We start from the raw sequence: 57,671 nt of genomic DNA on the forward strand, positions 1-57,671 counted from the left end.
CTGGGAACACGGCGCTGACGTCACCATGGTCCAGCGGTCCTCCACGCACATCGCCCGTAGCGAATCCCTCATAGACCTCGCCCTCTGCGGCCTGTACTCTTATACCACACTCCCCCACCTCCCCCCCCCCCCCCCCCCCCCCCCCGCCCCTACTTGGACGGTACGGGCTATAGCTACATGCTACGTCGATCAGCCCTGTAGCTCTAACTCCTGACGTAACCGTCCCGGCAGGCTGGATGTTCCCTGGGGACCCGGCGCTACGGAGGACAAGGACCCTCCGCTCAGGCCAGTCCTTCGTCGTTCAACCGGGCCAGCATCAGTGCCTCCGCAACGATGGCGTTCCGGAAGTCGGCAAGGTGCAGGGATTCGTTCGCGCTGTGCGCCCGGGAATCGGGATCCTCGACGCCGGTGACCAGGATCTGCACGTCCGGGTACAGCTCGGTCAGGTCGGCGATGAAGGGAATCGAGCCGCCGATGCCGGTCTCCACGGCCGGCACGCCCCATGCCTCGCCGAGCGCCCACATCGCGACGCTGGCAGCCTTGGAGGAGGTGTCCGTGAGGAAGGCGTTGCCGCTCTCCCCCGGTGTGAAGACCACGTGGGCGCCGAACGGCGCGTTGGCCTCCACATGCCTGCGGACGGCGTCCATCGCCTCGGCCGGGTCCTGTCCGGGCGCGAGCCGCAGGCTGAACTTGGCCCGGGCGCGGGGCAGGAGGGTGTTGGAGGCGACGTCCACGGCGGGGGCGTCGAAGCCGATGATCGAGAGCGCCGGTTTGGTCCACATCCGGGAGGCGATGGTGCCGGTGCCGGCGAGCCGGACGCCGTCGAGCACCGAGGCATCGGCCCGGTACTCCGCTTCGGAGAGGTCGACGGCGACGTCGTCCCGGCTGGCGAGGCCGGCAATCGCGACGTTGCCGTCGTCGTCGTGCAGGGTGGCGATGAGCCGGGACAGCAGGGTCGGCGCGTCCAGCACCGGGCCGCCGAACATGCCGGAGTGGACGGCGTGGTCAAGGACCTTGACCTCAATGGTGCCGTCAACCAGGCCGCGGAGGCTTGTGGTGAGCGCGGGGATGCCGACCTTCCAGTTGCTCGAGTCGGCCACGACGATCACGTCTGCGCGCAGCAGCTCCTGGTGGGTTTCCAGGAAGGTCCGGAACGTCGGGGACCCGGCCTCTTCCTCGCCCTCGAAGAAGAAGGTCACGCCAAGGCCAAGATCGTCGCCCAGCACGCGGGTCACGGCGGAGTAGGCGGCGATGTGCGCCAGGATGCCGGCCTTGTCGTCGGCCGCGCCGCGTCCGTAGAGACGCCCGTCGCGCTCAACGGCGGTGAAGGGCTCCGTTTCCCACAGCGCCAGGTCGCCGGTGGGCTGGACATCGTGGTGCGCGTACAGGAGGATCGTCGGTTTGCCCGCGGCGGCGGGCCGGCGCGCGACCACGGCGGGGCCGCCGGGCGTCCCGTCTTCCTTGTCGCAGCGCAGGATCCGGACCTCGTCGAAGCCGCTGGCACGTACCAGTGCGGCGACGGCGTCGGCGCTGGCGTCCAGCGGGGCGGGGTCGAAACTGGGCCAGGCGATGCCCGGGATGGCGACGAGCTCGGTCAACTGGGCGATCGTGGTGTCGAACGAGTCGGTGACGGCCTGGCGGAGGGCCTCGGTGTCGACGTTTCCGACACGGCCGTGAGCGGTTTGCGGGTTCCCCGCGGGTGATGGAGTCATGGCCAGAACACTACCCGTGCCGCTGATCACTTCAAACAGTGCCACGACGGGCCACGCCCCGTGTGGGCCGGGTCCCGCGCACGCCGCCCCGGGGTATTCTGTAGGGGTGTTTGGACGTAAAAAAGAAGCGCCATCGGCGCAGGACCTAGTTGACCAGCCGGCGGCCGGGGCAGCCGCCCGGGATACCGCCCTCGGCAAGGGCGCGCCCACGCCCAAGCGCAGCGCGCAGGTGGCTGCCCGCAAGCGGCCGCTCGTGCCGGAGGACCGCAAGGCCTCCAAGGCCGCGGAGCGTGCCGCGGTCCAGGAGCAGCGGCTCAAGATGCGGCAGGCCATGGACACCGGCGACGAGAAGTTCCTGCCGCTGCGGGACAAGGGCCCGCAGAAGCGTTTCGCCCGTGACTATGTGGACGCCCGCTTCAGTCTTGGCGAGTACCTGATGTTCGGGGCGCTCATCTTCGTGGTCGTCTCCCTCCTGGTCCCGGCCTCCAGCGAGCAGATGATTTACGTCCTGGGCGGATTCTGGGTGATGTTCCTGGCCGTCTTCGTCGACGTCTTCATCCTGTCCCGGAAGCTCAGGAAGCGCCTGGCGGAGAAGTTTGGCGACGTGGAGCGCGGTACCGTCTGGTACGGCTCCATGCGCTCGCTGCAGTTCCGTCGCCTGCGCCTTCCCAAGCCCCTCGTCAAGCGCGGCGACTACCCCGCCTGATTCCCCTCAGCAAGGAGCCCCCGGCAGTTGGACTGCCGGGGGCTCCGTCGTTCCCCGGGACATGCCCGTGCGGGGACGCGTGGCCTAGCGCCGGGACGGGTGCCTGGCGAGCTGCCGGTTGATGCGGGCGGCCCAGAACGGTCCTTCATAGAGGAATGCCGTGTATCCCTGCACGAGGGTGGCGCCGGCGTCGAGCCGCTGCTGGACGTCCTGCGCGGTTTCGACGCCGCCCACCGAGACAAGGGCCAGCTTTCCGCCGGTTGCCGCCTTCAGCCGGGCCAGCACCTCCAGCGACCGCTGCTTCAGCGGCGCCCCGGACAGGCCGCCGGCGCCGCAGGCGGCAACCTGTTCCGGACTCGTTGAGAGGCCGGTGCGGGCGATGGTGGTGTTGGTGGCGATGATTCCGTCGAGGTTCAGGTCCAGCGCCAGGCGCGCGACGTCGTCGATGTCTTCATCGCTGAGGTCCGGGGCGATCTTGACCAGCAGCGGAACGTGGCGCCCGGACGCCTGGTCCGCGGCCTCCCCCACTGCCGTCAGGAGGGGGCGGAGCGTCTGAACATCCTGCAGCAGCCGCAGTCCCGGGGTGTTCGGGGAGCTGACGTTGACCACGAGGTAGTCGGCCGCGGGAGCCAGGCTGCGGGCGCTGACGAGGTAGTCGGCCACCGCATCCTCCAGTTCCACCACCTTGCTCTTGCCGATGTTGACCCCGATCACCGGGCGGACGCCCGGGTGGCGGCGCTGCAGGGCGGCCCGGGCGGACTTCAGGCGGGGCGCCACGGCTGCGGCTCCATCGTTGTTGAAGCCCATCCTGTTGATCACGGCCCGGTCCATGACCAGGCGGAAGAGCCGCGGGGCCGGGTTTCCGGGCTGGGACTGCCCGGTGATGGTGCCAACCTCCACATGGCCGAAGCCAAGCTCGGCCAGGGCCTCGATGCCGTGGCCCTCCTTGTCGAAGCCTGCCGCCAGGCCGAACGGCGAGGGGAAGGTCAGGCCGAACGCCCGGGTCTGGAGGGACGCCGCCGGGGCCGTGAACTTCTGCAGCACCCGCCCGGCACCGCAGGAATGGACGAGCCGGATGGCCCGGAAGCCGATTGTGTGGGCGCGTTCGGCGTCCATCCATGAAAAGGCCAGCCGGAAGAAGGTCGGATATACGCGCATGGCTCTAGTTTTCCCGTTCCGGCGGTCCAGACCAAACCCGCGTGCCGCCGGGCGCTAGCATGAAGCCATGAGCAGCGACTATGGAACCCCAGGCACGGCGCACAGCCGGGCTGCCGGATCAGTGATCGACGCTGACGTGGTTGTGGTGGGGGCGGGCCTGGCCGGGCTCGTCGCTGCGGCACAGGCCTATGCAGCAGGCCGCCGGGTAGCCGTGCTCGACCAGGAACCCGAAGCCTCCGTGGGCGGCCAGGCGCACTGGTCCTTCGGCGGCCTCTTCCTGGTCAACTCCCCCGAACAGCGCCGGCTGGGCGTGAAGGACAGCGCCGGACTGGCCCTGGCCGACTGGATGGCCTCAGCCGCCTTCGACCGGCCCGAGGACGCCCTCGCCCGGGACTGGGCGACCGCCTACGTGGACTTCGCGGCGGGGGAAAAACGTGCCTGGCTCGCGTCGCTGGGAGTACGGCTGTTCCCCCTCGTGCAGTGGGCCGAACGCGGCGGCTACGGACCTGACGGCCACGGCAACACCGTCCCCCGCTTCCACGTCGCCTGGGGCACCGGTCCTGCGCTGGTGGCACCGTTCCTGGCGAAGCTGCGCGAGGGCGAGGCGGCTGGCCGGGTCTCGTTCCATTTCCGCCACCGCGCTGCCAGCGTGGTGACGGCTGCGGGACGCGTCACGGGGGTGCAGGGCGAAATCCTGGAGCCCAGCGGCGCCGCCCGCGGCGAAGCCTCCTCGCGCGTCGCCGTCGGCAGCTTTGAAGCGTCCGGCGCCGCCGTGGTGGTGACCACCGGCGGAATCGGCGGCAACCACGACACCGTCCGCCGGCAGTGGCCGGGCGGTCCGGCGCCGCGGACGATGCTCAGCGGCGTGCCGGCGTCCGTCGACGGCGGGTTCCTGGCCGCCGCTGCCCGCGCCGGTGGCCGCCTCGTCAACGGGGACCGGATGTGGCATTACCCCGAGGGCATCCACAACCATTCGCCGGTGTGGCCACAGCACGGGATCCGGATCCTGCCGGGCCCGTCGGCCCTGTGGCTGGACGCCACCGGAAGCATGCTCCCCGCTCCCCTGTTCCCGGGGTTCGATTCGCTCGGGGCGCTGCGCCATATCCTCGGCACAGGCCACGAACACTCCTGGTTCGTGCTCAACAGGGCCACCGCCCTCAAGGAGTTCGCCCTCTCCGGCTCGGAACAAAATCCCGACCTCACCGGCAAGGACGTCCGGCTGCTGGCCTCCCGGCTGCGGCCCGGCAGCGACGGCCCCTTGCAGCGCTTCCTGGACCGCGGGGTCGACTTCCTGCAGGCCGGCACGCCCGCCGGACTCGCCGCCGCCATGAACGCCCTCACCGGCCAGCCGTTGATTGACCCCGCCGGGCTGGACCGGCTGATCCGGTCCCGGGACCGGCAGTTCGACAGCGGCCTGGGCAAAGACCCGCAGCTCGCCGCGATCCGCGCCGCCCGACGATTCGCCACCGACAGGATCATGCGGGTGGCGCCGCCGCACCGGTTGCTGGACCCCAGGCACGGGCCGCTGCTGGCCGTGCGGCTCTCGGTGCTCACGCGGAAAAGCCTGGGCGGACTCCACACCGACCTGCAGTCCCGGGTCCTGGACGGCGCCGGGCAGCCGGTCCCCGGACTCTTCGCCGCCGGGGAAGCTGCTGGGTTTGGCGGCGGCGGCATCCACGGCTACCGCGCCCTCGAAGGAACGTTCCTCGGCGGCTGCCTGTTTTCCGGGCGCTCGGCCGGCCGCGCCGCGGCGTCGGCGGTCTAGGTGCCTGCCGTGGAGTGGGTATCCGATATCCTCGGCGACGATTTCGAGGCCTGCGCCTTCCCGGCGTCCGGCCCGGACGGCGTGGAACGGACCGCCACGCTGGTACGGCACATGCCCGGAGCGGGTGCGCCCGGCGGGCACCCGGCCCGGGCCGTGCTGTTCCTGCATGGCTGGAGCGACTACTTCTTCAACGAGGAACTCGCCGAATTCTGGGCCAGCCAGGGCTTCGCGTTCTTCGCCCTGGACATGCACAACCACGGGCGGAGCCTGCAGGCCGGGGCGCACGGCGGCTATGTTGCGGACCTGGACGATTACGACGCCGAGATCACCGCAGCGATCGGCATCATCGCCTCCCTGCACCCTGCGGCGGAAACAGCTCCATCCGTGGCGCTGATGGGGCACTCCACCGGAGGGCTGATTGCGGCGCTGTGGGCCAGCCGGCATCCGGGGGTGGTCTCGCAGCTGATCCTGGACAGCCCGTGGCTGGAAATGCACGGCAGCCCTGCCCTGCGCCGTGCCGCCCGGACCATGGTGGAGCCGCTCGCGCGGTTCTGGCCCGAGGCCGTCATCCGCCTGCCGGAGCGGTCCTTTTACTGGCGCAGCATCAGCAGCGCGGCAGAGGGCGAATGGACGCTGGATGACAACTACCGCCCGCCCCGGGCGTTCCCCGTCCGCGCGGGCTGGCTGAGCGCCGTTCTCACCGGCCAGTCGCGGGTGGCGCGGGGACTGAACATCGACGTCCCCATCCTCGTCCTGATCTCCGGGGCCAGCGCCAACGGGATGCTCTGGAAGGAATCGATGCGGCGCACGGACGCGGTCCTGGATGTCAACACCATCGCCCTGCGCGCCCTCAGCCTGGGCCGCAACGTCACGCTGGAACGGATCGACGGGGCCCTGCATGATGTGTTCCTGTCGGCCCCGCGCGTCCGGGCCGACGCCTATGCCCGGCTGGCCCGCTGGCTCCGCGCGTATGTGCTCGACGACGGCGGCAGCGCATGAGCGTTCCCGTGGTGCGGCCGCTGTGGCGTGACGATGTGCTGGGCCGCCGCTTTCAGAGCCTGGACCTGCCCCTGTCTTCAGACGACGAGGGACCCGTTGTCGCGACCCTGGTGCGGCATGCCGGCCCGGGCGGAGGTGCGGCCGCAACAGCGGTCCGCGGCCCGGATGTCCCGGGCATCCGGGCGCCGGAGAAGGTGGTCCTCTACCTCCACGGCTGGGCTGACTATTTCCTGCAGGCCGAACTCGCCGATCACCTTGTTGCCAGCGGATTCCACTTCTACGCCCTGGACCTGCGGAAATTCGGACGCAGCCTCCGGGAGTGGCAGACCCCCGGCTACACGGACGACCTGGCCGTCTATGACGAGGACATTGCGGCGGCGCTGGCAGTGATCGGCACCGACATCGCCGGACGCACCGGCCGCCCGGGAGATCCGACGGTGCACGTGCTCGCGCATTCCCTCGGCGGCCTCGTGGCGGCGCTCTGGGCGGACCGGAATCCGGGCCAGCTGGGCACCCTGATCCTTAATGCGCCCTGGCTGGAACTGCAGGGCAGCAGCCTGATCCGGAACATCGCGATGCATTTGGTGGAACCGCTGGCGCGCACGGACCCGCGCCGGCCGCTGCTGCTGCCCAGCATGCCCGGCTACTGGGACAGCGTGAGCGGCACGGCGCACGGCGAATGGGTCGTGGATCCCGCGTGGCGGCCGAGGCAGGCGTTCCCCGTCAGGCCGGGCTGGACGAAGGCAGTCATGGCCGGCCACGCGGCCGTGGCGCGGCGGCTCGACATCACGTCGCCGGTGCTGGTGATGCTGTCGGGCCGCACCCGGATCCAGCCCGAATGGTCAGAGGAACTCATGGACGTCGACGCTGTGATCGATGTGGAGGAAACGGCGCGCCGGGCGCTCGGGCTGGGCCGCCGGGCGGCGGTCTTCCGCTACCCGGGGGCGATCCACGACATCTTCCTCTCACGCCGCGCTGTGCGGCGGGAAGCCTACGACGATTTGGTGCTCTGGCTAAGCCTGTACCCGGGCTGACCGCCCCTGCACCCGGGCCGGCTGGGGCTGGCGGGCCCGGGGTCAGGCGGGCCCGGCAGGTGCCGCCGCGTCCACCGCGCCGCCGTAGCGGCGATCCCGCTGGGCATAGATTTCGACGGCGTCCCACAAGGTGCGCCGGTCCACGTCGGGCCACAGGGTGTCCATAAAGACGAACTCCGCGTAGGCCGACTGCCAGAGCATGAAGTTGGAGAGCCGCTGCTCGCCGGAGCTGCGCAGGAACAGGTCGACGTCGGGCAGGTCCGGCTCGTCCAGATATTTCTGGATCGTCTTCTCGGTGATGGCGCCCGGCTTGAGCCGCCCGGCCGCCACCTCTTCCGCGATGGCGGACACCGCATCCGCGATTTCGGCGCGCCCGCCGTAGTTAACACACATGTTCAGGGTGCAAGTACTGTTGCCACGGGTGAAGTCCTCGGCCTCTTCCAGTTCGCGGATCACCGAGCCCCACAGCCTGGGACGCCGGCCGGACCAGCGGATCCGGACACCCCATTCGTCCAGCTGGTTGCGCTGGCGGCGTAGCACGTCCTTGTTAAAACCCATCAGGAAGCGCACCTCCTCGGGTGAGCGGCGCCAGTTCTCGGTGGAAAAGGCATAGACACTGACGTGCTCGATGCCGAGCTCGATGGCTCCGGCCACTACATCCAGCAGGGCCGGTTCCCCCGCTTTGTGGCCTTCGATCCGCGGCAGGCCGCGCTGGTTGGCCCAACGGCCGTTGCCGTCCATGACAATGGCGACGTGCCGCGGGATGAACTCCGCGGGGATGGCCGGGGGGACGGCCCCGGAGGGGTGCGGGTACGGGCTCACCACCGGGGTGCTCCGCTGCCGGACCGGACTCTTCTTTTTGCCCAACGCCACATTCCTACCCAACGCCACATTCCTACCCAACGCCACAGTTACGTTCGCTCCACATGTTTGAGGGATTTCAGGACACGTTCCAGATGCCACTGCAGGTAGCTGGCCACCAGGCCCGCTGCCTCGCGGCGGTGCACGGGGACGGACGCGTCCGCTCTCGTCCAGTCCCCGGTCAGCAGGGCGCCGAGCAGCTGGACCGTTTCCGCGGCGGGCGCGGGGGACCCCGGCGGACGGCAGTCGGCGCACACCATGCCGCCAAGCGGGGCCGAAAACGCCTTGTGCGGGCCACGGGCCCCGCAGCGCGCGCAGTCGGTGAAGCTCGGTGCCCAGCCGCCGGTGGAGAGGGCCCGCAGCAGGTAGGAATCGAGGATGAGTTCCGGGGTGTGGTCCCCGCGGCTCAGCGATGCCAGGGCGCCGACGAGGAGGTTGTACTGGGCGGTGCCCGCTTCGCCGTCGACGTCGGTGAGCTTCTCGGCCGTCTCGGTCATGGCGGCTGCGACGGTGTAGCGGCCGTAGTCCGCGGCGATGTTGCCGCCGTAGGCCCCCTTGGCGACGGCCTGCGTGACGATGTCGAGGCTCCGGCCGGAAATCAGCTGCAGGTCCGCGACCATAAAGGGTTCCAGCCGTGCGCCGAAGCGGCTGCTGGTGCGCCGGACGCCCTTGGCTACCGCGCGGACCTGGCCGTGGTGTTTGGTCAGGATGGTGATGATGCGGTCCGCCTCGCCCAGCTTGTGGGTACGCAGGACGACACCGTCATCACGGTAGGCGCGGGAGGCAAAGGAGGATGGTTGGGCCACGGTTAATCTTCGCACTGTCTTGGACGGAAACGCTGCCATTGGGGAAAGCAGCACTGCGCCGCCGGCGGATCGGCCGGCGGCGCAGTGACCCGCCGGTCAGGCGCGCGCGTCCCGGATGGCCCGGTTCACGGCCGAGATGACGGCCTTGAGCGAGGATGTGGACGTGTTGGCGTCGATCCCGACGCCCCACAGCACGCGCTCCCCCACGGCGCATTCGACGTAGGCTGCGGCGAGGGCGCTGCCGCCCTCGGACAGGGCGTGTTCGCTGTAGTCAAGGACCCGGACGTCGACGCCGTCTTCGCGCAGGATGCTCAGGAGGGCAGCGATTGGACCGTTGCCGGTGCCGGTGCGGTGGACCACCGCGCCGTCGACCTTGAGTGCGGCGTGCAGCGTCATGGAACCGTCCTCGTCCGTCTCGGTGCTGAACGGGCCGAGGGCGTAGCGTCCCCACTGCGCGTCAGCCGAACCGGAGGGCAGGTACTCGTCCTGGAAGACCTGCCAGAGCTGGGCGCCGCTGACTTCGCCGCCCATGGTGTCCGTCTGCTTCTGGATGACGCCGGAGAACTCGATCTGGGCGCGCCGGGGCAGGTCCAGGTTGTGTTCGTTCTTCAGCAGGTAGGCGACGCCGCCCTTGCCCGACTGGGAGTTGACCCGGATGACGGCCTCGTAGCTGCGGCCGAGGTCCTTCGGGTCGACCGGCAGGTACGGGACCTGCCAGGGGTAGTCGGCGACGTTTTTGCCGGCGGCGGCGGCGTCCTTCTCCAGCGCCTCCAGGCCCTTTTTGATCGCGTCCTGGTGCGAACCGGAGAATGCGGTGAAGACAAGGTCCCCGCCGTAGGGTGCGCGCTCGGCCACGGGCAGCTGGTTGCAGTACTCCACGGTGCGCCGGACCTCGTCGATGTCGGAGAAATCGATCATCGGGTCGACGCCCTGGACGAACATGTTCAGGCCCAGGGTCACCAGGTCCACGTTCCCGGTCCGCTCGCCGTTGCCGAACAGGCAGCCTTCGATCCGGTCGGCACCGGCCAGGTAGCCCAGCTCCGCGGCCGCGACGCCCGTTCCGCGGTCATTGTGCGGGTGCAGCGAAAGAATGATGCCCTCGCGCGGGTGCAGGTTCCGGCTCATCCACTCGATGGAGTCGGCGTAGACGTTGGGGGTGGCCATTTCCACCGTGGCCGGCAGGTTGATGATGACCTGGCTGTCGGCGGAGGCCTCGAAGACGTCGGCGATGGCGTTGCAGACCCGGACGGCGTACTCCAGTTCGGTCCCCGTGAAGGATTCCGGTGAGTACTCGTAGGTGATGTGGGTGTCCTGCAGGGTCTCCTCGTACTTCTTGCACAGCCGCGCGCCCTGGAGTGCGATGTCCAGGATGCCGTCTTCGTCCTGGTTGAAAACTACCCGGCGCTGCAGGACCGACGTCGAGTTGTAGAGGTGCACGATCGCCTGCTTGGCGCCGACGAGGGACTCGTAGGTCCGCTCGATCAGGTGTTCGCGGGCCTGGGTGAGGACCTGGATGGTGACGTCGTCCGGGATGTGGTTGCCCTCGATCAGCTGCCGGACGAAGTCGAAGTCCGTCTGAGACGCGGAGGGGAACCCGACTTCGATTTCCTTGTAGCCCATCCGGACCAGCAGCTGGAACATCTTCAGCTTGCGGGCCGGGCTCATCGGGTCGATCAGGGCCTGGTTGCCGTCACGCAGGTCCACGGCGCACCAGCGCGGGGCCTTGGTGATGACCTTGTCCGGCCAGGTGCGGTCCGGAAGTTCAACCGTGATCAGGTCCTGGAACGGGACGTAGCGGTGGACGGGCATTCCTGAGGATTTCTGTGCGTTTCGCATTACAATCGGGGCCTTTTCTGTGATTCCTGGTGAAAGGGTGGCCGGGCAACACAAACTCCGCAGCGAGGGTGGGCCTTGCGCTAGATCGCGTCTGAGGCCTCGCCGCGGCAGCTAAGAAGAAGCAGTTCTGCGCGCACCATTTCACACTAACACGGGTGCGTAAGATGAAGGAGCCACACCTTCGTAACGTCCACCATGCAGACCGGTATCCCGTAACAAGGCGGCGCCGGGCTGCCTCTCAAAGGAGCATCCGTGCCACTTTCGGGGATCGCCCTGTCCAACATCGACTTCTCTGTCCGGCCGCAGGATGACCTGTACCAGCATGTCAACGGCACCTGGCTCAAGAGCACCGAGATCCCGGATGACCGGCCCCTGGAGGGGACGTTCACAGCGCTGCGGGACGGCTCGGAACTCGCGGTGAAGGAAATCATCGAGGACGCGGCCGGCCGGGGCACGGATTCCAGCGGGATCGAGCAGAAGATCGGGGACCTCTACAACAGCTTTCTGGACGAGGCCACGGTGGAAGCCAGGGGCCTGGACCCGATCAGGCAGCGGCTCGACGAGGTCTTCTCCACAGAGTCTGTCGCCGGGCTCGTGGCACTGGCAGGGCGCCTGGTCCGTGCGGACGTGGGCGGCCTCTTCTACATCTATCCCGCCCCCGACGCCGGAAACCCGGACCGGATCCTGCTGTACACCGGCCAGGGCGGGCTGGGCCTGCCCGATGAGTCGTACTACCGCGAGGAGAAGTTCGCGCCGGTGGTGCAGGCCTACACGGACCACATAAAGACCGTCTTCGGCCTGGCCGGCGTCGCCGGCCCGGAAGACGCGGCCGGCCGCGTCGTGGCGCTGGAGACGGCACTCGCCTCGCACCACTGGGACAAAGTCACGCTTCGTGATCCGCAGAAGACCTACAACCTCAAGTCAGCCGATGAGGCGACGGAGCTCTTCCCGCTCCTGACGACGTGGTTCGACGCCGCCGCGATCGCGCCGGAGAAGCGCGCCGAACTCGTCGTGAGCACCCCGGATTTCTTTGCCGGGGCAGCATCGCTGCTGGACTCCGAGCCGCTGTCCGTCTGGCAGGAATGGCTCGCGCTGCGCGTCATCAGCGCGGCCGCCCCCTATCTCTCCGCCGCGTTGGTTGATGCGAATTTCGCCTTCTACGGCACCGCGCTCAGCGGAACGCCGCGCAACAAGGACCGGTGGAAGCGGGGGGTCGCCGTCGTCGAGGCCGCGCTCGGCGAGGCGGTCGGCCAGATCTACGTTGCCCGGCACTTCCCGGAAACCCACAAGGACCGGATGGAGTCGCTGGTGGCGAACCTGATCGAGGCTTACCGCGAATCCATCGCCGGCCTTGCCTGGATGGGCGAGGAAACCAAACATGAGGCGCTGAAGAAGCTCGATTCCTTCCGTGCCAAGATTGGTTACCCGGACAAGTGGATCGACTACTCCGCGGTGGAGATCGACCCGGCGGATCTGCTGGGCAATGTGGAGCGGGCGCACAGCGCCGACGTCGACCGGCACCTTGATGAGGTGGGCAAGCCCGTGGACCGGGAAAAGTGGCTCATGACGCCGCAGACGGTGAACGCGTACTACCACCCGCTGCTCAACGAGATTGTGTTCCCGGCCGCCATCCTGCAGCCGCCGTTCTTCACCGCCGACGCTGACGACGCCGTCAACTACGGCGGCATCGGAGCCGTCATCGGCCACGAAATTGGCCACGGCTTCGATGACCAGGGCTCCCAGTACGACGGCAGCGGCCTGCTCCGGAACTGGTGGACAGAGGACGACCGCACGGCCTTTGAGTCGCTGACCTCCAGGCTGGTGGCCCAGTTCGATGCCCTCTCCCCCACGGCAGCGCCGGGGCACACCGTCAACGGCAAACTGACCCTCGGTGAAAACATCGGTGACCTCGGCGGCCTGACGATTGCCTACAAGGCCTACCTGATCAGCCTCGACGGCCAGGAGCCGCCGGTACTGGACGGCCTGACCGGTGTGCAGCGCTTCTTTGCGTCCTGGGCTGCCGGCTGGCGCCAGGTCATGCGGAACGAGGAAGCGATCCGGCGGCTCGCCACGGATCCGCACTCTCCCAACGAATTCCGCACCAACCAGATCGCCAGGAACCTTGACGCCTTCCACGAAGCTTTCGGCACCGCGGAACAGGACGGCATGTGGATGCCCCCGGCCGGTCGCGTCAGCATCTGGTAGGCGCCGTCCCCAACTACAGCCCGGACACAAGAGAGGGCCGGCCGCAGGAAAACTCCTGCGGCCAGCCCTCTTCTTTGCCGCGGCGCCCTTCTGACGCGGCTTCGTCAGCGCGTGATCAGTGCCGGGTTGGCCTGCTGGCAGACGACGTCGCCGGCGGTCTGGTTGACAATGTCCGAGGGCAGTTCCACGGGGGCGTCCCCGCTCGCGGTGCCGCCCACGAGGTCGCTGCCCAGGTAGACCTGGACGCCGTTGACGCCGGCGGCCGGCAGCACCTGGGCCGCCGGGATCCCCAGCAGCGTGGCAACGTCAGCGGCCACATCCCCGTAACCCGCACCGTAGTAGACCGCAGTGGCCGCTACGGGCCGGGCGGCCAGCTGGGCGAGCTGGGTGAAGCCGCCGGTGGTGAGGGCCTTGATGATCTCCTGGGTCCGCGCCGAAACACCGGAACCGTTTGCCACCGTGACGGGCTGAACTGCCTTGTCGTAGGCGGCGGCGCTCTGGCTGGGTGTCGGCTCCGCGCTGGCGCTGGCACCGGCGCTGGCGTCCGGGGAGGCGGACGGGCTCGGCGTCGCGGTCGGGTCCGTCAGGTCGATGTCCTTGCGCATCGCGGCGAACAGCTGCGACGCCGCGGGTTCGGCGAGCTGCAGGCGGTTCACGTCGCTGACAGCGGGCGCCGTGGGCACGGCAACGAACGCCACCTTGCCCACGTCGATGTTCTTCAGCCGGTTGGCGACCGTCAGCAGCGTCGGGACCGAGGCCATGCCCTCATCGATCGTGAGGTTCTTGGTGACGACATCCGCGATCTGAAGCGTCTTCGCGGGGTTGCTGAGGGTGCCGTCGTCCTTGATCTTGCGGACCAGCGCGGACAGGAACCCCTGCTGGCCCTTGATCCGGCCGAGGTCACCGCCGTCGGCGAAGGCATGGCGGGCACGCAGGAACGCCAGGGCCTGCTCGCCCTGGACCTTGGAAGTGCCCTTGGGAAGCCGCAGCCCCGAGTCGGGATCGTAGACGGCGTCGCTGATGCAGACGTCGACGCCGCCGACAGTGTTGGACAGTTCCTTGACCGAATTGAAGTCCGCCATCATGAAGTGGTCAATTTCCAGGCCCGTGAGCTTGTTCACGGTGTCCACGGCACAGCCGATGCCGGCCTCGGACATGGCCGCGTTGATCATGACGTTCTTCTGGGCCGGGAACTCCCGCTTGGTTTCCTGGTCGGTGCACTTCGGGATATCAACGAGCAGGTCCCGGGGGAAGCTGATGACGTTGACACGCTTGTTGTCAGCAGAGATGTCCAGCAGCATCATGACGTCGGAGTGCCCGTAGCCGGTGGAGTCGCCGGCCCCGCCGTATTGCGAATTCTTCCCGTCACGGGTGTCCGAGCCAAGGACCAGGATCTGCATCCGGTCCCGCGAGTCGTCCACCGCGCCCTCGGTCTTCTCGCTTCCGGCCCCCAGCGATGCCTTGGTGATGTTGCCCTGCAGGCGGATGGCCCAGTAGGCGCCGAAGGCAATGACCGCGACCAGAAGGATGGAGACGACGGCGGTCCCGATCTTCAGCCAGCCGGGCATGCCGCGGGCTGAGCCAAGGTGCCGTGCCGGTCCGAGCGAGGGGTCGTCCGTGTGCCGGGCAGCAGAACCGGGCCGAACCGGGAATCCGGCTCCGCCTGCGCGGTCTTCACGGGGTCGAGACAAGGTTGAGCCTTCTTTCACGAACGGGGTCCGACCATTTTAGAGTCCGAATCTGGGAATTCCCCGATTGCGGGATCCATGGGAGCGGCGGAGGCCGTGGCGGAGGCCGGTACAGCGCCGGAATGCGCCTAGAAACCGAGCTTCACGAGCTGCTTCGGGTCACGCTGCCAGTCCTTGGCGACCTTCACGTGCAGGTCCAGGTAGATGCGCGCGCCGAGCAGCGCCTCGATCCCCTTCCGCGCGTTGGTGCCGACTTCGCGGAGCCGGGCGCCGCCCTTGCCGATGATGATGGCTTTCTGGGAGGGGCGTTCCACGTACAGGTTGACCCGGACGTCGAGGAACGGCTTGTCTTCAGGCCGCCCTTCCCGCGGGACGATCTCATCGACGACAACCGCGAGGGAGTGCGGCAGTTCGTCGCGGACGCCTTCGAGGGCAGCTTCCCGGATGAGTTCGGCGATCATCACGGCTTCCGGTTCGTCCGTCAGGTGTCCGTCCGGGTACAGCGGCGGCGACAGCGGCATAAGGCCGATCAGCACGTCGGCAATGGTCTTGACCTGGAAGCCGTCGGCGGCGGAAACCGGGACAATATCCTTCCAGCCGTCCTCGCCGAGGACCTCGCGGCCCAGGGCGTCGACGGCGAGCAGTTGTTCGGTGAGGGCCTGGCGGTCCACGGTGTCGGACTTCGTCACGATCGCGATGACCGGCTTGTTGCCGATGGCCGCGAGCTGGGCGGCGATGAACTTGTCACCGGGGCCGATCTTCTCGTTGGCCGGCAGGCAGAAGCCGATCGCGTCGACCTCGGCGAGGGTGTCGGCGACGAGTTCGTTCAGCCGCTTCCCCAGCAGGGTGCGCGGGCGGTGCAGGCCCGGTGTGTCCACGAGGATCAGCTGCCCGTCCTCCCGGTGCACGATGCCGCGGATGGTGTGCCGCGTGGTCTGCGGCTTGGCCGAGGTGATGGCCACCTTCTGGCCGACCAGGGCGTTGGTGAGGGTGGACTTGCCTGTATTGGGCCGCCCGACCAGCACGGCAAACCCGGCCCGGTAGCCGCCGTGTGCGGCTTCGCCGTCGGACTTATTCTGCTTGCTCACGTGAGACTCCCTGTTGGATTGGTGCGGCCTCGTCGAGAAGGTCTTCAAGGTCAGTTTCTTCTTTTGGTACGGCGGACGCAATGATGTGGCTGACCCGGTTCCGCCGGCCTTCAAGCCGGTCGGCCCGGAGGGACAGCCCATGGACCTCGACCGCGCTGCCGACGATCGGCACCCGCCCGAGGGCTTTGGCGAGCAGGCCGCCAACGGTGTCCACTTCGTCGTCGTCGAGCTCCAGGTCGAAGAGTTCGCCGAGGTCCTCGATGCTCATCCGCGCGCTGACCCGGTAGGTCCCGTCGCCGAGTTCCACCGCCTCCGCACTCTCGGTGTCGTACTCGTCGACGATTTCGCCGACGATTTCCTCGATGAGGTCCTCCAGCGTGACGAGCCCGGCGGTGCCGCCGTATTCGTCGATCACGATCGCGACGTGGGTTGATTCCTTCTGCAGTTCGCGCAGCAGTTCACTCACCGGTTTGGAGTCAGGCACGTAGCGCACCCCGCGGGCCAGTTCGTCAACGGCCGGGGGAACCTCGTCGGGGCCAAGGTTGTGGATGACCGCGGCCACGTCCTTCAGGTAGACGATGCCCAGGACCTGGTCCGTGTTCTCGCCGATGACGGGGACCCGGGAATAACCCGAGCGCAGGAACAGCGACATGGCCCGGTGCAGGCTGGAACCGGAGTCGATGCTCAGGATGTCGGTGCGGGGCACCATCACCGAGCGGACCAGGGTATCGCCGAAATCGAACACCGACTGGATCAGCTCGGCCTCGTTGTCCTCGATCACGTCGGACTCCGTGGCGCGGTCCACCAGCTCCCGGAATTCCTCTTCGCTGAAGAAGGCCTGGGTATCCGCGGGGGTACCGGGGGCGACGGCGCTGCCCACGGTGACGAGCCAGCCGGGGATTGGTCCGAGCGCCCAGCACAGCCAGCGGATCGGCGGGGCGCTGAAGCGGACCAGGCCGGCGGAGTGCATCCGGCCGATCTGCCGCGGGGACACGCCCACGATCACAAAGCCCAGCACCGCCATGACGCCGGTCGCGATCAGCCCCGCGAGCCAGACGTTGTCGAGCAGGCTGTTCAGCAACACGGTCACGGCGACCGCTGAGGCCATGTCAAACCAGATGCGCCAGAAGCGCAGGGCCCGCATATGCGCGATTGGCTGCGCCATGATGCGCTTCAGCGCGTTGCCGCGGCTCTGCAGGATCGCAGCTTCGGCCTCATGCCGGGAAAGGTAGTTGAAGGCAGATTCAGCCGCGGTCAGGAACGCCGCAAAACTAATAAACACCAGCGCCATGCCGGCAAGGATCAGTGGCGTCACTGAATCGTCTCTGACGGGGCGTCTTTGCCGGTGAAGGCAGAGAGCAGTTCGCGCTGGAGGCCGAACATCTCTTCCTTCTCCTCCGGCTCGGCATGGTCGAAGCCGAGCAGGTGCAGGATGCCGTGCGTGGTGAGCAGCAGCATTTCATCCTGGGTGGAGTGGCCGGCGTTCACCGCCTGGACCTCGGCGACCTGCGGGCAGATGGCGATGTCGCCGAGCATGCCCTGGGGGGTGGGCTTGTCCGGTGTGCCTGGCGTCAGCTCATCCATGGGGACCGAGAGCACGTCAGTGGAGCCGGGCTCGTCCATCAGTTCGATGTGCAGCTTCTCCATGGCCGGCTCGTCCACGAGCAGGATCGACAGCTCGGCCTGCGGGTGGATGAAGAGACGCTCGAAAATGAACCGGGACAGCCGCACCAGCTCCGCCTCATCAACGGTGACGCCGGATTCGTTGTTGACCTCGATGCTCACGCTTGGTCTCCCCGTTTGTCGCGGGCCACGGAATGCTTGACCCGGTTCCTCTGGATCTCGTCCCAGACGCTGTAGGCGTTGACGATGTCGCCCACCAGGCGGTGCCGGACGACGTCGGAGGCGTCCAGGACGGTGAAATTGACGTCCTCGATGCCCTGCAGGATGTCCTCCACGATCCGGAGACCGGACCGGGTCCCGAAGGGCAGGTCCACCTGAGTGACGTCACCGGTGACCACCATCTTGGAGCCGAAGCCCAACCGGGTGAGGAACATCTTCATCTGCTCCGGGGTCGTGTTCTGCGCCTCGTCCAGGATGATGAAGGCATCGTTGAGCGTGCGTCCGCGCATGTAGGCGAGCGGGGCGACCTCGATGGTGCCGGCCGCAATCAGCCGCGGAATGGATTCGGGGTCCATCATTTCGTGCAGGGCGTCGTAAAGCGGGCGCAGGTAGGGGTCGATCTTGTCGCTGAGCGTGCCGGGCAGGAACCCCAGCCGCTCGCCCGCCTCGACGGCGGGACGGGTCAGGATGATCCGCGTGACTTCCTTCTGCTGCAGCGCCTGGACGGCTTTGGCCATCGCCAGGTACGTCTTGCCGGTACCGGCCGGTCCGATGCCGAAGATCACGGTGTTGGCGTCAATCGCGTCCACGTAGTTCTTCTGGTTCAGCGTCTTTGGCCGGATCGTCTTGCCCCGGCTCGAGAGGATGTTGTGGGTGAGCACGTCGACCGGGTTCTGCAGGGACTGGGTCCGGAGCATCGACACGAGCTGCTGCAGGACAGCGGGAGTGATGACGGTGCCCCGGGCGACGAGGCCCCGGACCTCGTTGAGCAGGCGCATGATCCGCGGTACGTCGGCGGCAGGCCCGCTGATGGCGAGCTCATTGCCGCGGACGTGGAAGTCGACGGCCGGGAACTGGGTCTCGATGAAGCGCAGGGCCTCGTCATGACTGCCGAGGGACTGGACCATCTGATCGGAACTGTCGAACAGGACTACCTCCGTCCGCAGCCCTGGTAGGGAGTGGGGGAATTCACCTGCGGAGCGCTCTCCGGCGCTGATCCGGGCCTTGCCGTTCGCTGCTTCAGTCATGGTGTTGGCCCGCGGGCCTCTGGTCCCCTCCAGTTCGGAAATGGTCTGTGCCGTGATCCGGCCCGACGGCGGTGCTCGCCGTCCGCGGCCGGGGCAACGGGTACGTCCATCTTACGCCAGCACGGCGGACCCGGCGCCCGTTCGGATCCGGCGTTGCGCCCGCGCCGGGGCGGTCGGACGACGCCGGATCAACGGCACCCAGCAGGACGCCTGGTGGCCTTCCGGTGCGCGATTTCCTGCCGGACGAGCGGGATGACGTGGCGTCCGAAGTCCATGGCAGCTGACTGGCTTGGGTCCGGCGCACCCGAGGAGTAGGCAAAGAGGGCTCTGTCCCAGCCGAAGTCCTCGTGTACCGTGCCGGCCGGCGGTTGGCCTGTCCTGCCTAAGCGGGGATCGGAACGTTAGGTATCAACTTTGTATCAGCCGGATATCGTTCCCGTTGCAGTTCCTGGCCGCTGGCTGAATCCACGGTTTCGCGCCGGGCCCGTGTGCGATGCTGGAAATCGGCCTCCGCCACGTCTTTTCAGCCGGTGAGCGGACAGCAGGACAATCAGTAACCGAGCAGCGAAGGCGGCGGCCATCAGGCAACGCGGGATGGGGCAGACAGCAGCAGGCAGGCGGACACGCCGGGCCGTGCTGCTGGTGGTGCTGCCTGCTGCGCTGGCCCTGTCCGGCTGCGTGGCCACCCCCCAGCCCGGCATCACGGACTCCAGCCCGCCGGCCCAGGCCCTGTCTGCCCAGGCATCCGCGCCGACCACCAGCGCACCGCTGGAAACGTCCCAGGCGTCCAACAAGGCGCCGGTGTACTGGATCGGCCGGAGCAATGACAGCACGTTCCTTTACCGCGAGTTCCGTGATGTCCCGGAACAGGACAACCCCGTCACGCGGGCGGTCCGGGTCATGATGTCCCAGAAGCCCCTCGATCCTGATTTCTTCACTCCCTGGCAGAACCCGAAGAAGCTGGCAAGCTCCATCTCCGGCAAAAACGTCATCACCGTGGACATGTCGGCGGACGCTTTCAACAGCAATGTGGATCCGGCCATGGCCGAGCGGGCGGTGCAGCAGCTCGTTTACACCGCGACGGCGGCCGCTGCCAGCGCGGGGCTGATCGACGCCGGCCAGCAGATCCAGGTGGTGGTGCTGGTGGACGGGCATACCGACTATGTCGCTTTCAACCATGTCCGGCTTGGTTCCCCGACGTCACGCAGCGCAGGGATGGTCGCCCCGGTGTGGATCATCGATCCCCAGGAAGGGACCTCCGTGGCGGACGGTGCGGTCAAGATCTCCGGCCGCAGCACCGCTGCGGGCGGCAAGCTCCGGTGGGAGATTCTGCGCATCGACGGCAGCGTCGAGACGAAGTACCTGAACGGGACGGTCACGGTCTCTGCCGAGGCAGGCCAATCGGGAGCCTTCAGCCTGTCGGTCAACCTTGGCCCCGGCAGCTATGAGGTCCGGGTCTCCCAGCTTGAGGATGGCAATCCGGCCGAGGACCTGAACGTTGATACCCGCGGGTTCACAGTCACATAGGGCAGCTCCTGCTAAATAGGGCAACCCTGCCGGATTTGGCATCGGCTGCTCCGTAACGGCCGTTCTGAACCCTCAGAAGGGCCGTTATGGAGCAGCCGATCGCGTCTTGGGCTGAACCCGGGCTACCAGCGGCCCAGGATGTCGCTGGCGAGGACCGTCGCGGCGGGACCGGCCGTGGACGAGCGCAGCACATGGTGCCCCAGCAAGGCTGTCACCGCGCCGGCGTCGCAGAGCCTGGTGACTTCCCGCGGGCTGATGCCACCCTCGGGTCCGACGATCAGCAGCACCTCGCGGCCCCCACCCGGGCCGTCGCTGCCCGAGCCGGCGCCACCGGCCCTGGTGTGGTGCCAGGCCTCCAGCACCTGACGCAGCGGACGGACGGCGTCCTCATGCAGGATGATGGCGAGGTCCGCGGCGGCCACTGCCGCCTGCAGGCCGGCGCCGTCGACGGCGGGGCGGACTTCCGGGATCCACGCACGGCGTGCCTGTTTGGCCGCCGCCGTGACGACCGACTGCCACTTGGCGTGGGCCTTGGCCGCGCGTTCGGCCTTCCAGCGGACAATCGAGCGTTCGGCCTGCCAGGGCACAACGGCGTCGATCCCCAGTTCGGTCGCTGTCTCCGCGGCGAGCTCGTCCCGGTCGCCTTTCGCGAGGGCCTGGACCAGGACCAGCCGGACCTCCGGCAGGGGCTCCTCGGACAGCCCGGAGCATTCCACCGTCAGCTCGCCGGGCGCGACGGCGGACACGGCGCCGGTCAGCCGCTTCCCGGCGCCGTCGGCGATGTCGACGGCCTCCCCCACACCAAGACGCTTCACCGTGACCGCATGGCGGGCCTCGGGTCCGTCAAGGACGAAGACGGACCCGGGGGCCAGCCCGTCCAGGGTGCCGGGGGCAGTGAAAAAGACCGGGTTACTCACCGCTACAGGTTACCGAGCCGGTCCCGGAGCTTCGCGAAGACCCCGCCGCTCGCGGCGAGTTTTCCTTCGGTGAACTGTTCGCCGCGCAGCTTCGCGAGCTGGCGGAGCAGATCCTCCTGGGCGGCGTCGAGCTTGGCAGGGGTGTCGACCTGGAGATGGACCTTGAGGTCGCCACGGCCGTAGCCGCGCAGGTGGGTGACGCCGAGTCCGCGGAGGGTGATGACCTCGCCGGACTGGGTGCCGGCCTTCACGTCGATCTCCTGCTGGCCGTCGAAGGTGTCGAGCGTGAGCTCGGTGCCGAGTGCGGCGGCCGTCATGGGGATGTTGAGGCTTGCGTGCAGGTCGTCGCCGTCGCGGACGTACGTGGCGTCGGTGTTGACCCGGATCTCCACGTAGAGGTCGCCGGCGGGTCCGCCGGCGGGGCCTGCCTCACCCTGCCCGGAGAGCTGGATGCGGGTGCCGGTGGCGACGCCGGCGGGGACCTTGACCGTCAGGGTGCGCCGGCTGCGGATGCGGCCCTGGCCCGCGCATTCGTTGCAGGGATCCTTGATGACGGTGCCGAAGCCCTCGCAGGACCCGCAGGGTGCCGTGGTCATGACCTGGCCGAGGATGGAACGCACGGCGCGCTGGACCTGGCCGGAGCCGCCGCAGATGTCGCAGCGTTCCGGGTGGCTGCCCTCGCGGCAGCATGAGCCTTCACAGGTGGGGCACGTGACGGCGGTGTCGACTTCGAGTTTCTTGTTGACGCCGAAGACGGCGTCGCGGAGGTCGATCCGGACGCTGATGAGGGCATCCTGCCCGCGGCGGACCCGGGACGCCGGTCCGGCCTGCCCGCCGGCGCCGAAGAAGGTCTCGAAGATGTCCTGGAACGCGAAGCCCTGGCCGGAGTAGCTGCCGCCGCCGAAGCCATTGTCGGTGCCGTTCTCGTTGCCGGTGGTGTCGTAGATCCGGCGCTTCTGCGGATCGGACAGCACCTCGTAGGCGTGCGTGACGGCCTTGAACCGGTCGGAGGCGTCATCCCCGGGGTTCACGTCCGGGTGGAGGTTGCGCGCCAGCTTGCGGTAAGCCTTCTTGATCTCTTCTCCCGTGGCTTCGCGGGAGACTCCAAGAACGTCGTAATGGCTGCTCAAAGTGTGTATCTCTTCCTTTTTGTACTGCCGGTGGGGCACTGCCTGTTGCGGGTGGACGCGGCCCGTCAGGGGCCGAGAATCCTTGAAAGGTAGCGTGCGACCGCCCGGACGGCGGCCATGGTGGTCGGATAGTCCATCCGGGTGGGACCCAGCACCCCGACTTTCGCCGTCGCGTCCGGTCCGTAGCCGGTGGCCACCACAGAGGCCTCGGCGAGCCCGTCGTAGGGATTTTCCCGGCCGATGCTGACCGTGACGCCCCGTGGGTCTGCGGCCATGTCGCTCAGCAGGCGGAGCATGACCACCTGTTCCTCGAGGGCTTCCAGGACCGGGCCGATGGTCAGCGGGAAGTCGACGTTGGAGCGGGCCAGGTTGGCGGTTCCGGCCATGACCATCCGCTCCTCGCGGCTGCTGGCGGCCAGGGCCTCGAGGCCTCGGGCCAACGCCTGGGCGGCGTTGCGCCGCGCCGGCGGGCAGCTGCCGATCAGGGACTGCAGGGACTGCGGCAGCAGGTTCAGCGGCGTCCCCGTGAGGCTGCCGAGGAAGCGGGTGCGCAGTTCGGACAGGGCCTCGTCCTGAAGGTCCTGCCCCACGTCGATCACGCGTTGTTCCACCTTGCCGGTGTCCGCGATCAGCACGGCGAGCACCTTGCGGGGGGCGAGCAGGACGAATTCGATGTGCCGCACCTTGGCCCGGCTGAGGTGCGGGTACTGCACGACGGCGACCTGGTTGGTCAGCTGGGAAAGCAGCCGCACCGTCCGGTCCAGGACGTCGTCGAGGTCGTCGGAGCCTTCCAGCAGGGCCTGGATGGCGCGGCGTTCCGCCGGCGAAAGTGGCTTGACCGCCGAAATCTGGTCCACGAACAGCCGGTAGCCTTTGTCGGTGGGGATGCGTCCGGCGCTGGTGTGTGGAGCCGTGATGAGGCCCTCATCTTCCAGGGCCGCCATGTCATTGCGGATCGTGGCGCTGGACACGCCGAGGTGGTGCCGCTCCACGAGCGCTTTGGAGCCGACGGGTTCCCGCGAATGGACGTAGTCCTCCACGATGGCGCGCAGCACTTCGAGTTTGCGCGGTTCGCTCACGCTCCACCTCCTATCGACTGTCCCGCATCCGGTGCCGCCGCCCGCCGGCCGCGCCGGATACGCAGTGGCCGGACACGCAGCGGTTAGCACTCGACATGCCTAAGTGCTAACCAGTCTAATATGAGTCGCCGCGTTGTTAGCATTGAGTTCGCTCCGGGCGTTCCTCCCGGGGCGCGTGTTTTGGGGCACAGCCCGCAGCAGCAAACCGAGCGCAAAGCAGTGTGTATCCGATGTCGTACCAGAACTGGGGCCCCCAGGACCTGTCCGCCCCCGCCAAGGCCCAGCTGCCTGAAGTGCCCGTGGAGCGCGGAATGGTCCTCGAAGATGTGCAGTCCGGTTGGGTGGGTGCCGTCACCCGCGTGGAGAAGTCCGGCGGGATGCATGTGGTGGCCCTTGAAGACCGCCGCGGCAAGTCCCGGTCCTTCCGCCTCGGTTTCGGCTTCCTGCTGGAGGGCCGGCCGATCCGGCTCATGCCGCCGGCGCCCCGGTCCGCCGCAGCCGCCGCTGGCACCAGAACAGCGTCCGGCTCCGTCCGGGTGGAGGGCCAGCGCGCCCAGGTCGCCAAAGCGAGCCGGATCTGGGTGGAAGGAAAGCACGACGCCGAACTCGTCGAGAAGGTCTGGGGTGACGACCTCCGGGTGGAGGGCATCGTCGTCGAGCCTCTGCACGGCATTGACGACCTCGCCGGCGCGGTGGCGGCTTTCCGGCCCGGCCCCGGGCGCCGGCTGGGCGTGCTGGTGGACCACCTGGTGCCCGACTCCAAGGAATCCAGGATCGCCGCGGCTGTGATGGCCACCCCCGGCGCGGCCGGGAACGTCCTGATCGTCGGCCACCCCTACGTGGACGTCTGGCAGGCGATCCGGCCCGCCGTCCTGGGAATCGAGAAGTGGCCGGTGATCCCCCGCGGGGTGGACTGGAAGACCGGGATCCTGACGGCCTTCGGCTGGCCGCACAGCACCAAGGAGGACATCGGCCTGGGCTGGCAAAAGCTTCTCGGCGCGGTCCGCAACTATGCCGATCTGGAGCCCTCCCTGCTGGGCCGGGTGGAAGAGGTCATCGACTTCCTCACCGTTCCCTGACCGGGGCTGCCGGGCGTCCCTGCCAGCGGGCCGATCCGTGATTCCGTGCCCGAGCAAGTATTCTTGGTACGGCGGCTGCGCTCCCGGCGCAGCCCTGGCACCTGCAGGCACCAACGCACCACCCGCAATCCGAAGGACGACACCGTGGCAGATGACGCACGCGAACACAACGGCAACCAGGCCGGCCATGGCCAGCCCCCGTACCATGGCGTTCCCGCAAATGCGCTGCCGCTCACGGCGAACGAGGACCGGCAGTGGGCCACGCTGGCCCACTTCGGCGGCATCCTGGGCTGTGTTCCCTCGCTGCTGATTTACCTGATCTTCAAGGACCGCGGGCCGTTCACGGCGCAGGAGTCCAAGGAAGCCCTCAACTTCACGCTGCCCCCCACGATTGCTGCTGTGCTGTGCAACCTGCTGGTCTTCGTGCCGGTGGTGGGCAACATTTTCGCCGTCCTGGCCACGGTCATCTGGATTGCCGTGACGTGCTTCTCGGTCGCGGCCGGCATCCACGTCAACCGCGGCCAGCCGCACCGCTACGAGTTCAACCTCCGCTGGATCAAGTAGCGCGGCAGCTCCTGCCCTGAGCTGCCCTGCCGGGGCCGGGTCACGGCAGGCCGGCAGGCGGGGTCAGTCCGGCAGGATCCTGCGGACCACGGCGTCCGCGAGCAGCCGGCCCTTGAGCGTCAGGACGAGGGTGCCGCGGAAGGCCGCCACGGAGTCAACGAGGCCGTCCGCGATGAGTCCGGCGACGGCGTGCCGTCCGGTGTCCCCCAGTCCGCCCAGGCTGGCTATTTCCAGCCCCGAGTTCAGCCGGGTTTCGAGCATGACGCGCTCCACGTTGCGGGTCTCGGAGTCAAGGGTCTCCCGGCCGGCCGCCGGCGAGAGCCGGGAACCCAGGCGGTTGGCGTAGGCGGTGGGGTGCTTGACGTTCCACCAGCGCACGCCGCCCACGTGGGAGTGCGCGCCGGGGCCGATCCCCCACCAGTCGTCGCCCCGCCAGTAGGCGAGGTTGTGGCGGCAGGCCTGCTCCGGGCTGCGGGACCAGTTGCTGACCTCGTACCAGGACAGCCCCGCGGCGGAGATGAGTTCATCGGCGAGTTCATATTTGGCCGCGTGGTCGTCGTCGTCGATTCCCGGCACCTCGCCGCGGCGGATCTGCGCGGCAAGCTTGGTGCCCTCCTCGACGATCAGCGCGTAGGCGCTGATGTGGTCCGGCTCGTACGACAGGGCAGTCTCCAGCGAGTAGCGCCAGTCCGCCAGCGACTCCCCCGGCGTTCCATAGATCAGGTCAAGGCTGACGTCGAGGCCGGCCGCCCGGGCCCACCCGACGGCCTGGGGCACCCGGCTGGGGGTGTGGGTGCGGTCCAGCACCTTAAGGACATGCGGCACCGCAGACTGCATGCCGAAGGACACCCTGGTGAAACCGGCGTCAGCCAGCAGCTGCAGGGATTCGGGCGTGACCGAGTCCGGGTTCGCCTCCGTGGTGACCTCGGCGCCCGGCTCGAGGCCCCACGCCCCGAGGGCGGTGGTGAGAATGCGGGCCAGGTCCTCAGCGGGGAGCAGAGTCGGTGTTCCGCCGCCGAAAAAGACGGTGCTGAGCGGTCGTGGCGGCAGGCCGCTGTCCCGGAGCACGGCGGCGGCAAAGTCCACTTCCGCGACGGCGGTGCCGGCGTAGGCGTCCTGCGAGGCCCCGCCGCCGAGCTCCGTGGCGGTGTAGGTGTTGAAATCGCAGTAGCCGCAGCGCACGGCACAGAACGGGATGTGCACGTACAGCCCGAAGGCGCGGGCCGCGGCGCCCTCCAGCGCCTGGCCGGGCAGCAGCCCGTCCGGCGGCGCCGGGTCGCCCAGCGGCAGCGCGCTAGGCACGGGCCCGGCCCGCCTGGAGAACTGCAACAGTCATTTCCGGCACCGTTACTTCTTGGCCTTGTCCTTGGACTCGTCCGTGGTGAGGGCGGCGATGAAGGCTTCCTGCGGGACCTCGACGCGTCCCACCATCTTCATGCGCTTCTTGCCTTCCTTCTGCTTCTCCAGCAGTTTGCGCTTCCGGGTGATGTCACCGCCGTAGCACTTGGCCAGGACATCCTTGCGAATGGCCCGGATGCTCTCTCGGGCGATGATCCGGGAGCCGATGGCCGCCTGGATGGGGACCTCGAACTGCTGGCGGGGAATCAGTTCGCGCAGCTTGCCCGTCATCATCACACCGTAGGCGTAGGCCTTGTCACGGTGGGTGATGGCACTGAAAGCGTCCACCTGCTCGCCCTGGAGCATGATGTCCACCTTGACCAGGTCGGCCACCTGCTCGCCGTCGGCCTTCCAGTCCAGCGAGCCGTAGCCGCGGGTCTTGGACTTAAGGATGTCAAAGAAGTCGAAGACGATTTCGGCCAGCGGCAGGCGGTACCGGATTTCCACCCGGTCCTCCGAGAGATAGTCCATGCCGCCCATGACGCCGCGCCGGCTTTGGCACAGCTCCATGATGGCGCCGACAAACTCGTTCGGCGCAAGGATGGTGGCGGAAACCATCGGCTCGCGGACCTCAGCGATCTTGCCGCTGGGGTACTCGCTGGGGTTCGTGACGTGGACGACCTTCTTGTCCTCCAGCGTCACCTCGTATTCCACGTTCGGGGCGGTGGAGATCAGGTCCAGGTTGTATTCGCGTTCGAGCCGCTCACGGGTGATTTCCAGGTGCAGCAGGCCCAGGAAGCCGACCCGGAAACCAAAGCCCAGCGCCGCGGACGTCTCGGGCTCATAGACCAGCGCCGCGTCGTTGAGCATCAGTTTCTCCAGCGCATCGCGGAGCACCGGATAGTCCGTGCCGTCCAGGGGATACAGTCCGGAGAACACCATCGGCTTGGCATCGGCATAGCCGGGGAGGGATTCGGTGGCGGGCTTGGCCAGGTTGGTGACGGTGTCGCCCACCTTGGACAGGCGGACGTCCTTGACACCGGTGATGAGGTAGCCCACTTCGCCGACGCCGAGGCCCTTGGAGGGGGTGGGCTCCGGGGAGCTGACACCGATCTCGAGGAGTTCGTGCGTGGCACGGGTGGACATCATCTGGATGCGTTCGCGGGGATGCAGCATGCCGTCGACCACGCGGACGTAGGTGACCACACCGCGGTAGGTGTCGTAGACAGAGTCGAAGATCATGGCCCGGGCGGGCGCGTTGGGGTCGCCCATGGGGGCAGGCAGGTCGCGGACGATCTTGTCCAGCAGAACCTCGACGCCCATGCCGGTCTTGCCGGAGACGCGGAGCACGTCGTCGGGGTCGCCGCCGATCAGGTTGGCAAGTTCCGCGGCGTACTTCCCGGGCTGGGCGGCCGGGAGGTCGATTTTATTCAGGACCGGGATGATCGTGAGGTTGTTTTCCATCGCCAGGTAGAGGTTGGCGAGGGTCTGCGCCTCGATGCCCTGGGCCGCGTCCACGAGCAGCACCGCGCCTTCGCAGGCCGCGAGCGAGCGGGAGACCTCGTAGGTGAAGTCGACGTGTCCGGGAGTGTCGATCATGTTCAGCGCGTAGCTGATGCCGTCGAGCTCCCAGGGCATACGGACTGCCTGGGACTTGATGGTGATGCCGCGTTCGCGCTCAATGTCCATGCGGTCCAGGTACTGGGCCTTCATGTCACGGGACTGGACAACGCCGGTGTACTGGAGCATCCGGTCGGCCAGTGTGGATTTGCCGTGGTCAATGTGCGCAATGATGCAGAAGTTCCGGATGATGGCCGGATCTGTTGCGGCGGGCACCGGGGCGGTGCGGGCCATGGGAGACACGCAGGGTCCTTACTGTTGGCTTTTTCCACGGACCGGCGCTGGGGCTGGTTTCCCATCCTGCGACGTGCCGCATAGCTGAACCTATAGTCTCCCACGTCCGGACCCGCGGAAGTGCATCCCCGTCTTCAACGGCTGCACTGAATTCCCGCGACAATTCTCACCCTCGAGGCACGCCGGGAAGCGCGGCCCCCTCGGCCGCTGCCCTGCTGCCGCCCCGCTGCCTGCCTGGGCGTGGTGCCGGTATGGTTTCCCCATGGCTTGGAACTTACGCTCGATCGGCAATGCAGTCCGCAGTACTCTGCGCTTCCTGGAGGGGCGCACCGGCTCCGCGCCCGGCAGCTCCGGCCGGGCCAGGCCGGCCGGCACAACAGCGAAGTCCGGGCAACGCCCCGCCGCCGGCCTGACCGGCACCTACCCCGGAGACTTCCGCGGAACAGCAAAAGTCAGCTACGCCCCCTCCCCCAACGGCCGACCCGAACCGGGCGAAGTCGTCTGGACCTGGGTGCCGTATGAAGAGGACCACTCACGGGGCAAGGACCGCCCGGTGCTGCTCGTGGGCACCAGCGGCCGCTTTCTGCTGGGCCTCATGCTGACCAGCAAGGACCACGACGGCGACCCGCGCCGGGCAGACGACTACGTTGACATCGGCACCGGCCCCTGGGACCGGCAATGGCGCCCCAGTGAAGCGAAACTGGACCGCATCCTGCAGATCAACCCGCAGGACGTCCGGCGCGAGGGCGCCATCCTCGACGCCGGAAGCTTCAGCGTCGTCGCTGCCGCCCTGCAGACACGCCACGGCTGGCGCTGACCGGCGGCTCAATCGCCACCCTGCCGGCGTCTCTGCTACTATTGACAGCTGTGTGTCCGTGCAGGTCGACGGCCACAGATGGTTGGTCGCCATAGGTATCCCCACGCCGCTCAGTCAATGGCCAATCTGAAAGCCCTCTAGACCATTTTCCGCATTGAAAAAGAGAGTTCACACGTGGCTAATATCAAGTCCCAGAAGAAGCGCATCCTCACCAACGAGAAGGCTCGCCTGCGCAACAACGCAGTCAAGTCCGAGCTGAAGACGGCCATCCGCGCCGTCAACACCGCCGTTGAGTCCACCGACAAGGATGCTGCGGCTGCCGCACTGCTTTCTGCCAGCCGCAAGCTGGACAAGGCTGTCAGCAAGGGCGTTCTCCACAAGAACAACGCCGCAAACCGCAAGTCGGCCATCTCCAAGAAGGTCAACGCGCTCTAAAGCTTTCCAGTTCACTTGAACTGATGATTGTGGCCGGCACCCTCGGGTGCCGGCCACTTCCAGTTAAGCCGCACACTGGCATGCTGCGTCGCCCGCCAGGCGGGGCACCGGAACCGGCGCTGCAGGACCAGCGTCAGCGGCGCGCCGACGTCGCAATCACCGTTACGGCGTGTTCGACGGCGTAGACCGGGTCCCGGGACAGGCCTTTGACCTGGGCGTCAGCCTCGGCGGTCACCTGGATGGACCGGACGAGACCCTCAGGGGTCCAGCGCCGGACCTCCCGCTGCGCCTGCTCGACCAGCCAGGGCTGCATGCCCAGTTGCTTGGCAATCTGGGACGATGATCCCTGGGCGCCGGCCACCTTGGCCAGGGTGCGCAGCTTCGAGGCCAGCGCGGCCACAAGCGGAACCGGGTCCGCCCCCGTATCGAGGGCGTGCCGGAGGGTGGAAAGAGCCAGCGGAGCGTTCCCGGCCATCGCGGCGTCGGCCACTTTGAAGGCGGTGGCCTCCACCCGGCCGCCGTAGTACCGGTCCACCATGGCGGAGTCCACCGCAGTGGCGGCATCGGCGATCAGTTGGCTGCAGGCGGCCGCCAATTCGGCCAGGTGGGCGCCGACGGCGTTGACCAGGGCGTGCACGGCGTCGGGTTCGATGCGCCGGGACGCGGCCTTGAACTCGTTCGTCACGAAGGCGATCTTGTCCGCGTCCTTCTTCAGGGGCTGGCAGTCGACCACAGGCCATCCGCCGGCTTTGATGGCGTCCAGGAGTTTCTTGCCGCGCACGCCGCCGCTATGGCGGAGGACCAGCACGGCGTCGGACTCGGGCCGGGCGAGGTACTTCAGTCCGTCGGCCAGGAAGGCGTCGTTCATGCCCTCCAGCCCTTCCACCTCAATGAGCTTCTGCTCGCCGAAGAGGGACGGGCTGACGTTCATGGCAAGGGAGCCCGGCTCGTAGTTGCCGGCATTGAGCCGGGTGACTTCGACGTCGGGGGCTGCGGCGCGGACCTGCGCCCGGATGCGGTCCATGGCGCGGGAACCCAGGTAGTCTTCCGGCCCGCCGACCAGCACGACGGCGGCCGCGGTCACATCGCGCCAGGTGGCGGTGTTCGATGCCGCGGGCCGGGCGCGTGGGGTCTGGGCAGCAGCCACTGAGGTTTCCTCCCGGAAGATTGTGTGCAGACTCTAAGCCTGCCACGGCCTGGGCGGTGCACCAAGCCGGGCCGGCGCCGTCCCCGCGGTACCCGCCGGCCCTCACCGCGCGGCGGCATCCGGTTGAGCAGGGCCACCGTCCGCTCATGCGCCGCGAGGGCCAGCCCGACCGTGCGGGCCGGGTGGAAGGCCAGCCAGCAGGCGGCCAGGGCGGAGGCGGAGAAGAGTGTCATCGTGGCAGCGCCAAATGCCCCTTCCGGCCATGGCAGGACGGCGCCGGGCAGGCCGGCGAAAAAGCGGGCGATTCCTCCCACCCCGTTGGCGAAGGCGGCAGCGACGGCCAGCGGCACGGCTGCGAGGTCCGGGGCGAGCGGCACCAGCGGCACGGCCGCGGTCCCCAGCAGCGTGACCGGGGCAACGAGGACGGCGGCGGCGATGTTGGCCGGCAGGGCATAGGCCGGCAACTGCGGCTGCAGCAGGACGATCACCGGCCCGCAGAATGCCTGCGCGGACAGCGGAACCGCGACACCCGCGGCCGCCCAGCGCGGCACTGCTGCCGGGAACCACGCCATGATCGGCCGGCCCGTCACCACGATGCCGAGGGTCGCAAGCACGGAGAGCAGGAATCCGAAGCTGGTGGCAAGCCCGGGTTGTGCCAGCACGAGTCCGGTCACGGCAAGGCACAGGAGGCTCAAGCCCCGCCCGGGCCGGCCGCCGGCCAGGGCCGCGAGCCCAATGGCGCCCATCACGGCGGCGCGCAGGACGCTGGAGTCCGGGCCAACCATCAGGACGAACAGGCCGAGCCCCACGAGGCAGAGGGCCCAGGTGAACGCCCGGTTGAGGCGCAGGCTGCGCGCAGCCAGCAGGAGTGCGCCCAGGATGACGCTGCAGTTGGCGCCAGTGATTGTTGACTTATGAGGTGGGTCCCTCCAAGGCAGAATCTCCCCTGCTTGCCGAGTCCCAGCCGTGTGTGGCTCGAGGTAGCGTTTCGCGATTTGTTTGTACTCGGATGTACGCTGCCACCGCGTCGGAGCCCGTGGTTGCACGTAAGCTTTTGGCAAGTGATCCATCGCCGCCGCCCAACAAAGAGAAGAGCGTGTTATGACCCAAACCGCCACCGCTTGGCTGAACACGACGACGGCTACATGGGTGCCCTCTGCCACCCAGTTCAACGGTGCTCGCAAGCATCGGGCAGCCATAGAGGAGAAACTGGATGCTGCCTTGGGGATCTTTGGCATGTTCGAGATCGGTTCGCTTCGTCACGGCACCGGCATTTGGACCCATAGCGACGCCGACTACCTAGTGTCGCTCAAGGGGACACGTCCCGAGTCGCAGTGGACCACCTTAAACAACGTGAAGGCCGCCTTGCAGGCGCGGTATCCGACCACGACGATCGTTGTCCGTCAGCCGGCCGTAGTCTGCCGTTTCAGCGACGGTGATGTCGAGGTGGTGCCGGGGTTTTACTCCGACAGCGGTTACTGGATTCCCGACCCGACGGGCGGGTGGATGAAAACTTTCCCCACGGATCACAATGAGTACGTCAACGACGTCAACAAGAAACATGACGGTGCCGCGAAGAAGTTGGCGCGCCAGATGAAGATCTGGAAATACCGGCGAACGGTTCCAGTCTCCTCCTGCTACCTCGAGATGCGAGCTGCAAAGCACCTCGAGGGCGAGTCCAGTTACGTGCCGGTGATCGATCTGCATCTTGCGTTGAAAAAGATTCTCGATGCCGATCTCGCTGCCATGAATGACCCCACAGGCCTGGGCTCCCGCTTCACCGCCACATCCTCCGAAACCAAGAAGACAGATGCCCTGTCGAAGCTGGAAACCGCCGTGTCCCGAGCTGGCAAGGCAAGGGACTACGAAAAGGAAGGCAATCACGAGAAGGCCATCGAGCAGCTGAAACTGCTCTTCAACCTCTGACCTCGCCATGAACAGCCAGGACTACCAGTCGCCGTCAAGCGAGACGATAAATAAAAGACAGAATGATGACCATGCCCTACGGCTGCTCGTCGCACAGCGTCGGCTTTACAACCACGCAAAGCGCTGGCAGGGACTGCGGTGGATCGGCCTCCTTGTCATTGGCGTTGGAGGGCCGTTCATCTCTCTGCTCGCTCCACCTGCTGCCGTTACGATCGCCGCGATTACTGGCGTGTGGCTCTTCGCTGGCCGCACCATTCTCTCCTGGCTCGAAGCCCGCACTATGGTCAAAGCTGCATGCGTCCAAGAGGAACTCGACCAGTACCTGTTCGGGATGCCCGAATCAATCGACCGCTCGGAACGACCATCGCTCGAGGACATCGCCCTTCTTGCCGACGACAAAAGGCCCCTGAGAGAGGTAGCGAAGGCGGAGAAGTTGCTCGACTGGTACACCGTCGACATTGCAAGCTCAGGCGTCACGACCATTGCTATTGCTCAGCGCAGCAACGCTTCTTACACCGACAGACTCATCCGCACGACGGTTACGGTCTGGGCCGTCGCCGCGGGTCTTTGGCTCATCGCCCTCATCACTTGGGCGAGTCTTAGCGGCATCACCTTGGCTAACTTCCTACTGGGGGCCCTTTTCCCTGTGCTGCCGGCGTTCCTCGACGTAACCGAATACGTCCTGAACACCTGGAAAGCGGCACGCGATAGGGCCGACCTGGCGGCTACGATCACCAAGCGGTTCAATCGGAGTGATCAATCCATCGAGCCTCAGGACCTCCTCGTATGGCAGGAACGTCTCTTTGACCTTCGGCGCACAACCCCTCAAGTACCGAACTGGCTGTACAAGCTCACCCGCCGAAAAAATGAGAGCGCTATGAATCGAACCGCGGCGCAACTTAGTCGCCAAGCAGACAACTGACCCTCCAAAGGAAGGTCCGGCCAGCATGACGTCTCACCTATTAGAAAGAAGCCTTCATCCTCCGGTATGGCCCTTCATTGCCTGCCGGAATGAACGCTGTCTGCTTCTGGTCTCACAAACACTTAGCGGGCAGGGACGTGGGCTCTCAAGGCAGAACGCGCCCGTATCTCGGCACGCGCGGCTGCGTCGTGCGAAGCCGCTCGGGCCGTGAGATGATCGGGCCAGGATTCAAATCCATGCGCCGGCCGATTACCCGCGGTTCGCGCGGCGATCAGCAACCCTATTGAGGCGCATTGCTGCATGGGTAACCGCAGTGAAGATGGAAAGGGGTGAGATTGTGTCTACGAAGAGCGCTATTGAGTGGACTGAGGTGACCTGGAACCCCACCACGGGCTGCGATCGGGTCGCTGCAGGATGCGACAACTGCTACGCACTTGCCCTCGCAAAGCGTCTGAAGGCGATGGGAGCGGAGAAGTACCAGAACGACGGCGACCCTCGGACCTCTGGTCCTGGATTCGGGGTCACTATTCACCCTGCAGCGCTGACGCAGCCCTTGAGGTGGCGGACGCCCAAACTCGTCTTTGTGAACTCGATGAGCGACCTGTTCCATGCCAAGGTTCCACTCGAGTTCATTCGCGACATCTTCGATGTCATCCGCGAAACTCCTCAGCACACGTACCAGGTGCTCACGAAGCGGGCACACCGCATGGCGAGGGTTGCCGACAAGCTCGACTGGCCTGACAACCTGTGGATGGGGGTTTCGGTCGAGTCCTCGGATGTCGTCGACCGCATCGACCACCTTCGAGCGACACCGGCCGCGACACGATTCCTGTCCTGCGAACCGCTCATCACAGCATTGCCGACACTGAACCTTGAAAGCATCGACTGGGTGATCGTCGGCGGCGAGTCCGGTCCGCGCGCACGACCCATGGACCCGACATGGGCCGAGGACATCCGCGACCAGTGCCTTGAAGCCGAGGTGGCGTTCTTCTTCAAGCAGTGGGGCGGGCGGACGCCAAAGGCCAACGGACGCGAACTCGACGGCCGCACCTGGGACGATATGCCGCAGCTGGCAGCAGCGTCAGCCTAGCCAGCGGTCTTGCGAATGACGTGTTGATGGGGCTTGGCTCCTTTGGTGGCGAACTCGATCTCGCCTGACTTCACGAGCGCGCGTAGTGCGGCCGAGAAGGCAGTCTCCTTGGCCTCGCCGTAGAGATCGCCATAGACCTCCTGGACATGTTCGACTACCGCCTTCGGCCGACGGTCCGACACCAAAGAACGCAGGTTGTCGGTGATGTGTTTGATCGCCGAGTCGTGTTCACGTTCGAACTGATCTGCGACAGTGTCCCAGAGCATGCCCTGGCGTTCATCGGGGTCCGGTCCGAGGCAGTCGATCCATTCTTCCCGTGCCTTTGCAGCGGCAGCCCCGAAGACCCAGAAACCGTGCGGAGCCTGGGTGAGGAAAATCAAGTAGTACACGGGCTGGTGGTGAACCTGCCGTCGCACCGGCGCGACGACGCTGCCATAGTTAGTGCCCGCCGCGAGTCGTCGGGCGTACTCGTGCGCGACGGCGTCCGCGGCCGCCTCCCAGGAGGTCCCGCCAGAATCCTTGTGCGCTTGCAATGCCACGTCACGCCACCACTCGCCCCCGCACACTGAGTCCGCTTTGGCGACGCCTCCAAGGCCGAGCTGCCCCTTCTTCAGTTGTCCGCCAGCACGGCGAATGAGGTCAGCGTTGAAGTTCAGCAGAACCTCCGTGCGAGGCCAAGAACCTCGTTTATGGAGTACCTCCTTGATCGAATCCATAGGCAGCCCCGCGCCGCAGGGGTCAAGGAAAACGAACAGGCTCGCGCCGGCGGCGAGCCGTCTGACCTCGTCGAGGTGCTGCCCACAGTCCCCATTGCGGCTGTCAACATGGATACCACGGTTACGGTACTCATCGGCCACCTTGTCGAGAGACACAAAGTCCTCGCGGTTCCTCTCCACCAGGAAGAGGTCGATCGTCGTGGAATTCTTGGCCTTCTGAGCAGCGATCATCATGCGCTCGGCGGATCCTGCCTCGCCGGTGTCAAAGCGGCCCCTGCCAGCAAAGCCGTCGAAGAGTACCGCCCGCTTAGGCGTCAGCTTGCTGGCCGTCATCGTTGCGAACCTGATGACGTACTGCGCCAGGATCCCGTGCTTGTAGACCGACTGCGGCTTCGGACTCTCCAGTAGTCCAGCCTCGGTTCCGGTTGCCATCCCCCAACTCCGATCTCTCTCAGCAACATCGAGCTTTGATAGCCCGGCCACAACCATCAGCAGATCGAGGGACCCGCCTACGATCCGCGCGAGCAGGCCGGACCTTCGGCGCTGCTGGCCCGGCCCTCTCGGACCGGTCACCGTTGCCCCGCTTATCAAGTGCGGTTGCACGTAGGTTATCCAGTAAATGGAATAACGTCACCAAGTTGGAGACGGTGTTGTCAGCGTCAATCTCGAAAACCCTGCGCAACAACACAGTCTTTCGCGGTCGACGGGACGCCGCTGCAGATGGACGCAAGGTCCGAGAGGTGTCGGAACTTCCCACCGGTGATCTCGGCGATAGAAGGCATCTTAAGGGCCCGACCCACTGAGCAGCTTCTGAAAAGGCTGGGGCAGCACGGTTACAGGCGGCTACACCGACAAGCTGCAGGGCGGCGGTCAATCACGCTATAGGTTTTCGTGGTCGAACTCGATTGATTCGATGAGCTTGTTGTAGGATTCTTCGCCCAGGTCTTCCTCTGAGATGTCATAGCTGGATGCGGGCAGGTGGCCTTCGCTGAGCTCGTCTGTTGCATACAGCTCCAGCTTGCACACTTTGCATGCGTAGGCCTGAGGATGGAAGGTAAGTTTCCAGTAGACACCGGCGAAGACTGGTTCGTAAAGACCATTTCCGACTACGACCTCGACGTATCGGAAGAACTCGCAAGGTACTGACGAACGTCCCAGAACGTGGTCTCGCTCAAGGTCGGGGTTGACGCGGACGAGCTGCGCGTTTCGGATCTCCTGATTTGACAGCTTGGAACCGAAGGAATTGAGGCGTTGGAAGAGGTCGAACTTCGTTTTCGGGTCGGATTCCCGCTGCACCATCTTGAGATCGATCTTGGCTCGCTTGATATCCCGCCGCTGTGCGGGAGTCAAAGCCTTCTCCGGGTTTTCTTCGTCGTCCCGCAACAACCCCTCAAGAGAGGGGAGATACTTGGTGGCTCTCAGCTCTAGCGCCGGGAAGGCGTGCGCGCAATCGCCTCAATTCGTGTGACTCGAACCCGGTTGGATCTAGAAGTCGAGAGACTGAAGCTGGAAAGGGGCGTCGTAAAGCCGCTCAGTACCCAACAACCTCCGTCTTGATCACGACGAGGGCGGTGGGCTACGAGCGCGCCCCAGTTGATTCCCGCCTTTTCAGCAAATTGGAGAACCCTTGGTCCTACATTCGCACCGAAGGTACCTTTGGCCCTTCCGATTGGTTGGGTCCCCAGGTAGAAGTCCAGTGTCTGTGTGAGTTTCGTGTCCGAGAATGGACACAGGAGGAAATTCACGAATCATGGCACGCAGACACACCCCCGAGCAGGTCATCGCCAAAGTCCGGCAGGGCCAGAAGATGCTCAACGACGGACGCCCGATGGTCGAGGTCATCAAGGAGCTTCAGGTCACCGAGGCGACCTGGTACCGATGGCTGAACCAGTACGGGTCCGAGAAGAACGCCGAGGCGTCCAAACGGACGAAGGAGCTGGAGAAGGAAAACGCCCGCCTCAAGCGCCTGCTGGCGGAGAAGGAACTGGCCATCGACATCCTCAATGAGGTGGCCAAGGGAAAATTCTGAGCCCCGAACCCCGCCGCCGTGCCGTGCGCATGGCGGTGGAGAAGTTCGGGGCATCCGAACGCTTCGTCTGCGCGGTCCTGGGCCAGAACCGGTCCGCGTTCCGCAAGAAGAAACCCGGCATGGGCTTCGAGGAAATGCAGCTCCGCGCAGCCCTGCGCGCCGTCGCCGTGAAGCACCCCGCTTGGGGCTGGCGGAAAGCCCGCTGGCACCTGCTGGCACGGCCCGAGTGGGACGGCGTGGCACTGAACAGGAAGCGGGTGCGCCGGCTCTGGCGCGACGAAGGGCTGACCTGCAAACCCAAGGCGCGGAAGAAGCGCCGCACCGGGCCCGGAGCCGGGGAGCAGAAACGCCTCACAGCCGAGTACCCGATGCACGTGGTCAGCTTCGACTTCCAGTCCGACGTGACCTCCTGCGGCCGGCACATCCGGTTCTTCAACGTCATCGACGAATACACCCGCACCGCACTGGCCATCATCCCGCGCCGGTCATTCAAAGCCGCCGACGTGGTCGCGGTGCTGGAGAACATCATCGCCGAAACCGGCACCGCCCCGGCCTACGTCCGGTGCGACAACGGGCCCGAGTTCACTGCTGAGGCACTGGTCAGCTGGTGCGACACCGCCGGGGTCGACACCGCATTCATCGACCCGGGATCACCCTGGCAGAACGGCTTCATCGAATCCTTCAACGCCCAATTCAGAAGGGAACAACTCTCCGGAGAAATCATGGACAGCATGGCCGAAGCGAAGTATTTGGCCGAGGAATGGAAAGCTATCTACAATCATGAACGGCCCCACGGATCCCTGGACGGCATGACGCCGAAACGCTACTGGGAAAACTGGACGCAAGAAAACCTATTAGCTATCGCATAGACGCTGGACTGCTAACGGGGGCCCAACCACGATGGCTACGTTTGGCGGGCCATCCGCACTGCAGATTCGAGCTTCACGGAATCCCAATCCTCAGCGATAGATTCAGTTCACCGATTGATCGCCTCCGGCTCTGAACTGCCTAACCAACTCATCGACCTTTGGGACAGAACTGCGCACTTTAGGCCTTCCCCCCTCTTAAAATGGGCAGAAATGAGCGAAGACTGCGTCACCAAGCTAAGAGACATCTTGGCAGTAGTGCTCTTGGCCCTCCACGAGGAGCACGTCGAGAACGGACAGATGGATGCCTCCGCCGAGTGCTGGCCCGGTCGGATCCGTCAGGTAGCAGCGTTTCGTGATTGGCGAAATGGGATCGGAAGTGAACCTTCGCCCGCAAGAAAGATGCAAGCAGGAGCCACAATGAGAGTTCTCCCCCGCATGGTCCACGAGTGGGTCAAGGGCAAGCAATACTTGTTGGAGGATTCTCGCTACAAGTAAACACGCAGTGAACCGTTGAGGGCTGCTGTTCGTTCGAAAGCGACAACGACTACCCACTTCCAGCGTGCCCAATATGCCTCACGGTGGGATCCTTCCGGTCCAAATGTTCAACCTGCCAAGAAACGGCCAGCCCTGGGGCCATGCAGGTTCTCATGCAACTTGTCATCGGGGTCTGACTCTGACCTCCGGTTTAGTCAACCGTTCAATCCTTGGGTTCCATCTTTCGTCACTTTCCTACGGCCCGTCCAGCCGGACGAATGCGCAGGCAGCGCCCCAGCACTTGCGCCTTTCCACTCCGGCCAGGCTTGCTCGAGAGCGGCAATTCCATCCTGGAACTGTCCTCGCCCCAAGCCAAAGCGTAGGTGCTGCCCGGTGTGCTGGAACATGACGTCTGAGGCGAGGAGTATTCCGTGATGCTCAAGAAGCCATTCTGAGAAGGCTTGTGAGCCCGAGCCTGTCAGCCATGGATAGGCGCAAGTGCCACCTACTGTGGGGACCCAGTCCCAGCCTGGAGTGGAGGCATCAAATGCGGCAAGGGCCCCGGCATTGGTCCGCACGAGGCCGTTGGCTCTATTCAGAAGAGCGGGCGCTGATTGCACGCCTGCGATGGCCGGGACTTCACTTGGGGCGCTGGTGGCCAGCATGGTGCAGTAGCGGTAGTCGAGGAGCTTGTCGGTGACCGCTGCGGTCTGCGTTACTGTCCAGCCAATCCTAAACCCGGCCAAACCCAGCACTTTTGACTCCAGTGACCGTGACGGCATTGCGTGTCAAGCCAGTCCCAAGGGTCCTCCTTTGATCCACCGATTCGTTCTCGTACCCCCGAAGGCTCACCTTTCTCACCTCGGAAGTGTCACGATCCTCCGGTCTACATCATTCCGTCAAGCACCAAACACCCCGGACAAGAATGGCCGCCTGGAAGCTCAAATTCCAGGCGGCGGCCCTTGCCCGTCCAGCCGCACGCCGACGGGTGTAATCACGTGGACCTCACCTGCGGCCCAGGCCAGAGCGGCACCCGACGACGCCTGACCTGCACAAACGACGCATGTTGCCGGAGTTCCGTCCGACCCCGGGAGAGCCAAGGAAGTGAAACATCGCTATGGGCGGCGGAAGTCCGCCAGCCGCGGTTGCGCGGGGAATCCTGTTACGCGTCGTTCAGCCATGGATCACGATTCTGTCGAGGCACAATTGCGCTAGTCGCTGGGTCATGCCTAGCCGTTCTCCGACTTCTTTGCTCTCCGGGAAATGGCCGCCGGGAGCGGTCTCGAGCGAGGATACTAAGTAGCGCACTCGATCGAGGGCGACTGGCGGTGGCCCGGAGTTGTCCCCGACGAGTGACAGGCCAGTTGGGTCGTAGACGTGCATCGTCGAAGCGCTGTAGCCCTGGCCTGAGCTCGGCCAGCGAACCCGGGACGATCACCGAATGCCCGCTTCGATGGGCCTCCAGCAAGAGGTCTTGAGAAGCCCGCAGCAAAGGAGGCCACTCGACTGCAAGATTGCTGTCTTCGACACCAGCTACCTAGGGGCCTTCAGGTCCTACCGCAACAGAAGCGCGCAAAGCTCTTGAGGTGGGCACAGCATTCAGGCCAGGGCTTAGATAGGCCCGGGTCTCCAGTGCGGACCAGAATCTCGCCCGGCAGATGGCCGTCCGCGGGCACTAACTATTGGCCATTGACAACCTCCGCCAGTTGGAATACACCACTTGGTTGGGTCTGGTAGTCGAAAAGCAGATCTGCGACTTGTCCGATTAGCTCGTCGGCGTGCGAGAGAGTCGCGGCGATCCCGAGATGGCGCTCAGGGAGCCAGGCATACATGTGACCGGTCATGAAGACACTCTAGAAGTGAACCTGGACGGATTACGCAACCCGCCGCAGGGATGCCCGAGGCTCAAGATTGGGCACCTGAGCAAGCCTCGGCTGGACAATGTTGAGTTATGAGGTGGGTTTCGAATCAACCACTCAGTATGTCAGAAAAAGACTGTCGCCCCGGGAGTCCAAGCCATGAAACTCGAATGGTCACCGGGGCGTTAGGTCAAGAAGTCTACGACACGCCTCGACGCGCTGATGCGGTTCGTCGCTGTCACGTCCACAAGAAGCTGTTTTGCGTGTCACGGTGGCGGTCTGTCGCAGAGCAAGGCTATTCTGTGTAACAACGGATTGGCGTTGCGGTGGAGCCGCGAAGCTACCGGCTCTCTCATCATCCTTAGCGCGACTCGCGCTGCTTACCTCGTGCCTAGCCAACCATTTGCGCGAGATGCCGAGGAACGGTAGCAGCGGTCCGCCAATCGAACCCCATTTTGGAGAACCATCATGACGCTTTACAGCTGCCTGCCGACTCAGGGCAAAGTCACCGTCCTCGCAACCTGGCCCGGCGAGTACGCCGACTCTCGCAGCGCCAAGGTCACCACCTTTACCGACGCCACTCAAGCCTCTCGGATAGCCGAAGACCTAACCCGAGTCTCGGAGTCGATGTGGGATGCCGCAGCGTGGCTGGACGTCTACGACGAGGCTGAAGCCCGTCTAAAAACCATCATCGATGCCACCCGCGGAACCACCGATGTACCCACTTTCACCGCGTCGGCGTTTGACGGCCGCCGACACGCGGAGACTTGGACTGGAATAGAGCTGATCAATACGCTCGGTGCAGGCCTGCCTCAGACGCTGAATTCACTTACCCGCGCCCAGCGCCTATCGGTCGCCGACGAACTCGCCGCGGATGCGACAGCCCGCGCCGAGTCGCTGAATCTGTTGCCGACCGGATACGACCCCACCGAGCCGGCCTCCCGTGTGTGGCAGGCTGCGGATATCACGCGGGCTACCAAGATGGGCCTGGCTGGAGCTCTTCCTGACGGGGCCGCTGGTTGGATGGTTCGCGTGTTCGACACTGATCACGGCCCTGCCGAGAGGTGGGGTGCGCGGAACCTGCTGCACCGACTCGAGCAATTGGCAGCCGCTTCGAAATCCGTCAACGCACGTGGCGGTGCCGACCTTGACCCTGTTTCCGGGCTAATGGACCACCTTGTTCTGCCAGCAACTCTATTCGGTGTTCGTATCGACCATTCCGATCTTTCAGGAACGACAGTTAACGACGATATTCACCCCGCGGTGGCTCAGAGCTCCCTCACCGAGGCCTATCGCGACTATGCCGTCAACGCAGAGTTCGTGGAAGGTGACGCCGTTCTCTACATCGGCCCGGAAATCGACATGCGCAGAACGGCCCCTTGGGAGCGCGACGTTTTCGCCAAAATCCAGATCGAACTTAGTACCGGTCGCGGTAAGGTCGCCCTGGCAACACTCGACGCGACGGACACCGCCGGATTCGTCGCCGCTCTCGGGAACTGGGTAACAAACACTGTATTCCGCGGCTGACCGCTCGTGGGCTCTAGGGTGTTCGTCCGCTTCATCCGGGAGCCGACGAACACCGGCACTCTCCCCCTTGGCCGGAGCGCCGCCGAGGGCGAGAGTGCCAAAAATGGAACGAAAGGTCAGCGCAGGTAGCTTGCCCCCCACTGAGCAGCAGCCGAGTTCAGCACTCCGGGCGTTACTGCGGATGGGAAAGCTCCGCTTACCTCGCGCGTGTTTCGAGGGGTCTTCGTTGCCCGGATCCGGCAAGATCAGCACATGACTTCTACTGACGATGAACACGAACTCGAGCCCGAAGATGGGCCTGTCTGGAAGCGGTACGAGAAAGACGTGAGGGAACTGCTCGACAGGATGGACGACTCGACGGTGACGCACAATGTGAAGCGCATCGGTGCACTGAGCAAGGTAGCTCGCCAGATTGACATTTTCGTCGAACGGCAGGTGATACAAACAACGGTCACAATCGCCGTGGAGTGCAAGCACTACGCTAAGCCGCTGGGTATCGGCATGATCGACGAGTTCGTAGGGAAGATCGAAGACCTTCAAGTCAGTCACGGCATTCTGTACGCACTGAACGGACTAACCGGAGGTGCCCGGGCCCGGGCCGACGGCGCGTATCCGAAGATCGACGTCCGAGACCTTGCCCCAAACTCGCCGCCTCCCCCGTCTTGGGACGAATACATCGCTGAAGTAATGAAGTTTGGGGACTGTGGAAATCCGAACTGCCCCGACGGCAACGTGGACTGGGAGGAGCGGCCTCAGCAGGAATCCACCCCTGTCAGTGCAGGATGGTGCCCCATGTGCGGGATGTGGAGCGTCTCCTGCGAATGCGGAGAGATAACCTGCTTCGTCAGTTTCGAGGAGAAGTGCGTCGCCTGCGGACGGGTGTACGAGCTGGAACAAAGTCGAGACGGAGACGTCGACGGCATCATCATCACTGCAGGACCAGTCGAGTAATCACTTTAGCGCGCAGGAGACCGTCGGCACACTGAACCTCAGCCCGAAGGACACCCTGGCCAGCGACCGCTCGGGTTTTCCACATACGCCAAGACTGCCCTATCGATGCCCGGCCGCTGATGCTGAACTGGCTCCATGCTCAGTTACGAAGACATTATTTTGCTCGGAGAGGAACGGGTCCTCGTCATCCAGGAGCACTGGAAATTGTCTGTCGGCGGGAGCCCCGGCGTGATGTCCATCAGGACCTCGCCGACCTTCTCAGCGTCGAAAACACGTGCGTCAGGCAGCAATTGTTGTACCAGGGCACTTGTCGTGGTCTTCCCCACTCCATGGGTGCCATTGAGCCAAACGATCATGAATCAACCCTAATCGCACCATGTCTGTCAGTTGATGGCTCGGATTTGCACCGGTAGTGACGCACACCTTCATCTCAGCGCAAAGACGCACTTTCTGCGCTGCTTACCAACGTTGTCAGATGGGTAGGCAAATGTGCCTCTGAACTGCGGCAATACCTTTCAGCGACCGACTGCTGAGCATATGGGTCTCCGCACATTACTGGTCAGTGATTGTTTAACTAGGAGGTGGGTCTTTCCCAGACAGAATTTCAAGGTCTGCCCAGGCAGTACTGCAGTGATTGATGGGCCACCTCGTGTCCGTGATCGAGGGCCTTTGACGGAGGAACTTGGTTCCGGCCTCCCCAAGTTCTCATCGTATCGAGGGGCGTCAAGAGTGCGCCTCGATGGTTGTGCTTACTACGCAGAAAGCTGTCGGTCGGGCCGTAACTTGAACGGATGACTTGTCCTGTTCCTGACAGCCACCTGCGCCTGGATGACGTCCATGCCGAGTGGCATGACACATTCGATGCTTACTTCGGCGTGCATAAGTTCCGACGCATCTACAACTCCTTCCTCACCGCAGTTCAAAGCACCATCGACACGATCAGCAGGAAGAAGTGAGTCATCCCCGGAGCGGTAGAAAAGATCAATGCAGAATAGGGCCATGAGCCACAATGCAAAACAGCACGAAGAGTCTGGGATCCCTGGAGGACGTCGGGCTGATCTGGCCCCCACGGACGGCCTGCTTCCGGACCGGTTTGAGGATTTCACGGAAGATCTTCTTGTAGCGACCAGGTTCGTAGCTGGGCTGTCTCGACCTGTGCAGCGCGTTCAGAGATGGGGTCGCCGCGGCGACAAGCAGGACGGCATCGATTTCGAGGGAACCTGGACAGATGGCTCGACAGCTGCTTGGCAATGCAAGCGCCTCGACGGTCTGACGGCCGCCGACGTTCGCAAGTTCGTAAAGGACTGCACGTTCATCGCTGACGAGTACTACATCGTGTACTCGGGCGAAGCGTCATCAGCGGCGCGGCGAGAAGTGAAGAACCACGAAGGCTGGGACATCATGGACCAACGCGGCTTGACCCAGATGGTGAAAAGCCTCCCATTACACCAGCAGCGCAAGCTCCTCGACGCGTTCTGGGGTGAGACGTTCCGCCGCCATTTCGTCCAAATTCCTGGGGTGGATTCCTTCCTCGGTATCTCGGAAGTCTCAGAGCGGAGGCGTACGGGTGAAGACCTTCTAAATGACCTCGGACCCGGTGTCGGACGTGTCTCGGAAAAGGCAAGGCTATCCGAAGCGCTCGGTCGGTCCGTCGACTGGCCTCGCATCGTCATCGTCAACGGGATCGGCGGTGTCGGCAAGACCCGTCTCATGATTGGCTGCCTCGAGGCTTTTCAAGTAGCGAATCCCCCGGTTCAGGTGCTCTGGCTCTCCCCCGGACATGACCTTGACAAGGACGCGATCAAGCTGCTGCCTATGACACCGGCGGTCATCGTGGTCGATGATGCTCATCGCAGCCCAGCGGATCTCGCGATTCTTCTCAACTACGCCGCGGAGAACGCTGGAACACAGCTCGTGCTCGGCGTCAGGGGTCTGGAAGCGCAGGCCATTCGTAACGAGGTGATCAGGATCGGCTTCCGCCAGGACCAGATCCGTGAAATCACCGTCGGAAGACTTAGCTTGCCTGAAAGTCGCGAGTTGGTGGCTTCTCTTGCCGACGGGCTCGACCTCAGTCGTTCCCTCTTGGAAGCACTTGCTCGACAGGCACGGGATACACCGTTCATGGCTGTCCTGACGCTGAACATGATCAGACGCGGCCAGCTGACAGGACGTCTGGCCCTCAACAATGATTTGCGGGAGCAGGTCATGGCCCGATACGGGGACATTCTGACTGAAGGCATTGATGCTGTCGGCCCCGCACCCCTCAAAAAAGTGCTCGCAACATTGTCAGCGCTTAGCACGATCAATATCGACGATCCGGAGGTATGGGCCCGGATCGTCGGGCTGGCAGGCATCCCGCTGTCCGATTACCTTCGCCTCCGCGAACAGCTCGGTAACCGCGGCATCGTCATTGAACAGAACGGCAGGGTGCGTGTCATGCCTGAGCTGTTCGCTGATCAGGTACTAGAGCAGGTTTCATCGATCGGCGGGACCGACACGGGATTCGTTGAGGAGCTCTGGAACGCCCTCGGTGACGTGGCTAGAGAGGACCTCTACACCTCGATAGGAAGCCTCCAATGGCGGCTTATCCATCGCTCCGGCCCCGAGGTAATGCATCCCGTGTGGGCAAGCATCGAGACCACTATTGATCATGGCGGCTACGGAGATCTCTATACGCTGGCAGGCCATCTCGGATTGCTCCCGCTCACCCAACCGGCGAAGACGCTAGAGCTACTCGGCAGGATCCGGCACCGGCTGGATGAACTCGATGATCTTGAACCAGGTCAACGACCGGCGCGTCTGCCTGGCGACGCTGCGATCGCATCCTTGTTCGGAACGGGCGAAATCGATCGTACCGCCGTGGAACGAAGGCTGGCAGTCCCCTACGGTGCCTGTGCAGCCAACAGTGCTGAATGGCTCGAAACAGCACTTGGCGCTCTCTGGGAGCTCGGCCGCCGAGACTCACGCCCCGTCGACTCGACACTGGATCACCCCCTGAGAATTATCATCGATCAGCTCTGCAAGGTGAATCAGCTTCCCGATCCGTCCTACGCGGAGCGCATCATCGCGACAGCCGAGCGGTGGCTCGAGAAAATGGATCCACGCGATGCCGTCACGCCACTGACGGTACTCGCGCCGTTTCTTGCCAAAGAAGGAACGACCAGCGAGATACAGGATCCTCGTGCCATTTCGCTGGGCCAATTCCAGGTCAATCCGGCGTGGGCTCGACCGCATCGGGATGCTGTTCGGGCCTTGTGCGTGAAATATGCAAAGGACGAGAACCTGTCGCTCACCGCTGAAATCGTCAGGCTCCTCGAAGATGCCGTCCGGCCACCCCTTGGCTATTTCGGAGCGACTGTTCCCGATGAACAGCGCAATGCCTGGGCGGATGACGATCTCCAGACCATCGAAGCCCTCCGGACCATAGCCGAATCCACCACGAAGCCCGCCATACGGAGAACAGTGTGCCGCGCGGTCGAAACCCCAGCCGGATACTCCAGCTCGCCGGAAGTGATGCACGCAGCCCTTACACTCCTCCATCAGCTCGATCAACGCGAGGATGACGAGCTCAGCGATCACCTGCTCGGCGGCGGACGGTTGATCGTCGTTGACCCTCAGCGAGGGAAAGATGCGCCAACGCTTAGCGAGTGTGTTGAGAAAGTGGCTGCCGGATCGAAACACTCCGAGGAAAGTGAGGCCGAATTCAGTCGTCGGATTGAAGCGCACGAGCGTCGATCCCACCAGAGACTCCTCCGACTTACCAAGTCGCTCTGGGGCCCGCATGCCGATGCGAAAGCAAGCGTAGACCGACTTGACGCGGAACTGCGGGAAGCCCTCCTCACGTCAGAAAGCACACCCAATCACCAGATCATCACCCTTCTGCAGCTCGCCGCCAAACAGCATGCTGAACGCTTACCGGACGTCGTCGCGGCAATCGTTGATCTCTCCGACGGCCCCCTTGATGCCGGTCTACCAATCCTCTTGGACTGCCTCCAGTCCTCCGACAAGACCCTGGTCGACCAGATCGTTGCCGGGACAGCAGCCCAACGTGAAGGTGTCCGGTGGGCTATCGGACGCGCTGCCGGATTCTTCGCCTGGGCGAACCTAGGATCCCCCTACACTGAGGCGATCACCGCTGGAGTGGAGGACCCTTCGGAGCGCGTTCGGCAGGCATTCCTAACAGCTTTGCAGTTCGTCGAGGATCCAATCACCGTTTCCAAGGCCCTGATCGCCGGGAAGGCAACGGACAACACCATCTATGACATCCTCCGCATTTCCTCAGGCGGCGCTGCCAGGGACTGGTACAGGAACCTCACCCATGACCAAGCGGCTGCGGTACTCGACCTTCTGGGTACCATCCAGGTCGGGACATGGGAGGCCGAGAAGCCGATCACAGACATCGCAACGACGCATCCGCGGCTGGTCCTTGACGGAATGACCGGGATCCATTCCCTCCGCCATCTTCTGCGAAGCACCGGGGATCACGGCCTCCGCACCGCCTTGTCCGGGAAGCCCCACGAGGTCGCAGCCTGGATCCTCGACGGGTGCGAAAGCGACGATCCCGGACAGGTCGCATCAGCACTGACCAAAGTGACAGGAGACCGGCTTACTCGAGACGTCACAGACGAGCTGTGCGCTGCCGTGGGCAACCTCGGCGAGGAGCAACTCGAAAACCTCCTCGGAATTCTGGCCTCCCTGAACGCGTGGGCAGCCCATCACATCGAGCTGGCGCGACGGCTCACCGAGCATGCCCGCACCTTCAGAGAAGATATCCGCAAGAACACTTTGAACCGGGTTTCACAGCATCTCACTCCACACTTTTGGAGCGGAAACGACGCGGGGTCGCCCGAGCTCCAATCGGCACTAGCCGCACTCGAACGTGCCCTGGAGTCCGAAACGAATGACGAACTTCGCCGAGCCGAAGCAGAAGCCCGACAAATCGTTCTGGACAAAATCAAGGAGCCCGTACCCGACTACCTGGACGAGTTTTGACCGCCGATCTGAGTTTCTGGTGGCGGCCAAACTCAGGCTTGGCGTGTAGGTCCACATTTACGATTCCCACGGTGTACATTTCGGAGGCATAGACCAAGGACTGATCTATCGAATAGGAACTGAAGTTTGGGGGCTTCACAGTGCATGTGATCATTGCGGGAGAGTCGGTGCCGATTGATCGGTCGGTGTTCGTTGATCTCCTGGCGAACTCTGTGGTGAACGGGAGGGCACCGTACATCCACGCTCTCGAGACATCGAAGATCCAATACTCCGAGCTCTTGACGCTTGCCCGGAAAGCGGAGGTCCCGCACCCGCTGTTCTTCGCTCCCCCGTCCGTCATCAAAGCGCAACTGCGGACCAAAACGACAAAGCTCCTGCAAGGTGTTGCGCCCGACACGTTCACCGTGAACACGAGGACGACCGTGAAGCTGCGCGATGTGGAACTGATCGTCAAGGACCTTCTACGCAAACAGGAATTTGCGCGGAAGCACGACTCCTCGCTGGTAAAGAACAAGATTGTTGGGCTGCTCAAGAAGCCCCGCCCGAGCGTGCAGGAAGACGCCGAGGCACTGACTAATGCGCTCGGCCTCGACCGTGATGCGATCCGTCAGGCACGCAAGAAAGAAACCGCGCTGGAGCTGATCATCGAACGACTCGCGGCCAACCAGGTGCTCGTATCCCGAAGCGTACGAGGCTTCATGCCCCAGCTCATCGAGGTCCACTTCAGCGGCATGACCGTGCGCGACTCGAAAGTGCCCTACATCTTCCTGACAGGCGGGGACCACGACGACTTTCAGGAACCGGCCGGCCGGCAGATCTTCACTCTCGTTTTGATGGCTGTGCTTGTTGCACGCGGGATCTTCGCGCCCGTCAGCTACGACGCCAACAGCACCGCCTCTGACGCTGGCCGCGAGTACGACATCGTGGGCGAGATCCTCATGCCTTCAGGCGAACTGACAGGACTAACTCTCGCAGCCCTCGACGATGTAAAGTCCGCAGCCGACTTGTTCAAGGTGACCCCGAGTGCTCTGGCGGTCAGGGCGATGCGCCTCGGCAGGCTCACCCCCTTGACCGCAACGGGGTACCTGCGCGAGCTCGAAGAGGAGTTTCGTGCCCGGAACAAGACGAAACCGACGCGCCAGCCGAAACCCGTCAACGCTATAAAGAAGTACAGCGGCCGCGAGCTAACCATACGAATGCTCCGTGCCGTCGATGAGCGGCGGCTCCCCACGCGAGAATTCTGCCGGGTCGTCTGCCTGAACCGGATCGGCCCCAGTGACCTCGGCGAACTGAAGGCAGCGCTCCGATGAACGAGGAGATGTACCTCATAGATAACAACGTGCTCTCGCACTTGTCGCCGATACAGCGAACAACTGAGTTCTTCCATGCGCGCTGCCGGATCCCGTCCGAGGTGCTCCACGATGCCGACGGATACGCTGACGCCGAGGTGCTCAAGGAGGCCGAGTAACCGACCACAGCGAGCGTTCTGAAATTTCTTCAGACAATCATGGCCACCGTGCCTGAGGACGATACTTCGCTCGTGAACCTCTATGCGAACAAAGGCGCTGCGGACCCGATTCTTGTCGCCTGCGCTCTGGACGGGATGCGGGAAACAGCCAACCAACTCTTCGGATGGACGTGGGTCATCGTGTCCAACGACAACGCTGTCAGGGCAAAGGCCACAGAATTCTGCGTCGAATCGTGTACACGTGAGGAATTCTTCTCCAGGACACGGGGCAGCTGGACCGCCTGAGGGGCATGACTCTGGTTGCGTGACCGATTCCGATGAGTTCCTGCGGCAGCCATGTTCACTTCACCAAGACCGGTCCACCCACTTCCGTCGGTCCAGGGCCGGTTCTCGTTCTTTCTGGACCCTGTTTGGCACCAAGTCGTCGAGGTCCTGTCCCTGAGCGACGCGTGGGGCGCCTTCTCACTGAATCGCTCGGTCCCCCGAGCGCTTTCAGTCCCGGGAAGGGCACCACCGCCAGCCTCTCTGATCCCAGTTGGTTCGACCGGAACACCGGCCGGTCTGAACGTCGCCGGGCTGCGACACCCACCCGTAACTTTCGCCGGAGAATCACAGAGTTCGAGGTGTGTACTGTTGATGCATGGCGCCCACCAACCTGACTCTCCGCGAGTACCTCCGCGTGTCCTTCGACAAGTCTGGGGTCGGCAAGAGCCCGTCGCAGCAGCACGATGAGATGGCCGCAGGTGCCCAGCAGAAGGGCTGGACGCTGCATCCCAGTCCATACCGAGATACCGACCGCAGCGCGAGCCGGTACGCGAGGAAGGCCCGCGAGGGGTTCGCCGAGCTCATGGCCGATCTCGAAGACGGAAACTTCGACGCCGATGTACTCGGGATCTGGGAGTCGAGCCGGGGCTCCCGCAGGACCGGTGAGTGGATCGATCTGATCGAACTCTGTGCCGACCGCCGCGTGCAGATCTGGGTGATGACGCATAACCGCACTTACGACCCTACTAACGCGCGTGACCGTCGCAGCCTGCGCGAAGATGCGTCAGATGCCGAGTACGAAAGCGACAAGACGAGCGAGCGGCTGCGGCGCGACGTGCGTGCCAACGCGATGAAGGGCCGTCCGCATGGCAAGCACATCTTCGGCTACGAACGCGTCTACGACCAGGTGACGCGGCAGCTCGTCGAGGTGGTCGAGCATCCTGAGCACGGTCCGATCGTGCGCGAAGCAGCCAGACGAGTGCTCGCGGGCGAGACGTACTACGCGGTCGCGAAGGACTTCAACGCGAGGGGCATCCCGCCGAGACGTCCCTCGTACACGGAACGCCGGAGCGTCCTGGGCTGGACGCCGCCAGCGGTCAAGCAGATGTTGACGATGCCGGCATATGCAGGCCTGCGGCAGCACCAGGGGAAGGTTCTCGAAGACATCCAGACAGTCTGGCCGCCGCTGATCGAACCGGATGAGTGGCACCGGATGCAGGCCGTCATGGCCGGACGGTCGAAGCAGAAGATCAACAGTTGGCCAGCGAAGCACCTGCTCGGCGGCATCGCCGTCTGCGGCGTATGCGGGGCGGGAACACGCATCGGGAAGCAGAATGCCGGTCGGCCGGGGAACGACAAGGAGACGGGCGAGCGGCTCCCCCAGCAGCATTACAACACCTACATCTGTCAGGGCGCGCCCGGCAAGACCGGGTTCCATGTCGCGATGAAGGAGGATCATCTGGACCTGCTCGTCACCGAAGTCGTGATGGCACGCATCCAGCGCCCGGACTTTCTCGCCCGTGTTGGCCAGGAGAACGGCGGCATCGACGAAGAACGCGCCGCATTGCTGGAGGAAATCCGGCACCACCGCGAATGGCTCGAGGAGGTTCGTACGGAAGCGGAGAAACGCAGGAACCTCAGCGCGCTGTTCGACCAGGAGAGCAGAGTCGCTCCCAAGATCGAGGCGGCCCAGAAGCGGCTGAACTCGCTGGCTGCTACGGACCCGCTGATCATTGAACTCGCCGGAGCGGACGACGTCGAGGCGCGCTGGGCTGAGTTCTCCCTGGTTCACAAGCGCCAAGTCATCCGTCTGCTGGTGGTGCCCAGGATTCATACAGTCGCCCATGACTGGAAGGGCCGGAGGGGGATCAACCGCGACCGCGTGCAATTCACCTGGAAGTAGCATGGGTCCGCAGCCTGTCCCGTCGACAGGGCGTTGACGAGTTGGGGCCGGGACGCACGACCGGGCAGTCAGTGCACCGCGAAGCGCAAGCGCACTCCCCCACAGGCAGGAGTTGCTCGGTCCGTCGCGAATGGGCGTAACCATGCCCAGGAGCAGCTGTCGGCGTCGGCAAAGGCGGCATCGGAGGCGAATCAGTCTCGCCCGTTCAATCCACCCTCTTGGCCGCGAGGTGCTAGCGGTGCTGGACTCATCTTGGTGAGCGGGTGAGCAAGCGGTGAGCAGCGACAATGCCCTTGCTCACCTCTGAAATCCGTAGGGTTCCGCGGAGAACAGAGTCATGGTGAGCAGGAGACCAAGAAGTAGAGGTCTACGCACGGCGGGGTGTGTGCGCTATTTTCTGCGCACGTGACCCACACACACATGTTCCGGCAATGGCGCCGAAACCGCTCACCTACTCACCAACGATCAGAAACTAGCTCTTCCCCGCGGAAAACAGCCGGTGAGCACGGTGGCGAGCAGCAGAGAGGGATGCTCACCTGCTCACCGAGGTTCTTCATCGGAGCTCTCCAACTGCTCGATTTCCCGCTCGATCGAAGCCACCGCTCCCATTGCCTGACGCAGCTCGGCTTCAGCCGCGGCTTCACGACCCTGCTGCTGCCCGAGTTCTAGGCGCAACCGGTTGAGACGAGCCTCCGCGGGGGTTTCTTCGCTCACCAACGCGGCCAGCGGTACATTGAGGACGCGGGCCGCGAACACCGCCTCATCAAGCCGGACAGCTCGATCCCCCTTCTCGATCTTGGTCACCGTCGTGGCGTCGATGGGCACCTCGAGCAGCTCGGAGAGCCTCCTGGCAAGCTCTCCTTGAGTGATCCCCGCCGCTCTACGCTCGTCCCGCAGACGTCGAGCAAACGTCGCTCCCGGCGTGTCCGTCATGTCAATCCTCCTCATCTTCAAGTACCTATGCTGCGATATGATCAGAATACACGGCGCAGTTGCCAATATCGCAGCAAATCGTGTAGCCTTGGAGCAAGACAGATCGCAGCGATGCCGCAGTCCACACACTGACTCTTCCAGTGCGGCAGCGATCTTCAACCCCGGACGACGGACGCAAGGGACCTATCCGAGAGGTCCTCATGCCCACCTCCTTCATTCGGAGCGACCGCACCCAGCCTGCGCGTCTGCCCGCTGCGCCCGAACGCACGAAACCTGAGCGCCTGTTCGCCCTTCGCGAGCTTTCTGAGATGGGCTACGGGTCGAGGCGAACGAACCTGAACCTCATCAACGCTGGACTGCTTCCCGCAGTGCGCGTCGGCACTGCCTTCAAAGTTCGCGAGAGCGACCTGCCGCTCTTGGCGGCTCCGATTGGAGAAGCGTCTTCCGCACCCATCGAGCCCGAGGCAGAGGACTTCGACAGCCTTGCCGCGGCCGCATCCCGACTGGTCTCGGCCTGGCCCCGCATGGGCCCCAGTCTCAGGGACGATCTTGCTCAACTGCTGGCGGCCGCCTGATGCGCCCCGTCGCGGCCCGGGAAGCGGAAACAACGTCGCTGAAGGAATGGGCCAAGCACATCGCCGCCGAAGCTCCGCCGCTTTCTGACGACCAGTTCCATCAACTGCACGCCCTCTTTGTCGGCAGCGCCCGTTTGCACGAACGCAACGAGCTCAAGACCGCGGCGTAGCACGCGGTACTACCAGACGTAAAGGGCCCCGCAGCAGCTGTGAACTGCACGGGGCCATGAAGGAAACGAGACTTCCTTGGAAACCATCCTCCCCGAAAACATGCCTTCGCGCAACGGCAATCCAGCCGAATCCACCTCGCTCGCCGCTTACGCGAGTCTCGTCCCCCAACATGCCGATGAGCTCGCCAAGAGCGCGATCCCGGCATCAGTGGCCGCCGGTCAGGGTGTCCACTCGGCCTCCTGCCGTGGTGAGCTGCCCGAGTGGGCGCAGTGGATTGCCGACGTCGACGGTGTCGCTGTGTTCCCGGCTCTCGTGTACCCAATGGTGCAGCCGGACGGCTCCGAGACCGGGCAGGTGAAGCCCTCCCGCGGCAGCGTAATTGCAGCCGACGGCCGCCTTCTCAAGTACGTCTCGCCCGGCAAGAACAACAACCCGCCGAAGCTCCCGGTGCTGCGCGCGGTCGCTAACCCTGAGGTCGTCCTCATCGTCGAGGGCGTCAAGCAGGCGCTTGCTGCCCTCGCCTGGGCCCCGGACAGCTGGTCGATCTACAGGATCACTGGCATCTGGTCATGGTTGGTCGCCGGCGACGGTGAGGACATCCCGAGCGCCCCGACCCCTTACCTGTCCCTGGTTCAGGGCCACAAGGTCGTTATCGTCCCGGATGCTGACGCGGCCACCAAGATCGCCGTCTTCGACGGTGCGACTGCGCTCGGCAAGGCGTGCGAGGCCTACGGCGCGACCAGCGTGAAGTTCGCACGTCTCCCGGGCGCTGGCAAGGACGGCGTCGACGACCTGCTCGCCCGCCTGGCCGATGACGCCGCTCGTCGCAACATGCTGCATTCGTGGGTCACAAACGCGAAGCCCAAGCCTGCAGACCTCGATATGCGCCGGCAGGCGTCGATGCGGGCGCAGCTCTCGGCAGAACGCCGCGCGAAGGCGACGGAGGCCAAGAAGGAAGGTTCGGACAGTCGTATTCCGGTCAATGTCGGAAGGGACATGCTCCAGGTCGTGCTCGACCTGGTCGATGCGCTCAACACGCGTCGCGGCGGCGTCCACGTCTTCCATCGGTCGAACGAACTGGTCCGCCTTCGGCGCGGAGATGGCAAGGATGGCCCGATCGGCGCGATGAGGATCGAATCGCTCGGCCAGAACTGCCTCCGGCGCGAACTGCTCGAGGCGGTGCGCCCGTTCACCGAAACGCCCCGCGGCCCTGAGCCTGCTGTTTTGACGAACATGGTCGTGGACCTTGTCGCCGACCATTACGACCAGCTGCCGCGGCTGTCCGGGATCACCCGCTCCCCCATCGTGCTCAGTGACGGGACTGTGCTGACCGCCCCCGGTTTCCACGCCCGGAGCGGAATGTTTCTCGACCTGACGCCGGACGTGGACGGTATCGCCGTGCCTGAGCATCCCACCGACACCGATATCGCCGAGGCGACCTCGCTGATCCGGGACGATCTCTTCGCCATGGACGGCGCGGGCGGCACCGATGGCTGGGTGTTCGCCTCCGAGGCTGACCAGACGCACGCGATTGCGGGTCTCCTGACGCCGATCGTCCGGCAGAACGTCAGGAAAGCACCGGCGTTGCTGTTCGACGGCCTGCAGCGCGGCGTCGGCAAAGGCGAATGCGTTGAGATCATCCACCGTACGGCGTTCGGCACACCAGCTCCGATCCAGCCAACTCCGACGACTGATGAGGAGATGGACAAGCGCCTCACGGCCAAGTTGAGGGCAGGGGCTGACACGATCGTGCTCGACGAGGTCCAGAACAAGGACGGGTCGTCCCGGCTCGACTCGAACTCGCTCAGCGCATTCCTGACCTCGGTACTCTACGAGGGACGTAAGCTCGGCGCGTCCGAGATCCTCAGCTCGCTGAACCTCGCGACGGTATTCGGTACCGGCAACAATATCCAGATCCCCGGCGACATGATTCGCAGGGTCTACACGAGCCGTCTCTCATCTGAGCGGCCGGACCTCGAGACGCGAGACAATTTCCGGCACGACCTCGACACGTGGGTGCCAGAGCGCCGCGGTGAGCTGCTGCGCGCTTGCCTGATCATGATCCGGGCCTGGTACGACCGTGACCAGCCCGAAGCCCCGAAGACTTTCGGTTTCAAGTCATTTAGCGAGTGGCAGCGGGTTATCGGCGGCATCCTCCACCTCGCCGGCATCCGCGGATTTCTCTCGACTGTGCTCGAGGTCCGTGAGAGTGCCGACAGCGAGGCGGTGGACAACGCCGAGCACTGGGCCTGGGTTGAGCTGAAGTTCCCGGCGGGCACACGATTCGCGGCCTCTGAGGTGCTCGCGCAGGCCAAGGCGGACCCCGATGCTCCGCCGCCCTATGGTGTTTCGTGGGACGGCCTAGACGGCCGCAAGCTCTCGATGCTCTATGGCCGGAACCCCCGCTGGTACGCCGACATCCGCATCCGTGAGGACGGGAAGGTGCACGGCGGAGCCAAGGCGTACGTCGTCGAGTATCTCCCCGCAGGCGTCGCCGTGCTGCCGAGCGCAGCACTCGCTCCGTCGCCTGTTCCGGTTCCTGCCGGGCCGCGTCCAGCTGCCGGAACCGCGCCGGGAGAGCTCATTGAGTTCACCGACCGCAAGGGCTTCACGCAGAGGGTCGCACGTGCGATGCCCGCGATGACCGGAAAGACCATCGCGGAACTGGGAGGCAGTGCATCATGAGCGTTCTATTCCTCGACCTTGAGACGGCCGACGCAAACCGTCTTTGGGACTACGGTCCTGGCTTCGTCCGACTCGCCGGCGTGGCCGTCGACAGCACCCCGGTGACGACGACGACCGACATTGCATCCGTCGTCGAGATGATCGAGCATGCCGACCTCGTGGTCGGGCACAACGTGCTCGGATTCGACCTGCCCGCGCTCGAGCGCTATCACTGCCTCGATCTGGCTCGCCTCGTGCGAGAGAACCGCGTGATGGACACGCTGCTCGCGGCACGGCAGAACGACCCGCCACTGTCTGGCAAGGCCGACGCCCGGCGGTACAACCTTGATGCCTTGTGCCGGCGCGTACTCGGCGAGGGCAAGGTCTCCGACGACTCCGGGTCGATGCTCAAGGTTCTCGCCAGCAAGTTCGGCGGCTACGACAGGATCCCCCTCGATCACCCCGACCACGTGCGGTATCTCGTCCAGGACGTCGAGCTCGTGCGCGAGCTGTCCAAGCACCTTATCGTCGACGACTACACCTTGCGGGAGCATCAGGTGATGTGGCGGCTCGGGCACATCTCCAAGTACGGTTGGCGGGTTGATGTCGAGCGTGTTCAGGAGGTGCTCGCGGCTCAGGTGGAGCGTGTGCAGGCGCACAAGCAACGCCTCCATGAGGCCTACGGGCTACCACTCGATGGAGCGAAGCCGCAGGCCACGAGAGTCGGCAAGGCAGCGCTGAAGCGGGCCTTCTCGGATCTCGGCGTCGAGCCGCCTCAAACTGCGAAGGGGAACCTCGCGACCGGCAAAGATTCGCTGGAGGCTATCGAAGCGCAGCATCCAGACAACGCGGGGCTGCTCGAGCTGTGCAGCACGCTGCGTGCCTTCAATGGGGAACGTTCGTCTGCGCAGACGATCTTCGATCACACCGGGCCTGACGGGCGCGTGCACCCGAGCGTGACCGCGCCGCAGGCGTTCGGTCGATTCTCGGTCACGAAGCCCGGCCTCACGGTCCAGGGCAAGCGCGACCGTGGCAACCTGCTCGAGCGGGCACTGCTCCTTCCCGACGAGGGCCAGGTGCTCATCACTGTCGACCTGTCCCAAGTCGACGCGCGTGCGATCGCGATGCATGCCCAGGACCCGGCCTATGTGGCTGCCGTCGCACCGGGTACTGATCTTCACGACGAGATGGCTGCGGCGGTATTCGGCGAGAGCGGTTGGGACCGCACCGCGGGCCACCGTCACCCCCGGCGTGGCGACGCGAAGGCGATTACGCACGCGACGTCGTATGGGATGGGCGCGAGCGGGCTGGCCGCGTACGCAGGGATCTCAGTGGACGAGGCCCAGCGGCAACTGGCCACGCTTGACGCCCGGTTCCCCCGCCTCGCCGCGTTCAAGTCAGCGGTCCGGGACCACGCCAGGGGCCAGATCCTCGTGAACGCTTTCGGCCGTCGGATGCGCGTGCAGCCTGGCCGGGAATACACGCAAGCGCCGGCCGCGATGGGTCAGGGCACGGCCCGCGACCTCATGACCGAGGGCGTGCTGCGGCTCCCTGAGTGGCTGCTGCCGTGCCTGCGCGCGATCATCCATGACGAGCTCGTCCTGTCAGTTCCCGAGAGCAGGGCGGGCGAGGCCGAAGAAGCAGTACTCAACGCTCTGCAGTTCACCCACCAGATCGCGCCGGGAGCGACGCCCGTCCCCGTACTCGCGGAGAAGGGTTCCCG

At 65.1% G+C, this 57,671-nt stretch carries 47 protein-coding genes (1 of these 47 running past the window's edge); 26 read left to right on the forward strand and 21 right to left on the reverse strand.

Annotation, left to right across the window (positions count from 1 at the left end):
- Positions 1-281: 281 nt before the first annotated feature.
- Positions 282-1,712 (reverse strand): dipeptidase, encoded by a 1,431-nt coding sequence (locus ACZY0Y_RS08190; protein WP_463957359.1) that lies wholly within the window; start codon positions 1,710-1,712, stop codon positions 282-284.
- A 106-nt stretch (positions 1,713-1,818) separates the two neighbouring features.
- On the opposite strand from ACZY0Y_RS08190, the gene ACZY0Y_RS08195 reads away from it, so the two are divergent.
- Entirely contained in the window at positions 1,819-2,418 is a 600-nt protein-coding gene (locus tag ACZY0Y_RS08195) for a DUF3043 domain-containing protein (RefSeq protein WP_463884649.1), read from the forward strand.
- Between the two features lie 84 nt (positions 2,419-2,502).
- On the opposite strand, the gene ACZY0Y_RS08200 is transcribed toward ACZY0Y_RS08195, so the two are convergent.
- Complete coding sequence (locus ACZY0Y_RS08200) at positions 2,503-3,576, reverse strand: quinone-dependent dihydroorotate dehydrogenase (protein WP_463957360.1); 1,074 nt, start codon at positions 3,574-3,576, stop codon at positions 2,503-2,505.
- Positions 3,577-3,643: 67 nt separating this feature from the next.
- On the opposite strand from ACZY0Y_RS08200, the gene ACZY0Y_RS08205 reads away from it, so the two are divergent.
- Genes ACZY0Y_RS08205 through ACZY0Y_RS08215 form a run of 3 tightly spaced genes read left to right on the forward strand, consistent with a single transcriptional unit; the run spans position 3,644 to position 7,374 of the window.
- Complete coding sequence (locus tag ACZY0Y_RS08205) at positions 3,644-5,341, forward strand: FAD-binding dehydrogenase (protein WP_463957361.1); 1,698 nt, start codon at positions 3,644-3,646, stop codon at positions 5,339-5,341.
- Positions 5,342-5,350: 9 nt separating this feature from the next.
- Positions 5,351-6,340 carry an alpha/beta hydrolase gene (locus tag ACZY0Y_RS08210; protein ID WP_463957362.1) on the forward strand — a complete coding sequence of 330 codons (990 nt, stop codon included), beginning with the start codon at positions 5,351-5,353 and terminating at the stop codon, positions 6,338-6,340.
- Positions 6,337-7,374: an alpha/beta hydrolase gene (locus ACZY0Y_RS08215; RefSeq protein ID WP_463957363.1), complete on the forward strand. Its 1,038-nt coding sequence runs from the start codon at positions 6,337-6,339 to the stop codon at positions 7,372-7,374. The genes ACZY0Y_RS08210 and ACZY0Y_RS08215 overlap by 4 nt, the downstream gene beginning before the upstream one ends.
- A gap of 42 nt (positions 7,375-7,416) precedes the next feature.
- Here the strand turns inward: ACZY0Y_RS08215 and ACZY0Y_RS08220 are convergent, their stop codons facing one another.
- From ACZY0Y_RS08220 to leuA, 3 genes are read right to left on the reverse strand one after another with little or no spacing between them, the layout of a single operon-like run.
- A complete protein-coding gene (locus ACZY0Y_RS08220; RefSeq protein ID WP_463884641.1) occupies positions 7,417-8,247 on the reverse strand; it encodes an isoprenyl transferase in 831 nt (276 codons plus the stop codon).
- A gap of 38 nt (positions 8,248-8,285) precedes the next feature.
- On the reverse strand, positions 8,286-9,080 hold the full coding sequence (gene recO, locus ACZY0Y_RS08225; RefSeq protein WP_463957364.1) for a DNA repair protein RecO: 795 nt from the start codon (positions 9,078-9,080) through the stop codon (positions 8,286-8,288).
- A gap of 57 nt (positions 9,081-9,137) precedes the next feature.
- Positions 9,138-10,877, reverse strand: a complete 1,740-nt coding sequence (gene leuA, locus ACZY0Y_RS08230; RefSeq protein ID WP_463957365.1) for a 2-isopropylmalate synthase — start codon at positions 10,875-10,877, stop codon at positions 9,138-9,140.
- Positions 10,878-11,129: 252 nt separating this feature from the next.
- Here leuA and ACZY0Y_RS08235 point away from each other — a divergent pair, with 252 nt between their 5' ends.
- On the forward strand, positions 11,130-13,082 hold the full coding sequence (locus tag ACZY0Y_RS08235; protein WP_463957366.1) for a M13 family metallopeptidase: 1,953 nt from the start codon (positions 11,130-11,132) through the stop codon (positions 13,080-13,082).
- 104 nt (positions 13,083-13,186) lie between these two features.
- Here the strand turns inward: ACZY0Y_RS08235 and ACZY0Y_RS08240 are convergent, their stop codons facing one another.
- The 5 genes from ACZY0Y_RS08240 to ACZY0Y_RS08260 all read right to left on the reverse strand — a co-directional run bounded on the left by ACZY0Y_RS08240 (position 13,187) and on the right by ACZY0Y_RS08260 (position 18,728).
- Positions 13,187-14,773, reverse strand: a complete 1,587-nt coding sequence (locus tag ACZY0Y_RS08240) for an LCP family protein (protein WP_463957367.1) — start codon at positions 14,771-14,773, stop codon at positions 13,187-13,189.
- 125 nt (positions 14,774-14,898) lie between these two features.
- The gene (gene era, locus ACZY0Y_RS08245; RefSeq protein ID WP_463884634.1) at positions 14,899-15,858 is read right to left on the reverse strand and encodes a GTPase Era; all 960 of its coding nucleotides are present in this window, start codon (positions 15,856-15,858) and stop codon (positions 14,899-14,901) included.
- Positions 15,842-17,173 carry a hemolysin family protein gene (locus tag ACZY0Y_RS08250; RefSeq protein WP_463957368.1) on the reverse strand — a complete coding sequence of 444 codons (1,332 nt, stop codon included), beginning with the start codon at positions 17,171-17,173 and terminating at the stop codon, positions 15,842-15,844. The genes era and ACZY0Y_RS08250 overlap by 17 nt, the downstream gene beginning before the upstream one ends.
- Positions 17,170-17,643 carry an rRNA maturation RNase YbeY gene (gene ybeY / locus ACZY0Y_RS08255; RefSeq protein ID WP_160665753.1) on the reverse strand — a complete coding sequence of 158 codons (474 nt, stop codon included), beginning with the start codon at positions 17,641-17,643 and terminating at the stop codon, positions 17,170-17,172. Before ybeY ends, ACZY0Y_RS08250 begins: the two co-directional genes overlap by 4 nt.
- On the reverse strand, positions 17,640-18,728 hold the full coding sequence (locus ACZY0Y_RS08260; RefSeq protein WP_463884630.1) for a PhoH family protein: 1,089 nt from the start codon (positions 18,726-18,728) through the stop codon (positions 17,640-17,642). The genes ybeY and ACZY0Y_RS08260 overlap by 4 nt, the downstream gene beginning before the upstream one ends.
- Positions 18,729-19,322: 594 nt before the next feature.
- On the opposite strand from ACZY0Y_RS08260, the gene ACZY0Y_RS08265 reads away from it, so the two are divergent.
- Positions 19,323-20,255: a GerMN domain-containing protein gene (locus ACZY0Y_RS08265; RefSeq protein ID WP_463957369.1), complete on the forward strand. Its 933-nt coding sequence runs from the start codon at positions 19,323-19,325 to the stop codon at positions 20,253-20,255.
- A gap of 122 nt (positions 20,256-20,377) precedes the next feature.
- Here the strand turns inward: ACZY0Y_RS08265 and ACZY0Y_RS08270 are convergent, their stop codons facing one another.
- From ACZY0Y_RS08270 to hrcA, 3 genes are all read right to left on the reverse strand, one after another.
- Complete coding sequence (locus ACZY0Y_RS08270; RefSeq protein WP_463957370.1) at positions 20,378-21,172, reverse strand: 16S rRNA (uracil(1498)-N(3))-methyltransferase; 795 nt, start codon at positions 21,170-21,172, stop codon at positions 20,378-20,380.
- A gap of 2 nt (positions 21,173-21,174) precedes the next feature.
- Positions 21,175-22,302, reverse strand: coding sequence for a molecular chaperone DnaJ (gene dnaJ / locus ACZY0Y_RS08275; RefSeq protein WP_463884625.1), 1,128 nt, complete (start codon positions 22,300-22,302; stop codon positions 21,175-21,177).
- A gap of 65 nt (positions 22,303-22,367) precedes the next feature.
- Positions 22,368-23,381 (reverse strand): heat-inducible transcriptional repressor HrcA, encoded by a 1,014-nt coding sequence (gene hrcA / locus ACZY0Y_RS08280; RefSeq protein ID WP_463884624.1) that lies wholly within the window; start codon positions 23,379-23,381, stop codon positions 22,368-22,370.
- Between the two features lie 230 nt (positions 23,382-23,611).
- On the opposite strand from hrcA, the gene ACZY0Y_RS08285 reads away from it, so the two are divergent.
- Together ACZY0Y_RS08285 and ACZY0Y_RS08290 are read left to right on the forward strand one after the other, a co-directional pair.
- Entirely contained in the window at positions 23,612-24,460 is an 849-nt protein-coding gene (locus ACZY0Y_RS08285; protein WP_463957371.1) for a DUF3097 family protein, read from the forward strand.
- 144 nt (positions 24,461-24,604) lie between these two features.
- Complete coding sequence (locus ACZY0Y_RS08290) at positions 24,605-25,024, forward strand: DUF4870 domain-containing protein (RefSeq protein WP_463884620.1); 420 nt, start codon at positions 24,605-24,607, stop codon at positions 25,022-25,024.
- A 63-nt stretch (positions 25,025-25,087) separates the two neighbouring features.
- Here the strand turns inward: ACZY0Y_RS08290 and hemW are convergent, their stop codons facing one another.
- On the reverse strand, positions 25,088-26,326 hold the full coding sequence (hemW, locus tag ACZY0Y_RS08295) for a radical SAM family heme chaperone HemW (protein ID WP_463957372.1): 1,239 nt from the start codon (positions 26,324-26,326) through the stop codon (positions 25,088-25,090).
- A gap of 45 nt (positions 26,327-26,371) precedes the next feature.
- On the reverse strand, positions 26,372-28,225 hold the full coding sequence (gene lepA, locus ACZY0Y_RS08300; protein ID WP_463884618.1) for a translation elongation factor 4: 1,854 nt from the start codon (positions 28,223-28,225) through the stop codon (positions 26,372-26,374).
- A 253-nt stretch (positions 28,226-28,478) separates the two neighbouring features.
- On the opposite strand from lepA, the gene ACZY0Y_RS08305 reads away from it, so the two are divergent.
- Both ACZY0Y_RS08305 and rpsT read left to right on the forward strand, forming a co-directional pair.
- Positions 28,479-29,033 carry a type II toxin-antitoxin system PemK/MazF family toxin gene (locus ACZY0Y_RS08305; RefSeq protein ID WP_463884616.1) on the forward strand — a complete coding sequence of 185 codons (555 nt, stop codon included), beginning with the start codon at positions 28,479-28,481 and terminating at the stop codon, positions 29,031-29,033.
- A gap of 174 nt (positions 29,034-29,207) precedes the next feature.
- Entirely contained in the window at positions 29,208-29,468 is a 261-nt protein-coding gene (gene rpsT / locus ACZY0Y_RS08310; protein ID WP_024365662.1) for a 30S ribosomal protein S20, read from the forward strand.
- Positions 29,469-29,601: 133 nt separating this feature from the next.
- Here the strand turns inward: rpsT and holA are convergent, their stop codons facing one another.
- Both holA and ACZY0Y_RS08320 read right to left on the reverse strand, forming a co-directional pair.
- The gene (holA, locus tag ACZY0Y_RS08315) at positions 29,602-30,615 is read right to left on the reverse strand and encodes a DNA polymerase III subunit delta (protein ID WP_463957373.1); all 1,014 of its coding nucleotides are present in this window, start codon (positions 30,613-30,615) and stop codon (positions 29,602-29,604) included.
- A complete protein-coding gene (locus tag ACZY0Y_RS08320; protein ID WP_463957374.1) occupies positions 30,549-31,814 on the reverse strand; it encodes a ComEC/Rec2 family competence protein in 1,266 nt (421 codons plus the stop codon). The genes holA and ACZY0Y_RS08320 overlap by 67 nt, the downstream gene beginning before the upstream one ends.
- Here ACZY0Y_RS08320 and ACZY0Y_RS08325 point away from each other — a divergent pair.
- The 3 genes from ACZY0Y_RS08325 to ACZY0Y_RS08335 all read left to right on the forward strand — a co-directional run bounded on the left by ACZY0Y_RS08325 (position 31,717) and on the right by ACZY0Y_RS08335 (position 34,553).
- The gene (locus ACZY0Y_RS08325) at positions 31,717-32,541 is read left to right on the forward strand and encodes an SMODS domain-containing nucleotidyltransferase (protein ID WP_463957375.1); all 825 of its coding nucleotides are present in this window, start codon (positions 31,717-31,719) and stop codon (positions 32,539-32,541) included. The two genes, ACZY0Y_RS08320 and ACZY0Y_RS08325, sit on opposite strands and share 98 nt — an antisense overlap.
- A 7-nt stretch (positions 32,542-32,548) precedes the next feature.
- Positions 32,549-33,463 (forward strand): S-4TM family putative pore-forming effector, encoded by a 915-nt coding sequence (locus ACZY0Y_RS08330; protein ID WP_463957376.1) that lies wholly within the window; start codon positions 32,549-32,551, stop codon positions 33,461-33,463.
- 337 nt (positions 33,464-33,800) lie between these two features.
- Positions 33,801-34,553, forward strand: a complete 753-nt coding sequence (locus ACZY0Y_RS08335) for a DUF5131 family protein (RefSeq protein ID WP_463957377.1) — start codon at positions 33,801-33,803, stop codon at positions 34,551-34,553.
- Here ACZY0Y_RS08335 and tcmP read toward each other — a convergent pair.
- Both tcmP and ACZY0Y_RS08345 read right to left on the reverse strand, forming a co-directional pair.
- Positions 34,550-35,701, reverse strand: coding sequence for a three-Cys-motif partner protein TcmP (gene tcmP, locus ACZY0Y_RS08340; RefSeq protein WP_463957378.1), 1,152 nt, complete (start codon positions 35,699-35,701; stop codon positions 34,550-34,552). The genes ACZY0Y_RS08335 and tcmP overlap by 4 nt on opposite strands.
- 447 nt (positions 35,702-36,148) lie before the next feature.
- Positions 36,149-36,652: a hypothetical protein gene (locus ACZY0Y_RS08345; RefSeq protein ID WP_463957379.1), complete on the reverse strand. Its 504-nt coding sequence runs from the start codon at positions 36,650-36,652 to the stop codon at positions 36,149-36,151.
- 367 nt (positions 36,653-37,019) lie between these two features.
- Here ACZY0Y_RS08345 and ACZY0Y_RS08350 point away from each other — a divergent pair.
- Positions 37,020-38,167 (forward strand): IS3 family transposase gene (locus ACZY0Y_RS08350; RefSeq protein ID WP_463957380.1). Its coding sequence is split into 2 segments (ribosomal slippage): positions 37,020-37,293 and positions 37,293-38,167, totalling 1,149 coding nucleotides; the frame shifts between segments, so codons are not numbered across the junction.
- 2,153 nt (positions 38,168-40,320) lie between these two features.
- Here the strand turns inward: ACZY0Y_RS08350 and ACZY0Y_RS08355 are convergent.
- A complete protein-coding gene (locus ACZY0Y_RS08355) occupies positions 40,321-40,485 on the reverse strand; it encodes a hypothetical protein (protein ID WP_463957381.1) in 165 nt (54 codons plus the stop codon).
- Between the two features lie 483 nt (positions 40,486-40,968).
- On the opposite strand from ACZY0Y_RS08355, the gene ACZY0Y_RS08360 reads away from it, so the two are divergent.
- From ACZY0Y_RS08360 to ACZY0Y_RS08395, 8 genes are all read left to right on the forward strand, one after another.
- On the forward strand, positions 40,969-42,027 hold the full coding sequence (locus tag ACZY0Y_RS08360) for a hypothetical protein (protein WP_463957382.1): 1,059 nt from the start codon (positions 40,969-40,971) through the stop codon (positions 42,025-42,027).
- 252 nt (positions 42,028-42,279) lie between these two features.
- On the forward strand, positions 42,280-42,978 hold the full coding sequence (locus tag ACZY0Y_RS08365; RefSeq protein ID WP_463957383.1) for a restriction endonuclease: 699 nt from the start codon (positions 42,280-42,282) through the stop codon (positions 42,976-42,978).
- A 791-nt stretch (positions 42,979-43,769) separates the two neighbouring features.
- Positions 43,770-43,934: a hypothetical protein gene (locus ACZY0Y_RS08370; RefSeq protein ID WP_463957384.1), complete on the forward strand. Its 165-nt coding sequence runs from the start codon at positions 43,770-43,772 to the stop codon at positions 43,932-43,934.
- Positions 43,935-43,977: 43 nt separating this feature from the next.
- Positions 43,978-47,970 (forward strand): hypothetical protein, encoded by a 3,993-nt coding sequence (locus ACZY0Y_RS08375; RefSeq protein WP_463957385.1) that lies wholly within the window; start codon positions 43,978-43,980, stop codon positions 47,968-47,970.
- A gap of 146 nt (positions 47,971-48,116) precedes the next feature.
- Positions 48,117-49,280 (forward strand): DNA-binding protein, encoded by a 1,164-nt coding sequence (locus ACZY0Y_RS08380; protein WP_463957386.1) that lies wholly within the window; start codon positions 48,117-48,119, stop codon positions 49,278-49,280.
- 8 nt (positions 49,281-49,288) lie between these two features.
- The gene (locus ACZY0Y_RS08385) at positions 49,289-49,438 is read left to right on the forward strand and encodes a hypothetical protein (protein WP_463957387.1); all 150 of its coding nucleotides are present in this window, start codon (positions 49,289-49,291) and stop codon (positions 49,436-49,438) included.
- A 48-nt stretch (positions 49,439-49,486) separates the two neighbouring features.
- Positions 49,487-49,723 carry a hypothetical protein gene (locus ACZY0Y_RS08390; protein WP_463957388.1) on the forward strand — a complete coding sequence of 79 codons (237 nt, stop codon included), beginning with the start codon at positions 49,487-49,489 and terminating at the stop codon, positions 49,721-49,723.
- 355 nt (positions 49,724-50,078) lie between these two features.
- The gene (locus ACZY0Y_RS08395; RefSeq protein WP_463957389.1) at positions 50,079-51,605 is read left to right on the forward strand and encodes a recombinase family protein; all 1,527 of its coding nucleotides are present in this window, start codon (positions 50,079-50,081) and stop codon (positions 51,603-51,605) included.
- Positions 51,606-52,145: 540 nt separating this feature from the next.
- On the opposite strand, the gene ACZY0Y_RS08400 is transcribed toward ACZY0Y_RS08395, so the two are convergent.
- Positions 52,146-52,538 (reverse strand): helix-turn-helix domain-containing protein, encoded by a 393-nt coding sequence (locus ACZY0Y_RS08400; RefSeq protein ID WP_463957390.1) that lies wholly within the window; start codon positions 52,536-52,538, stop codon positions 52,146-52,148.
- A gap of 140 nt (positions 52,539-52,678) precedes the next feature.
- Between ACZY0Y_RS08400 and ACZY0Y_RS08405 the strand changes: the two genes are divergently transcribed.
- The 4 genes from ACZY0Y_RS08405 to ACZY0Y_RS08420 all read left to right on the forward strand — a co-directional run.
- A complete protein-coding gene (locus ACZY0Y_RS08405; protein WP_463957391.1) occupies positions 52,679-53,113 on the forward strand; it encodes a hypothetical protein in 435 nt (144 codons plus the stop codon).
- On the forward strand, positions 53,113-53,283 hold the full coding sequence (locus ACZY0Y_RS08410; RefSeq protein ID WP_463957392.1) for a hypothetical protein: 171 nt from the start codon (positions 53,113-53,115) through the stop codon (positions 53,281-53,283). The genes ACZY0Y_RS08405 and ACZY0Y_RS08410 overlap by 1 nt, the downstream gene beginning before the upstream one ends.
- A gap of 100 nt (positions 53,284-53,383) precedes the next feature.
- Entirely contained in the window at positions 53,384-55,969 is a 2,586-nt protein-coding gene (locus ACZY0Y_RS08415; RefSeq protein WP_463957393.1) for a DUF3854 domain-containing protein, read from the forward strand.
- Positions 55,966-57,671, forward strand: the 5' portion of a protein-coding gene (locus tag ACZY0Y_RS08420) for a DNA polymerase (RefSeq protein ID WP_463957394.1). 178 nt of this gene lie beyond the right edge of the window; only the first 1,706 of its 1,884 coding nucleotides appear in the window; the start codon lies at positions 55,966-55,968; its stop codon lies beyond the right edge, outside the window. Before ACZY0Y_RS08415 ends, ACZY0Y_RS08420 begins: the two co-directional genes overlap by 4 nt.

It is taken from the genome of Pseudarthrobacter kochi, assembly GCF_055412805.1.

Excerpts from the sequence above, each read along its gene's own strand:
- ACZY0Y_RS08190 (WP_463957359.1), bottom strand. The coding sequence starts at position 1,712 with ATGACTCCATCACCCGCGGGGAACCCGCAAACCGCTCACGGCCGTGTC.
- ACZY0Y_RS08200 (WP_463957360.1), bottom strand. The coding sequence starts at position 3,576 with ATGCGCGTATATCCGACCTTCTTCCGGCTGGCCTTTTCATGGATGGAC.
- ACZY0Y_RS08205 (WP_463957361.1), top strand. The coding sequence starts at position 3,644 with ATGAGCAGCGACTATGGAACCCCAGGCACGGCGCACAGCCGGGCTGCC.
- ACZY0Y_RS08215 (WP_463957363.1), top strand. The coding sequence starts at position 6,337 with ATGAGCGTTCCCGTGGTGCGGCCGCTGTGGCGTGACGATGTGCTGGGC.
- recO (WP_463957364.1), bottom strand. The coding sequence starts at position 9,080 with ATGGCAGCGTTTCCGTCCAAGACAGTGCGAAGATTAACCGTGGCCCAA.
- leuA (WP_463957365.1), bottom strand. The coding sequence starts at position 10,877 with ATGCGAAACGCACAGAAATCCTCAGGAATGCCCGTCCACCGCTACGTC.
- ACZY0Y_RS08260 (WP_463884630.1), bottom strand. The coding sequence starts at position 18,728 with ATGACTGAAGCAGCGAACGGCAAGGCCCGGATCAGCGCCGGAGAGCGC.
- ACZY0Y_RS08265 (WP_463957369.1), top strand. The coding sequence starts at position 19,323 with ATGGGGCAGACAGCAGCAGGCAGGCGGACACGCCGGGCCGTGCTGCTG.
- ACZY0Y_RS08285 (WP_463957371.1), top strand. The coding sequence starts at position 23,612 with ATGTCGTACCAGAACTGGGGCCCCCAGGACCTGTCCGCCCCCGCCAAG.
- ACZY0Y_RS08305 (WP_463884616.1), top strand. The coding sequence starts at position 28,479 with ATGGCTTGGAACTTACGCTCGATCGGCAATGCAGTCCGCAGTACTCTG.
- ACZY0Y_RS08325 (WP_463957375.1), top strand. The coding sequence starts at position 31,717 with ATGACCCAAACCGCCACCGCTTGGCTGAACACGACGACGGCTACATGG.
- ACZY0Y_RS08320 (WP_463957374.1), bottom strand. The coding sequence starts at position 31,814 with ATGGCTGCCCGATGCTTGCGAGCACCGTTGAACTGGGTGGCAGAGGGC.
- ACZY0Y_RS08330 (WP_463957376.1), top strand. The coding sequence starts at position 32,549 with ATGAACAGCCAGGACTACCAGTCGCCGTCAAGCGAGACGATAAATAAA.
- tcmP (WP_463957378.1), bottom strand. The coding sequence starts at position 35,701 with ATGGCAACCGGAACCGAGGCTGGACTACTGGAGAGTCCGAAGCCGCAG.
- ACZY0Y_RS08355 (WP_463957381.1), bottom strand. The coding sequence starts at position 40,485 with ATGACCGGTCACATGTATGCCTGGCTCCCTGAGCGCCATCTCGGGATC.
- ACZY0Y_RS08360 (WP_463957382.1), top strand. The coding sequence starts at position 40,969 with ATGACGCTTTACAGCTGCCTGCCGACTCAGGGCAAAGTCACCGTCCTC.
- ACZY0Y_RS08365 (WP_463957383.1), top strand. The coding sequence starts at position 42,280 with ATGACTTCTACTGACGATGAACACGAACTCGAGCCCGAAGATGGGCCT.
- ACZY0Y_RS08370 (WP_463957384.1), top strand. The coding sequence starts at position 43,770 with ATGACTTGTCCTGTTCCTGACAGCCACCTGCGCCTGGATGACGTCCAT.
- ACZY0Y_RS08375 (WP_463957385.1), top strand. The coding sequence starts at position 43,978 with ATGAGCCACAATGCAAAACAGCACGAAGAGTCTGGGATCCCTGGAGGA.
- ACZY0Y_RS08385 (WP_463957387.1), top strand. The coding sequence starts at position 49,289 with ATGTACCTCATAGATAACAACGTGCTCTCGCACTTGTCGCCGATACAG.
- ACZY0Y_RS08395 (WP_463957389.1), top strand. The coding sequence starts at position 50,079 with ATGGCGCCCACCAACCTGACTCTCCGCGAGTACCTCCGCGTGTCCTTC.
- ACZY0Y_RS08400 (WP_463957390.1), bottom strand. The coding sequence starts at position 52,538 with ATGACGGACACGCCGGGAGCGACGTTTGCTCGACGTCTGCGGGACGAG.
- ACZY0Y_RS08410 (WP_463957392.1), top strand. The coding sequence starts at position 53,113 with ATGCGCCCCGTCGCGGCCCGGGAAGCGGAAACAACGTCGCTGAAGGAA.
- ACZY0Y_RS08415 (WP_463957393.1), top strand. The coding sequence starts at position 53,384 with ATGCCTTCGCGCAACGGCAATCCAGCCGAATCCACCTCGCTCGCCGCT.